At 62.8% G+C, this 49,469-nt stretch carries 39 protein-coding genes, 2 tRNA genes and 1 pseudogene (1 of these 42 running past the window's edge); 16 read left to right on the forward strand and 26 right to left on the reverse strand.

Annotated features, from left to right (window positions below; genetic code table 11):
• Together BLR71_RS11300 and gabT are read left to right on the forward strand one after the other, a co-directional pair.
• A protein-coding gene (locus tag BLR71_RS11300) for an NAD-dependent succinate-semialdehyde dehydrogenase (RefSeq protein ID WP_092526192.1) crosses the window boundary here: on the forward strand, nt 1–1,430 show its 3' portion. It extends 10 nt beyond the left edge of the window; 1,430 of the gene's 1,440 nt are visible here — the last part of the coding sequence; its start codon lies off the left edge, out of view; it ends in the stop codon at nt 1,428–1,430.
• A 29-nt stretch (nt 1,431–1,459) separates the two neighbouring features.
• On the forward strand, nt 1,460–2,758 hold the full coding sequence (gene gabT, locus BLR71_RS11305; protein WP_092526195.1) for a 4-aminobutyrate--2-oxoglutarate transaminase: 1,299 nt from the start codon (nt 1,460–1,462) through the stop codon (nt 2,756–2,758).
• A gap of 110 nt (nt 2,759–2,868) precedes the next feature.
• Here gabT and BLR71_RS11310 read toward each other — a convergent pair whose 3' ends face one another.
• Nucleotides 2,869–3,111: a GlsB/YeaQ/YmgE family stress response membrane protein gene (locus BLR71_RS11310; protein ID WP_092526198.1), complete on the reverse strand. Its 243-nt coding sequence runs from the start codon at nt 3,109–3,111 to the stop codon at nt 2,869–2,871.
• Nucleotides 3,112–3,438: 327 nt separating this feature from the next.
• Nucleotides 3,439–3,987 carry a DUF924 family protein gene (locus BLR71_RS11315; RefSeq protein WP_092526203.1) on the reverse strand — a complete coding sequence of 183 codons (549 nt, stop codon included), beginning with the start codon at nt 3,985–3,987 and terminating at the stop codon, nt 3,439–3,441.
• 556 nt (nt 3,988–4,543) lie between these two features.
• Between BLR71_RS11315 and BLR71_RS11320 the strand changes: the two genes are divergently transcribed.
• The 6 genes from BLR71_RS11320 (at nt 4,544) to BLR71_RS11345 (ending at nt 11,572) form a co-directional block, all read left to right on the forward strand.
• Nucleotides 4,544–6,139 (forward strand): solute:sodium symporter family transporter, encoded by a 1,596-nt coding sequence (locus BLR71_RS11320; protein WP_092526206.1) that lies wholly within the window; start codon nt 4,544–4,546, stop codon nt 6,137–6,139.
• 240 nt (nt 6,140–6,379) lie between these two features.
• On the forward strand, nt 6,380–7,408 hold the full coding sequence (locus tag BLR71_RS11325) for a GlxA family transcriptional regulator (protein WP_092526209.1): 1,029 nt from the start codon (nt 6,380–6,382) through the stop codon (nt 7,406–7,408).
• A complete protein-coding gene (locus BLR71_RS11330; RefSeq protein ID WP_092526211.1) occupies nt 7,399–8,577 on the forward strand; it encodes an MFS transporter in 1,179 nt (392 codons plus the stop codon). The genes BLR71_RS11325 and BLR71_RS11330 overlap by 10 nt, the downstream gene beginning before the upstream one ends.
• Nucleotides 8,578–8,602: 25 nt before the next feature.
• Nucleotides 8,603–9,994, forward strand: a complete 1,392-nt coding sequence (locus tag BLR71_RS11335; protein WP_092526214.1) for a YcjX family GTP-binding protein — start codon at nt 8,603–8,605, stop codon at nt 9,992–9,994.
• Entirely contained in the window at nt 9,991–11,043 is a 1,053-nt protein-coding gene (locus BLR71_RS11340; RefSeq protein ID WP_092526217.1) for a TIGR01620 family protein, read from the forward strand. Before BLR71_RS11335 ends, BLR71_RS11340 begins: the two co-directional genes overlap by 4 nt.
• Before the next feature lie 88 nt (nt 11,044–11,131).
• Complete coding sequence (locus tag BLR71_RS11345) at nt 11,132–11,572, forward strand: universal stress protein (RefSeq protein WP_092526220.1); 441 nt, start codon at nt 11,132–11,134, stop codon at nt 11,570–11,572.
• Between the two features lie 102 nt (nt 11,573–11,674).
• On the opposite strand, the gene BLR71_RS11350 is transcribed toward BLR71_RS11345, so the two are convergent.
• The 7 genes from BLR71_RS11350 to BLR71_RS11380 form a co-directional block, all read right to left on the reverse strand.
• Nucleotides 11,675–12,796, reverse strand: coding sequence for an ABC transporter ATP-binding protein (locus BLR71_RS11350; protein ID WP_092526222.1), 1,122 nt, complete (start codon nt 12,794–12,796; stop codon nt 11,675–11,677).
• A gap of 145 nt (nt 12,797–12,941) precedes the next feature.
• Nucleotides 12,942–13,820, reverse strand: a complete 879-nt coding sequence (locus BLR71_RS11355) for a carbohydrate ABC transporter permease (RefSeq protein WP_092526225.1) — start codon at nt 13,818–13,820, stop codon at nt 12,942–12,944.
• Nucleotides 13,813–14,742, reverse strand: coding sequence for a carbohydrate ABC transporter permease (locus BLR71_RS11360; RefSeq protein WP_092526228.1), 930 nt, complete (start codon nt 14,740–14,742; stop codon nt 13,813–13,815). Before BLR71_RS11360 ends, BLR71_RS11355 begins: the two co-directional genes overlap by 8 nt.
• 228 nt (nt 14,743–14,970) lie before the next feature.
• Nucleotides 14,971–16,242 carry an ABC transporter substrate-binding protein gene (locus BLR71_RS11365; protein ID WP_092526231.1) on the reverse strand — a complete coding sequence of 424 codons (1,272 nt, stop codon included), beginning with the start codon at nt 16,240–16,242 and terminating at the stop codon, nt 14,971–14,973.
• 234 nt (nt 16,243–16,476) lie between these two features.
• Entirely contained in the window at nt 16,477–17,895 is a 1,419-nt protein-coding gene (locus BLR71_RS11370) for an ATP-binding protein (protein WP_092526312.1), read from the reverse strand.
• Nucleotides 17,896–18,035: 140 nt separating this feature from the next.
• On the reverse strand, nt 18,036–18,770 hold the full coding sequence (locus BLR71_RS11375) for a response regulator (RefSeq protein WP_092526315.1): 735 nt from the start codon (nt 18,768–18,770) through the stop codon (nt 18,036–18,038).
• A gap of 233 nt (nt 18,771–19,003) precedes the next feature.
• Nucleotides 19,004–19,801: an HAD family hydrolase gene (locus tag BLR71_RS11380; RefSeq protein ID WP_092526233.1), complete on the reverse strand. Its 798-nt coding sequence runs from the start codon at nt 19,799–19,801 to the stop codon at nt 19,004–19,006.
• Between the two features lie 193 nt (nt 19,802–19,994).
• On the opposite strand from BLR71_RS11380, the gene BLR71_RS11385 reads away from it, so the two are divergent.
• Complete coding sequence (locus BLR71_RS11385; protein ID WP_092526236.1) at nt 19,995–21,935, forward strand: exoribonuclease II; 1,941 nt, start codon at nt 19,995–19,997, stop codon at nt 21,933–21,935.
• A gap of 116 nt (nt 21,936–22,051) precedes the next feature.
• Here the strand turns inward: BLR71_RS11385 and BLR71_RS11390 are convergent, their stop codons facing one another.
• On the reverse strand, nt 22,052–23,317 hold the full coding sequence (locus BLR71_RS11390; RefSeq protein WP_092526239.1) for a phospholipase D-like domain-containing protein: 1,266 nt from the start codon (nt 23,315–23,317) through the stop codon (nt 22,052–22,054).
• 172 nt (nt 23,318–23,489) lie between these two features.
• Between BLR71_RS11390 and BLR71_RS11395 the strand changes: the two genes are divergently transcribed.
• Nucleotides 23,490–24,608, forward strand: coding sequence for an N-acetylglucosaminyl phosphatidylglycerol synthase (locus BLR71_RS11395; protein WP_092526242.1), 1,119 nt, complete (start codon nt 23,490–23,492; stop codon nt 24,606–24,608).
• 76 nt (nt 24,609–24,684) lie between these two features.
• A pseudogene (locus BLR71_RS11400) lies at nt 24,685–25,752 on the forward strand (lysylphosphatidylglycerol synthase transmembrane domain-containing protein).
• A 108-nt stretch (nt 25,753–25,860) separates the two neighbouring features.
• Here BLR71_RS11400 and sucD read toward each other — a convergent pair.
• The 9 genes from sucD to sdhC all read right to left on the reverse strand — a co-directional run bounded on the left by sucD (nt 25,861) and on the right by sdhC (nt 37,470).
• On the reverse strand, nt 25,861–26,733 hold the full coding sequence (gene sucD, locus BLR71_RS11405; RefSeq protein ID WP_092526245.1) for a succinate--CoA ligase subunit alpha: 873 nt from the start codon (nt 26,731–26,733) through the stop codon (nt 25,861–25,863).
• Nucleotides 26,733–27,899, reverse strand: coding sequence for an ADP-forming succinate--CoA ligase subunit beta (sucC, locus tag BLR71_RS11410; RefSeq protein WP_092526248.1), 1,167 nt, complete (start codon nt 27,897–27,899; stop codon nt 26,733–26,735). Before sucC ends, sucD begins: the two co-directional genes overlap by 1 nt.
• A gap of 140 nt (nt 27,900–28,039) precedes the next feature.
• Entirely contained in the window at nt 28,040–29,476 is a 1,437-nt protein-coding gene (gene lpdA / locus BLR71_RS11415) for a dihydrolipoyl dehydrogenase (RefSeq protein WP_092526251.1), read from the reverse strand.
• A 49-nt stretch (nt 29,477–29,525) separates the two neighbouring features.
• A complete protein-coding gene (gene odhB / locus BLR71_RS11420) occupies nt 29,526–31,124 on the reverse strand; it encodes a 2-oxoglutarate dehydrogenase complex dihydrolipoyllysine-residue succinyltransferase (RefSeq protein ID WP_092526254.1) in 1,599 nt (532 codons plus the stop codon).
• Between the two features lie 43 nt (nt 31,125–31,167).
• On the reverse strand, nt 31,168–34,002 hold the full coding sequence (locus BLR71_RS11425) for a 2-oxoglutarate dehydrogenase E1 component (protein WP_092526257.1): 2,835 nt from the start codon (nt 34,000–34,002) through the stop codon (nt 31,168–31,170).
• Nucleotides 34,003–34,253: 251 nt separating this feature from the next.
• Nucleotides 34,254–34,964, reverse strand: coding sequence for a succinate dehydrogenase iron-sulfur subunit (locus BLR71_RS11430; protein WP_092526260.1), 711 nt, complete (start codon nt 34,962–34,964; stop codon nt 34,254–34,256).
• 11 nt (nt 34,965–34,975) lie between these two features.
• Nucleotides 34,976–36,748 carry a succinate dehydrogenase flavoprotein subunit gene (sdhA, locus tag BLR71_RS11435; protein ID WP_092526263.1) on the reverse strand — a complete coding sequence of 591 codons (1,773 nt, stop codon included), beginning with the start codon at nt 36,746–36,748 and terminating at the stop codon, nt 34,976–34,978.
• A 3-nt stretch (nt 36,749–36,751) separates the two neighbouring features.
• Nucleotides 36,752–37,099: a succinate dehydrogenase, hydrophobic membrane anchor protein gene (gene sdhD, locus BLR71_RS11440; RefSeq protein WP_092526265.1), complete on the reverse strand. Its 348-nt coding sequence runs from the start codon at nt 37,097–37,099 to the stop codon at nt 36,752–36,754.
• Nucleotides 37,093–37,470 (reverse strand): succinate dehydrogenase, cytochrome b556 subunit, encoded by a 378-nt coding sequence (gene sdhC, locus BLR71_RS11445; RefSeq protein ID WP_092526268.1) that lies wholly within the window; start codon nt 37,468–37,470, stop codon nt 37,093–37,095. Before sdhC ends, sdhD begins: the two co-directional genes overlap by 7 nt.
• Before the next feature lie 403 nt (nt 37,471–37,873).
• Here sdhC and gltA point away from each other — a divergent pair, with 403 nt between their 5' ends.
• Together gltA and BLR71_RS11455 are read left to right on the forward strand one after the other, a co-directional pair.
• Nucleotides 37,874–39,163: a citrate synthase gene (gene gltA / locus BLR71_RS11450; protein ID WP_092526270.1), complete on the forward strand. Its 1,290-nt coding sequence runs from the start codon at nt 37,874–37,876 to the stop codon at nt 39,161–39,163.
• 91 nt (nt 39,164–39,254) lie between these two features.
• Nucleotides 39,255–40,181 (forward strand): NAD(P)-binding domain-containing protein, encoded by a 927-nt coding sequence (locus BLR71_RS11455; RefSeq protein ID WP_092526273.1) that lies wholly within the window; start codon nt 39,255–39,257, stop codon nt 40,179–40,181.
• A 763-nt stretch (nt 40,182–40,944) separates the two neighbouring features.
• On the opposite strand, the gene BLR71_RS11465 is transcribed toward BLR71_RS11455, so the two are convergent.
• From BLR71_RS11465 to gltX, 3 genes are all read right to left on the reverse strand, one after another.
• Nucleotides 40,945–41,020, reverse strand: a tRNA-Glu gene (locus tag BLR71_RS11465).
• 45 nt (nt 41,021–41,065) lie between these two features.
• Nucleotides 41,066–41,141, reverse strand: a tRNA-Ala gene (locus BLR71_RS11470).
• Between the two features lie 79 nt (nt 41,142–41,220).
• Complete coding sequence (gene gltX, locus BLR71_RS11475) at nt 41,221–42,699, reverse strand: glutamate--tRNA ligase (RefSeq protein WP_092526318.1); 1,479 nt, start codon at nt 42,697–42,699, stop codon at nt 41,221–41,223.
• Nucleotides 42,700–42,874: 175 nt separating this feature from the next.
• Between gltX and BLR71_RS11480 the strand changes: the two genes are divergently transcribed.
• Nucleotides 42,875–43,615: an SDR family NAD(P)-dependent oxidoreductase gene (locus BLR71_RS11480; RefSeq protein ID WP_092526279.1), complete on the forward strand. Its 741-nt coding sequence runs from the start codon at nt 42,875–42,877 to the stop codon at nt 43,613–43,615.
• A gap of 112 nt (nt 43,616–43,727) precedes the next feature.
• Here the strand turns inward: BLR71_RS11480 and BLR71_RS11485 are convergent, their stop codons facing one another.
• The 3 genes from BLR71_RS11485 to BLR71_RS11495 form a co-directional block, all read right to left on the reverse strand.
• Nucleotides 43,728–44,624 (reverse strand): LysR family transcriptional regulator, encoded by an 897-nt coding sequence (locus tag BLR71_RS11485; RefSeq protein ID WP_092526282.1) that lies wholly within the window; start codon nt 44,622–44,624, stop codon nt 43,728–43,730.
• A gap of 368 nt (nt 44,625–44,992) precedes the next feature.
• Nucleotides 44,993–45,595: a hypothetical protein gene (locus BLR71_RS11490; RefSeq protein WP_092526285.1), complete on the reverse strand. Its 603-nt coding sequence runs from the start codon at nt 45,593–45,595 to the stop codon at nt 44,993–44,995.
• A gap of 137 nt (nt 45,596–45,732) precedes the next feature.
• The gene (locus tag BLR71_RS11495) at nt 45,733–46,065 is read right to left on the reverse strand and encodes a TraR/DksA family transcriptional regulator (protein WP_092526288.1); all 333 of its coding nucleotides are present in this window, start codon (nt 46,063–46,065) and stop codon (nt 45,733–45,735) included.
• A 347-nt stretch (nt 46,066–46,412) separates the two neighbouring features.
• On the opposite strand from BLR71_RS11495, the gene BLR71_RS11500 reads away from it, so the two are divergent.
• Together BLR71_RS11500 and BLR71_RS11505 are read left to right on the forward strand one after the other, a co-directional pair.
• Entirely contained in the window at nt 46,413–46,802 is a 390-nt protein-coding gene (locus tag BLR71_RS11500) for a tautomerase family protein (RefSeq protein ID WP_092526291.1), read from the forward strand.
• Nucleotides 46,803–47,437: 635 nt separating this feature from the next.
• Nucleotides 47,438–47,791: a hypothetical protein gene (locus BLR71_RS11505; RefSeq protein WP_092526294.1), complete on the forward strand. Its 354-nt coding sequence runs from the start codon at nt 47,438–47,440 to the stop codon at nt 47,789–47,791.
• Between the two features lie 1,209 nt (nt 47,792–49,000).
• Here BLR71_RS11505 and BLR71_RS11510 read toward each other — a convergent pair.
• The coding region (locus BLR71_RS11510; protein ID WP_422730776.1) for a phage portal protein at nt 49,001–49,469 on the reverse strand (469 nt) is incomplete at its 5' end.

A 49,469-nucleotide genomic window follows, 5' to 3' on the forward strand; every position in this document is an offset into this window, starting at 1 on the left:
ATCTACTGATGTCCAATGCCTATATCAACGGCCAGTGGCGCGAGGCGCCGACGCGCTTTGCCGTGACCAACCCCGCTACCGGCGACACCATTGCCGACGTCGCAGATCTCGACGGCGACGCGGCCCGTGACGCCGTGGCCGCCGCCGATGCGGCCTGGCCTGCCTGGCGCAAGCGCTCCGCCAAGGAACGCTCAGCGCTGCTGCGCCGCTGGTTCGACGCCGTGATAGCGCATCAAGAGCCGCTGGCGCGCCTGATGACCCAGGAGCAGGGCAAGCCGCTGAAAGAGTCGATGGGCGAAGTCATCTATGGCGCCAACTTCATCGAATACTACGCCGAAGAAGCCAAGCGCATGGCCGGCGAAACTCTGCCCAGCCACAGCGACGACAAGCGCCTGATGGTGATGCGGGAATCGATCGGTGTAGTGGCGGCCATCACGCCCTGGAACTTCCCGCTGGCGATGATCACCCGCAAGGTGGCCCCGGCCCTGGCTGCCGGCTGTACGGTGGTCATCAAGCCCGCCGAAGCCACCCCGCTGACCGCCCTGGCACTGGCCAAGCTGGCCGAAGACGTGGGCCTGCCGGCCGGGGTGCTGAACGTCGTCACCGCCAGCAAGCCGGCGGAGATCGGCGAAGTGCTGACCACCGACCCGCGAGTGCGCAAGGTCTCCTTCACCGGCTCCACTCCTGTCGGCAAGAAACTGCTCGAGCAGTGCGCCGGCACCGTCAAGAAGGCGTCCATGGAGCTTGGCGGCAATGCGCCCTTCATCGTCTTCGACGACGCTGACCTGGACGCCGCCGTGGAAGGCGCCATCGCCTCCAAGTTCCGCAACTCAGGCCAGACCTGCGTGTGCACCAACCGCCTGCTGGTTCAGGACGGCGTCTATGATGCCTTCCTCAACAAACTCGCCGCCCGTGTCAGCGAACTTCGCATCGGCAATGGCCTCGAAGGAGATGTCGACCAAGGGCCGCTGATCAATGCGGCAGCCATGGAAAAAGTGCAGTCCCACGTGCGTGACGCACTGGAACATGGCGGCCGTCTGATCTGCGGTGGCGAACCCCACTCGCTGGGCGGTACCTTCTATCAGCCCACGGTGATTGCCGACGTGACGCCTGAGATGCGAGTGGCTCGGGAAGAGACCTTTGGCCCCCTAGCCCCCGTCTTCCGCTTCACCGACGATGCCGAGGCCATCGCCATGGCCAATGCCACCGAATTTGGCCTGGCGGCCTACTTCTACGCCCGTGACTATGCCCGCATCTGGCATGTGATGGAGGCGTTGGAATATGGCATGGTGGGCATCAACGAAGGGATCCTCTCGACCGAGCTGGCCCCCTTCGGCGGCATCAAGGAATCCGGGCTTGGCCGTGAGGGATCACGTCACGGACTGGACGACTACACTGAACTGAAGTACGTGTGTATTGGCGGCCTCTAAGCGCCAGCTGACCCTGACAGGAGAGATTGATGAATAACGCCCAACTCAACGAACTCAAGCAGCGCTACGTCGCCAACGGCGCCGCCAGCCCGGCTACTCAGTTTGCCGATCGTGCCGAGAATGCCCTGATCTGGGATGCCGATGGCAACCGCATCATCGACTTCGCCGGCGGCATCGGTGTGCTCAACATCGGTCACCGCCATCCCAAGGTCGTGCAGGCCGTCAAGGACCAGCTCGACCGCGTGATGCACACCTGCCAGACCGTGATGCCCTATGAAGGCTACGTGAAGGTCGCCGAGAAGCTCAGCCAGGTCACGCCGGTGCGCGGCCATGGCAAGGTCATGCTGGCCAACTCCGGTGCCGAGGCGCTGGAAAACGCGGTCAAGATCGCTCGCGGCGCCACCGGCAAGAACAACGTCATCTGCTTTGACGGCGGCTACCACGGCCGTACCTTCATGACCATGGCCATGAACGGCAAGGTCGCCCCCTACGCCACCGATTTCGGCAGCATGCCGGGCAACGTCTTCCGTGCGCCCTATCCGGTGCCGTACCACGGCGTCAGCGAAGATGAAGCGCTGCGCGGCCTGAAGATGGCGCTCAAGACCGACGCCAACCCCAAGGATACCGCCGCCATCGTGCTGGAACCGGTACTCGGCGAGGGTGGTTTCTATCCGGCGCCGACCAGCTTCCTCAAAGCAATCCGTGAGATCTGCGACGAGCACGGCATGCTGATGATCATCGACGAAGTGCAGTCCGGCTTCGGTCGTACCGGCAAGCTGTTCGCCATCGAGCACAGCGGCGTCGAGCCCGACATCATCACCATGGCCAAGAGCATGGCCGACGGCATGCCGATCTCCGCCGTCGTGGGTACCGACAAGGTCATGGATGCCTGCGGCCCCAACTCACTGGGCGGCACCTACACCGGCAGCCCGGTTTCCTGTGCCGCGACCCTTGCCGTGCTGGACGTCTTCGAGGAAGAAGACATCCTCGGCAAGAGCCAGGCGCTGGGTGACAAGCTGGCCAAGCGCTTCGCGCAGTGGCAGCAGGACTTCGACTGCGTCGACAACGGCCGCAACATGGGCGCCATGGCCGCCATCGACCTGGTGTCCGACAAGGCCAACCACACGCCGGATGCCGACCTGGCCGGCGCGCTTTGCAAAAAGGCGCGCGAGAAAGGGCTGATCCTGCTGTCCTGCGGTCTTTACGGCAACACCATCCGCTTCCTGATGCCGGTCACCATCGAGGACGAGGTCCTGGAAGAAGGCCTGGCCATCATCGAAGAGACCCTCAAGGAACTGGTCGGCAGCAAGAGCGCCGCTACCGCCTGATCGCCATCCGCGGATGACGCGGCGGGACCCGCCTTGAAACGAAACCGCCCGGCCAATTGGCCGGGCGGTTTTTTCGTTTGCGGACAAGTCGCAAAGGCAAGGCAGTGGCGTCAGCCCGTCTTGACCTTGGCGATGATCCACAGCAGCACCACGGCGCCCACCGTTGCCGTGACCAGCGAACCAATGAAGCCCCCGGCAGACAGCCCCAACAGGCTGAACAGGAAGCCGCCCACCAGCGCACCGACCACACCGACGCCGATATTGCCCAGCAGGCCAAAGCCACCGCCCTGCATGATGTTGCCGGCAATCCAGCCGGCCAGACCACCGATGATCAACCACGCAATAATGCCCATAGAATGCTCTCCTTTGCTGTGAGGTGTTGCCTGACTACCTTCAGATGGACCTTCAGATAGACCTTCAGATAGACCTTCAGATAGCGCCTTTTCGGGGGTGACGCTAATACAGTACGTCTACACCGTACTCATATAACAGCCCCCACGAAACGGTGCTTGTAAAATGCTACGAATAACCCGCTATCGATATACAGTCCGTGACACAGTGTTCGCAACGCGAGACGCCTGACATACGCCCTTACCCGAGCATCCTCGCGGATAGGTCTTGCCACCTACAGAGCCACTCTTCACCGGGTACCGAGCACCGCAATGCTCGCTGCCAAGGGCTCAGAACCCTGAGCCCGGCTGCTCCAGAAAGGCCAGTTCCTCGGCGCTGGATTCCCGGCCCAGAATGGCATTGCGGTGTGGGTAGCGTCCGAAGCGCAAGAGGATATCGCGATGGCGATGCTCGAAACGCAGGTTTTCCTCGAGCCCCGGCTGATCGAAGAGCCGCAGCGCGTCTTCATGTACCAGCAGGGATTCGCTGTGCATGTAGGGCATGTAGAGGAAGGGCCGCTGGCGGGTCGTCAGGGCTCGATCGGCACCCTGAGCCACTGCCTCCTGGGCCAGCACGAGTGCCACGGCATCCTGCGCGAAGGCCATTGGCCGGTCGCGGTGCATGTTGCGCGAGAATTGATCCAACACCAGAATTTCGGCCAGACGGCCCTCCGGGGTTGAGCGCCAGGCCGCAAGCTCACCACGGCGGGCCGCCTCCCAGGCCGACTCGAAGCGTTTTTCAATCAAGGTATCCAGAGCCTCGTCCTTGGCGAACCACTGCTTGGGGCTCAACTCCTCGAACCAGAAGTCGATGACTGCCTCGGGCCCGTCGTCGGCCATGCTTCACTCCCTCGTGTCGATGACGATCAGGACGGCGACCGGCCGCGATGCCGGTGACTGACACGCCTTGATACGATGAAATTCCTGTTTTCATCCTAGTCGACTCTCCGCCCTGCCCCAAGCCACACTCGACAGCTCGGCCGAGTCGCCTGCGGCTTGGCCAGCTGAACGGCGAGATCCCACACCGCCGGCCACGTCTTTCGGAAGTGACTGATATATCGAACATAACCCACAAACCACACCTGAAGCTTGCGCTTGCGCGCCGCCCCTAGACGCGAGCTTGAAAGCGGGCGGCACGCTGTCACGGCAACATCGTGCGACAAGAACCGGCGGCAAAAGCGGGAATAAGCACTAGGCTGAAGAGCCAGGAAGGCGCTTTCAGAGGCCGACGATGATGACAAATTTGGCCGCCATGGCAGACCTTAGACGAAAGGCGCATAGAGCTTTCACCTGAGGCTCCCTAGCATCGGCCCCCACGTTCGTAAAGTTACTCCATTCCTTGGCAAAAAGACGCCCAAGCCGCCTCATTTGCCCGCAGTTTAAGGATTATTTCACCGTGCATGCCCTGACCCTGGCGTCGTTCGTGTTCTTTACCGGGCTGGTCGCCTTTATCACCTGGCGGATCACCCGGCGCGACGACCATACAAGTACCCAAGGCTACTTCCTGGCCGGCCGTTCCCTGACCTTCCCGCTGATCGCCGGCTCACTGCTGATGACCAACCTGTCCACCGAGCAGATGGTGGGGCTCAACGGGGCGGCCTTCAGCGATGGCCTCTCCGTGATGGCCTGGGAGGTCGTCGCGGTCATCGCCCTGGTGGCGCTGGCGCTGTTCTTCCTGCCGCGCTTTCTCAAGAGCGGCATTGCCACCCTGCCCCAGCTGCTGTCGATCCGCTTCGATGCCGGCACGCAACTGATTACCAACGTGATCTTCTTGATCGCCTATGCCGTGATCCTGCTGCCGATCATTCTCTATTCCGGGGCCATCGGCCTGCAGGGCATGCTCGACCTGTCAGGACTGATCGGTATCGAATCCAGCACGACTCTGCTGTGGCTGACCGTGTGGGTCGTGGGCCTGATCGGCTCGGTCTACGCCCTGTTTGGCGGCCTGCGCACCGTTGCCGTGTCCGATACGCTCAACGGTATTGGCTTGCTGGTCGGCGGTTTCGTGATCGTGTACTTCGGCCTGCAGGCCGTCAGCGCCGATGGCGGCGTGCTCGCCGGCTGGGAGATCCTCAAGGAAACCAATCCGGACAAACTCAACTCGATCGGCGGCCCGGAGCAACAGGTTCCCTTCTTTACCCTGTTCACCGGTGTCTTCCTGATAAACGTCTTCTACTGGACCACCAACCAGCAGATCATCCAGCGCACCTTCGCCGCCAAGAACCTCGCCGAAGGCCAGAAAGGCGTGCTGCTGACGGGCTTCTTCAAGTTGCTGGGGCCCCTCTACCTGGTACTGCCAGGCATCATCGCCTATCACCTCTATGCCGATCAGGGCGTAGCGGCGGATGAAGCCTACGGTCGTCTGGTATTCGACGTGCTGCCGCCCTATCTCACCGGTTTCTTCGCCGCGGTGATGGTCGGCGCCATTCTGTCGTCCTTCAACTCGGCGCTGAACAGCACCACCACCATCTTCAGCCTGGGCATCTACAAGGGCGTATTCAAGAAGGACGCCACCGAAGATCAGGTGGTCAACTGCGGCAAGGTGTTCGGCTGGGTCATGGCCTTCGTCTCGATGACCATCGCCCCACTGCTGGCAGGCCAAGAAAGCCTGTTCGGCTACCTGCAGAAGATGAATGCCATCTACTTCATCCCGATCCTTGCCGTGGTGGTCGTCGGCCTGCTGACCAAGCGCGTACCGCCGCTGGCCGCCAAGATCGCCTTGATCGGTGGCTGTCTGCTGATCTTCGCCGGCTACTTCGTGCCGCCGTTCAACAAGCTGCCGACCATCATGCATGAGTTCCACTTCGTGGCCGCGGTCTTCGTGCTGCTGGTGGCGGTCATGCTGATCATCGGCAAGCTGCGCCCCCGCGACACCGACTGGGTGCAGGAGGACAGCAAGGCCGTCGACCTGACGCCTTGGAGAGGCGCCGTGCCCGCCGGCATCGTGCTGGTGATCCTGGTGATCGCCATCTATGCCGCCTTCGCCGGCTAGCCGATCACGGACCAGGCACTGATCAAGCGCTTACCTGAGTGCTGAATAAGCACTAAGCACTGACACAAGCACTGGCTGAGTCCTCGCTCGACGCCCTGCCACCCGGCAGGGCGTCGTCTGTTTGGGCAGCAATGTGGGAAGCAATGTGGGAAGCAATGTCCTTATCGGTGGGATATTGGTCGTTGTGGACATCAAGCCTTGCGCCCAGACTCAAAGCATTCCCCACTCTGGAGTGCTTGGATGTCATCCTCTTCGTCACCCACCCCATCGCGCCGCATCACGCTGCTGGCCTACCCAGACTGTCAGGTGCTCGATGTCTGCGGCCCCTGGCAGGTCTTCGCCAGCGCCAACGCCTGTGCCGACAAAGCGCTCTACTCTCTCGAACTGCTCGGCCATCAACCCGGCCCCCTGACCACCAACGGCGGGTTATCGATGGTGGCGGACCTGGACTGGGCGGGCCTGACGGCAAGGGGCGCGCCAGACACTCTGCTGGTGGCCGGCGGCAGTGGGGTCTTCGCGCAGTGCCAGGCGCAGCAGCATACCGACCAGCTGCGCGACATGGCCCCCCAGGTCAGGCGGCTGGGCGCGATCTGCACAGGCGCCTTCCTGCTGGCCAATGCCGGGCTTCTGGACGGACGCCGAGCCACCACCCACTGGCGGCATGCAGAGGCACTGGCGCAGGCCTACCCGCAGGTGCAGGTCGAACCCGATGCCCTCTATGTGCAAGACCGGGGCCGCTATACCAGCGCCGGGGTCACCGCCGGCATCGACCTGGCCCTGTCGCTGGTCGAGGCCGACCAGGGCGGCGAGCTGGCCGGCCGGGTGGCGCGCGAGCTGGTGATGTTCCTGCATCGCCCGGGCGGCCAAGCCCAATTCAGCGAGGCACTGCGCGTCCAGCAGCGGGCCAGCGGGGCGCTGCGCGCACTGCTGGACCGGCTGCATGCCAACCCCGCTGAGCCGCATGACCTGGAGAGCATGGCGGACCAGATGGCGGTGACCCCGCGCCACCTGTCGCGGCTTTTTAGGCACCATCTCGATACCACTCCCGGTGCCTATCTGACGCAACTGCGCCTCGAAGGGGCGCGCCAGCAACTGCTCACGGCCAGCCCCGCGCCGCCGCTGGAGCGCCTTGCCGCCCAATGGCGGCTGGGCAGCGCCGAGCAGTTGCGCCGTCTCTTTCAGCGCCGCTACGGCGTGTCGCCGTCGGTCTATCGTCAGCGCTTTGGCGCTAGCCTCTCCCACCTGGAGGACTCTCTCTCATGCCCTTGAGCGTCTTATTGCTATCGCTATGCCAGGCTCTGCTGATCACCGGCAACAGCCTGCTCATCCCGGTGTCGCCGATCATCGGCGCCAGCCTGGCACCAAGCCCCACTTGGTCAACGGCGCCGGTGGCCACCCAGTGGCTGGGGCTGATGTGCGCGACCGTGCCGGCCTCGCTGATCATGGCGCGCCTCGGCCGGCGGCGCGGTTTCATGCTGGGCCATCTGGTGGGGCTGGTCGGCGTCGCCGTGGCCTGCGAGGCCTTGGTCAACGAGAGCTTCTGGCGCTTCATGCTCGCCACCTGGCTGATCGGCATCGGGATTGGCTTCGGCCAGCTGTATCGCTTTGCCGCCACCGAAGTGGCGCCGCTACAGCACCGTGATCGCGCCATCGGCCTGGTCATGGGCGGCGGCGTGCTGGCCGCCTTCCTCGGCCCCTGGCTTGCCAATACCAGCCGCGCACTGGGGGAAACGCCCTTTCTTGTGAGCTTCCTGGGGCTCGGCGCCCTCTACGTGCTGGCCCTGCTGGTGCTCACCATCGTCCGCCTGCCTCCCCCAGAGAAGACCCATGAGTCCGGCATCCCGCGCCCCTTGATCCAGGTGCTGCGCCAACCGGCCTTCATCGTCGCCGTACTGGCGGCTACGGTCGGCTATGGCGTCATGAACGTCGCCATGACCGCTACCCCACTGGCCATGACCGCCGCCGGCCACGACTTCGCCCACATTGCCACCACCATTCAGTGGCACGTGCTGGCGATGTTCTTGCCGTCTTTCTTTACCGGCCATCTGAGTGCCCGCTTCGGGGCGCGAAGCATGATCGTGCTCGGTTGCCTGCTGCTGGTGGCCAGTGCCATGGTGGCCCAGGTCACCCACAGCATCGCCGGCTTCTATACCGGGCTGGTGCTGCTGGGCCTGGGCTGGAACTTCACCTTCCTGCCCGCCACCGGCCTGCTCACCGAGAGCTACCGCCCAGCCGATAAGGCCCGCACCCAGGCCGCCAACGAATTCCTGGTGTTTTCCACCGTCGCCGCCACCGCCCTGCTGGCCGGCCCGCTGGTCAGCGAGTTCGGCTGGGCCTATCTGAATGCGCTACTGATTCCGCTGTCGCTGCTGCCCATCATGGCATTGATCTGGCAGAGACTTGCCAGCCGGGCGGCGCGCCCGCACATTGGAGGCTGAACTCTACGTTGAACGGAACTCTCCCATGCGCCAGCCCCTGGCTCGCGAATTTCATGATCTTCTCGAGCGCGGCCGCGACCGCCAGCTGCGGCTGGCGGTCACCGGCCTGTCTCGTGCCGGCAAGACCGCCTTTCTGACCTCCTTGGTTCACCAGCTTCGACATGCCGGGCTCGAGGCGCGCCTCGATCTACTGCCCGCCGCCCGTGAGGGTCGCCTGCTGGGCGCCCAGCGGGTCGCCCAGCAGGACCTTGGCGTGCCGCGCTTCCCCTACGACCCGGCCATGGCAGCGCTGGATGCGGACCCGCCGCGCTGGCCCGACCCGACGCGGGGCATCAGCGAGCTGCGCTTGGCGATTCGCTATCGCCCCAAGCGCAGCGGCCTGCTAGCCCGAAGTGCGGCGACCCTGACCCTGGATCTGATCGATTACCCCGGCGAGTGGCTGCTCGACCTGCCGCTTTTGGATCATGACTACCTGAGCTGGAGCGCCTCTCGCCCGGCACACGATGACGGCGAGTACGCTGCTTTGTTCGCCGACTGGCGCGCATCGCTTGCCGATCTCGACCCGGCGGCCACCGCCGATGAGGCGCGCCTTGCAGAAATCGCCGATGCCTATGCATCCGGGCTGCGTGCTGCCCGTGAAGCGGGCTTTGCCGACCTGCAGCCCGGTCGTTTCCTGCTGCCGGGAGAGCTAGACGGCGCCCCGGTGCTGCAGTTTTTCCCGCTGCCCGGCCTAGGCGAAGAGGACCGTGACCGGCTCAAGACGCTGCCGGCAGACAGCGTCTACCAGACCCTGGCCCGGCGCTTCGACTATTATCAGCGCCACGTGGTCAGGCCCTTCTATCAGGAGCATTTCCGGCGCTTCGACCGCCAGATCGTGCTGGTCGACGTGCTCGGCGCCCTGAATGCCGGGCCGGACCGCTTCGCCGATCTGTCCCGCGCCCTGGGCACCCTGATGAAGAGCTTCGACTACGGCCGCCGCAGCCTGCTGTCGCGGCTGTTCACGCCGCGCATCGACCGCCTGGCCATCGCCGCGACCAAGGCCGATCACGTCACCCCGGAGCAGCATTCCCATCTGGTGAGCCTGCTCGAGGCGCTGCTCGCCGAGCCGCTCAAGGATCTGCGCTTCGCCGACGTGCCGGTCAATGCCTTCTCGCTGGCGTCGATCCGCACCACCAGCGCCCATAGCGTCGAACACCAGGGCCGCACCACCCCTGCGCTGCGCGGCACCACCCTAGATAATGAATCGGTGCTGGTGTTTCCCGGCGAGGTGCCGTCCCGACTGCCCGATGCCGATTTCTGGGCCCGCCAGGGCTTTGACTTCCGTGCCTTCCGCCCAGCCCCTCGTGGCCAGGGGGCGCTGCCTCATATCCGCCTCGATGCGACCCTCGACTGGCTGCTCGGAGACAAACTGCAATGACCGACCCTCGCCCCGCCCAGCGCTTCTCGGAAGATCCAGCGGTGGAGCTCGATCCCGGCTACCGGGATCCGCGCCCCGCTCAGGCCTTTCCCGAGGCGCAGGCCAGCCGCCCGCTGGACGACGAATCAACCGCCGAGGCCGACCTGGCCGCAGGCCTCGCCAAACCCAAGCGTCGCCGCTGGGGGCTACTTGGCCTGCTCGGCGGCGGTTTGCTGCTGGGTGGCGTGGAGGCAGCGCACTCCACCTTCATCGCGGCTCTTGACGGTGACTGGCTGGCCGGCGCCTGGAGCCTTCTCTTGCTTGCGGGGCTGGGACTTGCCGGCAAGGCCATCGCCAAGGAACTCTTGCGTCTGCGGCGTCTGCGTCGCCACGGCGCCCTGCGTGAGCGTCTCGAGGAGATCAGCGAGGCCACCCCACAGCAGGCCCAGCGACTCGCCGAAACACTCAGGGAGCGGCTCGACCTTGAAGCGGACCACCCTCACTGGCAGGGCTATCTCGCCGCCAAAGACGATCACCATGGCGGCGCCGAGCAGCGCGTGCTGCTCGCGCACCACCTGCTTGCCCCTCGCGATCGCGAGGCCCGGCGGCTGATCGCACGGATGTCCGGCGATACCGCCGTGCTGGTCGCGGCAAGCCCGCTGGGGCTGCTCGACATGGCGCTGGTGGCTTGGCGCAACCTGGCCATGATCGACCGCCTCGCCCGGCTCTATGGGCTGGAACTTGGCTATGCCAGCCGCCTCAAGCTGTTCCGCCAGGTGCTCTATAACGTCGCCTTTGCCGGCACCAGCGAGCTTGCCAGCGACATCGGCATGGAATGGCTGTCGATGGACCTCGCCGGACGACTCTCGACCCGCGCCGCCCAAGGGCTGGGGGTCGGCCTGATGAGCGCACGCCTGGGGCTCAAGGCGCTGGGGCTATCCCGGCCACTACCCTTCGAGGCCGGCGAGGCGCCTCGGCTCGTGGAGCTACGCCGCGAGCTCTGGCAGCGCCTATCACGGCTCGATGACGCCTCAAATCAGGAGCAGGGCAAACAGCGCGGCGACACCTGAAACCAACTCCGCGGGAATTGATCGAAATCAAGCTAGGTAACGGCGTGTGGGCTAGGATTAAAGGCATACTCATTAAGGAGATGATGCGATGTTCAAATCGGTCATGGTGCCCGTCGACGGCTCCGAACATGCCCACAAGGCCCTGGAAGTCGCCTGTCAGTTGATCAAGGACAGCGACACCACCCTGCATATCCTGCATATCCCCGAAGCGCTGGCCCATGAGACCACGCTGATATGGGGAATCGGTGCTGTGACGCTGGAGACGACCTCGAGCGAACTCGAGAAGTACGGCCGCGAATTGATCGACCGGACCTCCCGAGAAGCCAGCGCGCTGGGGGCCAAGCATATCGATACGACCCTCGCCCAGGGTGAACCCAGCCGCACCATCCTCGAGCAGGCCAAGCGACTCGGTGTCGATGCCATCATCATGGGCAGCCGGGGGCTGGGCGACTTCTCGAGCCTTGTCGTCGGCGGCGTCTCCCATAAGGTCAGCCACTCAGCCAACTGCACCGTCATCACCGTGCACTAACGCGTCAGGCATTACGCTCCGTATCAAAAGCAACGGCCCCCGCCGAATGACGGGGGCCGTTTCGTATCGACGTTGGCGTCTCGCCGGCATGATGAACGGCGACTAGGCCAGCCGGCGTTCACTCTGTGGATCGAAAAGCACCGCGCGGCCCATGTCGACGCGTAGCGCGAGTCGCTCACCGGCCGCCACCGGGCACTTGGGGCCGACCCGCGCCGTCACTTCGCTATCCCCCAGCGGCAGGCGCAGCAGGATATCCGCGCCGGTCGGCTCGACGACGGTGACACGCGTCTCGAGCAAAGTGCCTTCCTGCTGCCCCTCGAGCCGTGCGTCCTGCTCGCTGAAATGCTCCGGGCGCAGCCCCAATACCACCTGCTGGCCGAGATGGCCGGCAAGTTCGCTGGTGACCCGATCCGCCGGCCAGGGCAACACCAGTTCCTGCTCCTCGGGAGTGGTAATGCGTAGCCGATAGTCGCCGACCTGACCTTCGAGCGTCGCCGTGATGAAGTTCATCGACGGAGACCCCATGAAGCCTGCCACGAACATGTCGACGGGGTCGTTATAGACCTCATCCGGCGAGCCCAACTGCAGGATATGGCCATCACGCATCACCGCAATGCTGTCGGCCAGGGTCATGGCCTCGATCTGATCGTGGGTCACATAGACGATGGTGGTGCCAAGGCGCTGATGCAGCTTCTTGATCTCGGTGCGCATCTCGACGCGCAGCTTGGCGTCGAGGTTGGAAAGCGGCTCGTCGAACAGATAGATCTGCGGCTCCCGAGCCAGTGCACGCCCCATCGCCACCCGCTGGCGCTGGCCGCCAGAGAGTTGGGCCGGCTTGCGTTCGAGCAGGTGGGTGATCTGCAACAGGTCGGCGACCCGCTCCACCGCCTCGGCGCGTTCGGCCTTGGGCACCTTGCGCATTTCCAGACCGAAGGCGATGTTCTGGCGCACCGTCATGCTGGGGTAAAGCGCATAGGACTGGAAAACCATGGCGATATCGCGCTCGGCCGGCGTGCGCCAGGTGATGTCATCGCCGCCAATCAGAATCTGGCCGTCGGTGACCGGCTCGAGGCCGGCGATGGCGTTCATCAGCGTCGATTTACCGCAGCCCGACGGCCCGACCAGGATCAGGAACTCGCCGGAATCGATGGCCAGGCTGACGTCCTTGAGGACCCGGGTACTACCGAAGTCCTTGCGGACCTCACGAATTTCCAAAGCTGACATGGTGATTACCTCGTTATTGTTCGCATCGTGATGGCACGGCCATGGCGACCGGGCGTCGCCATTTTTCGGGAGCCTTCAGCTTGTTTCCTTGAAGAGCCTTCAGCCTTTTCCTTGAGGAGCCTTCAGCTTTTTCTTTGAAAAGCCATCAGCCCTTGACCGAGCCTGCGGTCAGACCCCGCACGAAATACTTGCCGGCCAGCACATAGACCACCAGGGTCGGCAGCGCGGCGATCATTGCCGCGGCCATATTGACGTTGTATTCCTTCACCCCGGTGGAGGTGTTGACCAGGTTGTTCAGCGCCACCGTGACCGGCTGGGTGTCGTGGGCAGAGAAGGCCACGCCGAACAGGAAATCGTTCCAGATCTGGGTGAACTGCCAGATCACCGAGACTACGATGATCGGCGCCGACACCGGCAGCAGGATGCGCCAGAAGATGCGAAAGAAGCCGGCACCGTCGAGCTTGGCCGCCGAGACCAGCTCGCTTGGCACCGCGACGTAGAAGTTGCGGAAAAACAGCGTGGTGAAGGCGATGCCAAACACCACGTGCACCAGCACCAGCCCCGCCCGCGAGCTCGACAGCCCAAGCCAACCCAGCGTCTGCGCCATGGGCAGCAGCACCACCTGGAAGGGAATGAAGCAGCCAAACAGCATCAGTGCGAAGACCAGCTCCGAGCCGCGAAAGCGCCACTTGGTCAGGGCATAGCCATTCAGGGCGCCCACCACGGTAGAGATGGCGACGGCCGGGATCACGATGGCAAAGGAGTTCCAGAAGTAACCGCCCACCCCTTCGCAGCGCATGCCGGTGCAGGCCTCGCCCCAGGCGTTGACCCAGGGCGCCAGGGTCGGGTGTTCGGGTAGCGCCAGCAGCGTGCCGGCGCCGATCTCGTCGAGCGGCTTGATCGAGGTCAGCAGCATGATCAAAAGCGGCAACAGGTAAAACAGCGCCATGACGATCAGCACGGCGTAGAGCGCCGCCCGGGCCAGCCGCGCGCCCGGGGTGCGTCGGCGAATCACGTTATCCATGACGGCGGCTCCGCAGTTCGGAATACAGGTAGGGAATCAGGATCGCCAGCACCCCGCCCAGCATCAGCATGGCACTGGCCGAGCCCAGCCCGATCTGGGCACGGGTGAAGGCATGGGTATACATGAAGGTAGCGGGCAGGTCCGAGGCATAGCCGGGACCACCGCCGGTCAGCGCCACCACCAGATCGAAGCTCTTGATGGCGATGTGCGAGAGGATCATCACCGCGCTGAACACCACCGGCCGCAGGCAGGGCATCACCACCCGGGCATAGATACGCGGCAGGCTGGCGCCGTCGAGCTGGGCGGCCTTGATGATGCTGTCGTCGATGCCGCGCAGCCCGGCCAGAAACAGCGCCATGACGAAGCCCGAGGCCTGCCAGACGGCCGCAATCACCAGGGTGTAGACCGCCATGTCCGGGTTCACCAGCCAGTCGAAGGTGAAGCCTTCGAAGCCCCAGCCGCGCACCATGGCCTGCAGGCCCAGGCTCGGATTGAGTAGCCACTTCCAGACCACGCCGGTGACAATGAACGACAGCGCCATGGGATAGAGATAGATGGTGCGCAGGCTGCCCTCCTGGCGGATGCGCTGATCGAGCAGGATCGCAAGGCCAGCGCCCAGCACCAGACAGATGCCGACGAACAAGCCGCCGAAGACCACCAGATTGGTGGCGGCGACCCACCAGCGGTCGTTGGCCATCAGCTGTGCGTACTGAGCGAAGCCGACGAAGTCGTAGCTCGGCAGCATCCGCGAGTTGGTCAGCGACAGTACGAAGGTCCAGATCATGAAGCCGTAGACGAAGAACAGCGACACGGCGACCGACGGCGCCAGCACCAGGCGTGGAATCCAGTCGGTCAGGGCGCCAAGCGCCGAGCGCTTGACGGGCGCGCGTGCGGCGCGCGCCGGGGAGAGAGAAGTCGACATGAGTACGTCCTCGAGGCCAGGGCCTCGTCAACCGAAAGACGGGAGAGGCCCGCCCGGCGCCAGGCACCGGGCGGGCGGCGACGAGCCTAGGCTTTGCCTGAAAAGTCGACGAGCGAAGGCCAGACAAGGCAAAAATTGGCGAAAGAGCGGAGTTTACGGGGTGTAAATGAGCATCTTGAGCCGATTTTTAACGTCGTATGGGCGAGCGCAGTACTTTTCAGACATTGCCTAGAGCAGCGAGCTGCCAGCGTTCGCCAACCGCTCGGCGGCGGCCTCGGGACTCATGTCCGGGTCGTTGAAGAAGTTGGTGACCACATCGAAGATGGCGCCCTGTACCGAGGCACGCACCGCCATACCGTGTGCCATGCTGGGCACCAGGCCACCGTTCTCGGAGGTTGCCTTGAAGTCGGCCATGGAGCGCTGGGCGCAGCTATCGAAGGCGCTCATGTCCAGGTCGGAACGGGCCGGGATCGAGCCCTTGGCCAGGTTGAAGGCCTCCTGGAAGGTCGGTTCCAGCACCAGCCGTGCCAGGTCATCCTGGGCCGCCTGTGCCTCTTCATCTCTGGCCTTGAACATCGCCAGACTGTCGATGTTGAAGGTGAAGGCCGACTCGGTGCCCGGCGCCGGCACGCAGATATAATCCTCGCCCGGGGTCAGGCCGGCAGCGGTGAACTCGCCCTTGGCCCAGTCGCCCATCAGTTGCATGGCGGCCTGGCCGCCGATCACCATCGAGGTGGCGATGTTCCAGTCGCGCCCCGACATGCCGTCATCCATCAGCGTACGCATGCGTTTGAAGGTGGTCAGGGCGTCGATCATGGTCTCGCTGTTGAGAGCCTCGGGGTCGAGCTCGACCAGCGCACGGCGATAGAAGTCGGGGCCGGCCTCGGCAAGGACCACCGTCTCGAACACCGTGGCGTCCTGCCAGGGCTGCCCACCGTGGGCCAGCGGGATGACGCCCACCTCGCGCAGGTCGTCGGCGATCTCGAACATGTCATCGATGCTCGTCGGCACCTCGACGCCGGCCTTGTTGAGCGCCTGGGGGTTGGCCCAAAGCCAGTTGACCCGGTGCACGTTGACCGGCACCGCCACATAGTGACCGTCGTGGCGCATGATATTGGCGACCACCTCGGGCAACAGGCTGTCCCAGTCTTCGGCCTGGGCCACGTCATCCAGATTACCGAGCAGACCAAGCTCGCCCCACTCCTGAATCTCGGGGCCCTTGATCTGTGCTGCCGACGGTGGGTTGCCGGACATGGCACGGGACTTGAGCACCGTCATGGCGGTTTCACCACCGCCGCCGGCCACCGCAAAGTCCTTCCAGGTGTGGCCTTCGGCCTCCATCAATTCTTTCAACACGTTGGCCGCCCGGGCCTCGCCGCCGGACGTCCACCAGTGCAGCACCTCGACCTCGCCGGCCTGTACCGGGGCCGATGCCACGGCGCCGGTGACGGCAAAACCGAGCAGGGTCTTCTTGAGCGGGAATCTCAGCAGTGAGCGCATGGGGCGTGTCTCCATCGATTGTTATTGGTTGTCGTGAGCCGATTCACTCGCGGCTGATGACACGCTACCCCATTCGCGGCCAGGTGAGGGGTTACCTAGTGCTGGATAGTGTTGCGGGTTTATTACATGACTGAAACATATAACCCACTGATTAAACTAATGTTTATAGGCAAAAAGTCGATAAGACCAAGGTCGCTACCACGCCTTTGTGAGTATCGCTGGTCCCGCTTGGGGTCATATCACGTCTGCGTCATGTGTTGAGTCAACATCGGCACAACGGGGTAGTTCGAGGATCACCACCAGGCCGCCGTCTGGATGATTATCAAGCCCCATTTCCCCGCCGTGGGCCCGCAAGATGTGCCGGGCGATCCCAAGCCCCAGCCCGCTACCACCGGTATGGCGGCTGCGCGAGGGCTCCAGGCGCACGAAGGGTGCAAAGACCCGCTCGCGCTGCCCGGCGGGAATGCCGGGGCCGTGATCGCGCAAAGTGATCCGTAGCTTCGTCGAGCTGTCTTCGAGGTGCACCTCGGCGCGCTTGCCATAGAAGACGGCGTTCTCCAGCAGGTTGGCCAGGCAGCGTTTGAGCGCCAGTGGCTTGGCACCAAGCGGCAAGGCGTGGCCGGTGACCGTCACCTCGCCGCCCTGCAGGGCCATCTCCTCGGCGAGGCCCTTGAGCAGGCCTCGCACATCGACCGGCTCGACGGCTTCGTGCAGGTCGAGCCCCCTGACCGACGCCAGTGCGCCCTTGACCAGCAGGTCCAGCTCGTCGAGGGCGGCGCAGAAGCGCTCGCGCTGATGGTCGTCATCGAGCATCTCGGCGCGCAGGCGCATCCGCGTCAGGGGGGTCTTCAAGTCATGGGAGATCGCCGTGAATAGCCGCTCTCGTTCCTCGACCTGGTGCTGGATGCGCTGCTGCATGCGGTTGAAGGCCACCGCCGTGGCCGCCACCTCGCGGGGGCCGGTCTCACGTAGCGGTGGGCTGTCCAGATCGTCGCCGAGCCGCCGCGCCGCCCTCGACAATCGCGCCAGTGGCCGAGTCGCGCTGCGGATACCGAGCAGCGACAGCCCAATCACGGCAAGCAGCACGATCAGCGCCGCGAACAGCCGTTCGCCGGACAACCAGCCCTCATCGAAGAGCTCCGGCACTGGCAATAAGGTCGCCACATAGAGCCAGCCCTGGGCATCCAGGGGGAGCTGCACGACCAGAATCGGCGCCTCGATGGGGTCCATCAGCAGGCTGTGACGCCCCCAGCGGGGCGGCAGGTCGTGCAGCAGCACTTCGTTATTGAACAGGCGCAGGGTATCGGGCGAAGAGAACTCGACGCGGGCGTTGTCGACGCCAAGCTCGGAGGCCAGGATCGCGCGGAAATTGTCGGTCACCACCGTCTGGGCGGGGCCCCGGCCGATGTCCTGAATGGGAATGCGGTGATCGTTGACGCTGACGAAGAAGCGCGTGCCGCCCATGTCGCGCAGCTGATCGAGAACGATATGGCGATAATCCACCGGCAGCGAGCGGAAGAAGCGCACCGTGGAGGCGACACTGTAGGCGACGTTACGGGAGAGTTCATCGACCTGCTCGAGCCGGCTGTCCCGGGCCTGATGGGTCCATATCGCGTAGCTCGCGAGCTGCGCGCCCAGCACCCCGACCAGCATGATCAACACGAAGCGCCCGCGCAGGCTGCCCGGCAGGCCCCGGGCCAGGATATGCCTCAGCCGTCGTCCGAGGTACCCATGGGGTTGCTTCGCGCTATGGGCTGCGCTGGCATCGGCGTCAGAGGCGCTGGGATCGGCGCTCACGCCAGCGCATCCACGCGTGTCGCCAGCACATAGCCGGCGCCGCGCACGGTGCGAATCAGCTGGGAGTGCTGGGCGTCTTCGCCCAAACGCTGACGCAGACGGCAGACATGTACGTCTATCGAGCGATCCAGCGGTGGGGCCGGCCGCCCTCGGCTCAAGTCATAGAGGGCATCCCGGGACAGCACCTCTTCCGGATGCTCGAGGAAGACCTGCAGCAGCTGAAAATCCGCGCCGGACAGGGCGCTGCGCTCGCCGCCTGCGTCGATCAGCTCGCGGGTGACCCGGTCGAGTCGCCATTCGCCGAAGGCCACCAGCCGCGCCTGAGCGGGGTCCTTCTCGGCGGTCGCCTCGGGCAACCGGCGCGTGCGGCGCAGCACCGCCTTGATGCGCGCCAGCAGTTCACGGGGATTGAAAGGCTTGCCAAGGTAGTCGTCGGCGCCGAGTTCGAGCCCCAGAATGCGATCGGTCTCATCGGCGCTGGCGGTGAGCATGATGATCGGCACTTCGCTGTCGCGACGCACCCGGCGGCAGATGGTGAAACCATCGTCACCGGGCAGCATGAGATCGACGATCAACAGGTCCGGCATGGCAACGGCAAGCAGTGCCTCCAGCGCTTCGGCATCGGCGGCCACCTGGGTGCGAAAGCCATGGCGACCGAGATAATCGGCCAGCAGCTCGCGGATTTCCGGGTCGTCGTCGACCACGATCAGGGAGGCAGGCGAGTGGGTCATGACAGCAGGTATCGCAGCAGAAGCATGGCAGTCCCAGTCCATGGCGCCGACCGAAAGGCCGCAGCGGGCCCAACCGGCCATGAAGAAAATCAAGGCAGTAACGGTGATCATGGTGGATGCCATGCCGAGCCGGCAAGATGCTTGCGACCAAGGTGGTAGACGCTGTCTTCGCCGAGACCGCTCAGGCTCGGATCACTGGCCCGGCGGAGCTCGGCGATGGACGACCGAGCGCGTCAGCCCAGCAGTCGCTCACGCAGCACGCTGGCGACGGCGGCATCATCATGATGGCCGATACGGGTGGCCTGGGGCACCCGTCCGGGGAGCTCGGGATGAGCATTGGCCATCACGAACGCCTGACCGGCCAGATCCAGCATCTCGGTATCATTGAGGTTGTCACCGAAGGCCAGGCAGGCGTCGGCGGGCAGCGAGAGTCGCTCCAGCAGTCGCGCCACGGCGGTGCCCTTGTTGACGCCACCGGCCATGATCTCGAGTGAATTGGGCAGGGAGTAAGTCAGGTGCAGAGCAGCACCGTAACGGGCTTCCACGGCCTCCTCGATGGTTGCCAGCGCCGCCGGCTCGCCGATGAACAGCACCTTGCCGACGCCACGGCCATCGAGCTCGCCAGGCTCGGCCACCCGGTAGCCAAAACCGGTATGGGCATGCAGGGCCAGAAGCTCCGGCGCCGGCGCATCGATCAGCCAGTCGTCATCGCGATAGAGGTTCAGGCGCATGCCCGCCGGGCGTTCAAGCGCGATCAGTTCCCGCGCCATCTCCTCAGGCACATGCTGGGTCGATAGCACCGCATCATCCGGGCCATGCAGATAGGCGCCGTTGGTGCTGATGATGTGGGCCTCCACGCCGAGCCGCTCGCGCAGGGGCAGAATGTCCCGATAGTGTCGGCCGGAGGCGATGGCCAGGTGATGACCGCGCGCCGCGAGGGCCTGAAAGGTCTCGATGGTACGCGGGTCCAGATCGTGGTCAGCGTTGAGCAAAGTGCGGTCGAGGTCGGTGACGATCAACTGTGGCGACATGGGGACTCCTTGGCAGCGTAGTCGCTAGCATACCCAAGGGAGTCGATGGCTGTCTGCGCCGGTCTTACCCCGGTCGCCTCCCCTAACGTCTTGATTGGCCGTGCACAGCGTGATGCAGCGCTCCGCCCCGATTGGCGCGGGCTAGCGGAATCCGTATAGTGGCCCCACTCTTCCCGCCATGCAAAAGTGTCCGATGCTTCAGAACAACTCGATGCTTGCTCAGCTCAAGCAGCAGATCCGCGATACCACGCCCCGGGTCGAGGGCGTGATCAAGGCCACCGACAAGGGCTTTGGCTTCCTCGAAACCGACGACGGCGACTCCTACTTCGTGCCGCCCCCCGCCATGAAGCAGGTACTTCACGGCGACCGGGTGAAGGCCATCCTCAAGGAGGAAGGCGAAAAGACCTCGGTCGAGCCGGATACCCTGCTGGAGATCGGCCTGCAGCGTTTCGTGGCCCGGGTCCAGAAGCGTGAAGGTCGCCTGGCCGTGGTGCCAGACCACCCGTCGGTCAAGAACGTGCTCAAGGCGCGTCTCAAGCGCAGCCTCGAAGAAGACAGCATTGAAGATGGCGACTGGGTGGTGGCTCGCCTGGTGCGCCACCCGCTGAAAGAAGGCGACCGCGGCTTCTTCTCGCAGATCGATGAGCTGGTCGCCAAGAGCGACAACCCGGCCGTGCCTTGGCGCGTGACTCTGGCCCGTCATGCCCTCGAGCAAGCCTCGCCGGAAGCCGGCGACGACTGGCCGATGGCCGATGAAGGCCTCACGCGTGAAGATCTGACCGCCGAGCCCTTCTTCACCATCGACGGTGAGAAGACCCGCGACATGGATGACGCCCTGCGCGTCGAGACGCTGGACAACGGCGGCTGGCGCCTGACGGTGGCGATCGCCGATCCCACCGCCTATGTCGACGAGAGCCACGCCGCCGACCAGGAAGCGCGCACCCGCGCCTTCACCGTCTACCTGCCGGGACAGAACGTCACCATGCTGCCGGAAGTCCTGGCCGACGATCTGTGTTCCCTGTGGGAAGGCAAGGAGCGGCCGGTACTGGCCTGCGCGCTGGACATCGACGCCGAGGGCAACCTGGGCGACTATCGCTTCTTTGCCGCAAACATGACCTCGAAGTCGCGCCTGATCTATGACCATGTGTCCGACTGGATCGAGGGCAAGGGCGACTGGGCGCCGGATGACGCGATCGCACCGCAGCTTAAAGCCCTGCGCGATCTGACCGAAGCACGCAGCGCCTGGCGCGCCGCCCATGCCCTGGTCTTCAAGGATCGTCCCGACTACGTCTTCGATCTGGACGCCGCCGGCAATGTGCTGGACATTCGCACCGAGGATCGCCGCATCGCCAACCGCATGATCGAGGAATCGATGATTGCGGCCAACGCCTGCTGCGCCGATCTGCTGGCCGACAAGGTCGGTCATGGCATTTTCAACGTGCACCGGGCCTTCGAGCCGGAGAAAGCCGACGCGGCCCACGAGTTCCTCGCCGCCCAGGATATCCAGGTCGAACGCGAGGCCCTGCTGGAACTACCGCGCTATCGCGAGCTCAAGCGTGAACTCGAGGCCCGCGACGATGCCTGGCTCGATGTGCGCCTGCGCCGTTTCCAGGGCTTCACCAGCATGTCCGCCCTGCCCGGCCCGCACTTCGGCCTGGGCCTTGCCGCCTACGCCACCTGGACATCGCCGATCCGCAAGTATGGCGATATGGTCAATCACCGCCTGATCAAGCGCGTGCTCAAGGGTGAGAGCGCTCCGGCCGAGGCCAGCCAGGCGCTGACCGAGCAGCTCACCGAGCGTCGCCGCCTGAACCGCATGGCCGAGCGCGACGTCAAGGATTGGCTCTACGTGCGCTACCTGGCCGAGTCGGCCAAGGAGCAGCAGGAGTTCGACGCCGAGATTATCGCCATCAATCGCGGCGGCATGCGGGTGCGCCTGGTCGATAACGGTGCCACCGCCTTCATTCCGGCGCCGCTGATGCACAGCGAGCGTGACAAGGTGGTGATCGACGATAAGGAAGGTCGCATCCAGATCGAAGGCGAAGAGCGCTTCAAGCTGGGCGACATGACCCGCGTGGCGCTCACGGAGGCCCGTGAAGAGACCCGCTCGCTGGTGGCTCGTCCCGCCGTCTGATCCGGCACCGAGTACCGGCAAGACGCACAGCGCCCCGGCCATCACTGGCCGGGGCGCTGTCGTTTCATGGCCTTACGCGAGCAGCCGATCAAGCCGCGCAGTACCTGTACCTGAGTTCACAGCTGCTCCAATAATAGCCGAGCGCCCTGCTCCTTGAAGCGGGTCCAACTGCCGCGCTGGCGAAACTCGTCGGCGTCCAGCAACTGCGCGCGCTTGCAATCATCATCGAACTGCTCATCCAGGGTCGCCGTCACGGCATCGGAGAGCATCAGGGCGCAGCATTCCTCGTCCTTGCCCATCGAGCGATGATTGACGTTCACCGACCCGACACAGGCCAGCCGGCCGTCGACGGTAATCACCTTGGCGTGCAGCATGGTCGGCAGAAACACCCAGACCTTGGCCCCGGCATCGAGCAATCGCTCGAGGCTCGGCTGCCCAGCCAGCTGCGACAGCCGGCTGTCGTTGTAGCGGCCCGGCACCAACAGCTCCACCGAGACGCCGCGCTGGAGTGCCGAGATCATCTGCTCGACCAAGGCTTCGTCCGGGGCAAAGTAGGCGGTGACGATGCGCAGCCGGACATGGCTGACCGCCACCAGCGAGCGCAGCATGGCGGCGGATTCGGTCCAACCGATGGTCGAGGAAGCCCGCACGCACTGAACCAGCATGCCATCCTCGTGGACCGGTGGCCGCTGGCGAATCGACTGCCACTGCCAAGGTCCACACTCATTCCAGTTGTCGAGAAAGGCCGAATGCAGCCCAATGACCGCCGGACCCGAGACGCGCAGATGCGTCTCGCGCCATTCATCCGGCGTGCGGGCGTCGCCTTCCCACTCGGCCGCGATACCGACCCCGCCGACAAAGCCGAGGCGGTCATCGCACACCATGATCTTGCGATGCGTGCGCTTGTCGATCTGCCAGGGCCTGGGCAGTTTGATCGGCCGAAACAGCCGCACCTCGACGCCGGCCTCGCGCATCTGCGCCACCACCTCGGACGACATCTTCTGGGTTCCCACCGCATCCAGCACGACCCGCACCCTTATCCCCTCACGAGCCCGCCGGGCCAGCGCCGCGGCGAAACGCTGGGCGATATCGCCCGTCCAATAGACGTAGGTCACCAGATCGATACTGGCCTTGGCGTCTTCAATGGCATCGAGCATGGCGGGAAATATCTCCACGCCGTTGCGCATCACATCGACATGGTTACCGGCGGTGAAGGGGGCACCCAGCGCGTACTCGAGCTCGGTACGGTAGTAATTCTCCTCTCGGGGCGACACGCCCTCTGACGAGGAAGCGGCTCCTTGATGCTGTGATGGCACCTCTTCCGCCTGAGGCTCGCTTGAGCGGTCCTTGCCTTGACGATCCGAACCAGTGTCGGCTGGCATTCCGTCATCTCCTTGTCGTATGGGCAGTGTCTCACCCTATGTCTCATGCATGAACGCAAAGCGCCACCCATCAAGCCTAAAGCATCTGCCGGTGTGACGGCGCAGTTGTGTCGTCGAATTGTCTCATTGCCTCGCTACCCTTGAGCGATAGCCACGGCAAAAGGAGACGGCCTTGCATCTTGCGGATATCACCATGTTTCATGCGCCGGATAGCGGCGGCGTGCGCACCTATCTTCAGGCCAAGCACCGTCACCTAGCGACCCTGCCGGACGTCGAGGCTAACCTGCTGATTCCCGCCGGCGAGCATCAGACCCTGGGAGCCCTGCAGACCCTGCCCGCCTTTCGCCTGCCGCTGGGCCAGGGCTATCGCTTCCCGCTGCGACGCGGCCCCTGGCGCGATGCCCTGGTCGAACTCGGCCCGGACCTGATCGAGGCCGGCGACCCCTATGTCACCGCCTGGGCGGCGCTGGACGCCGGTCAGCAGCTAGGGGTGCCGGTGGTCGGCTTCTACCACTCGGACCTGCCGCGGCTGATGGGCGATCGCTTCGGCGCCCCCGTGGCCCGGCGCCTCAAGCGCTATGTGGCGGATCTTTACGGGCGCTTCGACAGCGTGCTGGTGCCCTGTCGCTCGATGGGCGAGCGCCTAGAGGACTGGGGCGTGCAGGGCGTACGCGTCCAGCCGCTGGGGGTCGATCTCGACACCTTTCACCCCCGCCGGCGCCAGGAGACGCTGCGCGAGACCCTCGGCCTTGCCGACACCACGCGTCTGCTGGTCTTCGCCGGTCGCAACTCCCGGGAGAAGAACGTCAATGACTTGCTGGCCACCGCCCAACGGCTAGGGCGCGGCTACCACCTGCTGCTGATGGGGCCGGGAATGCCGACCCAGGTCCCGGACAACGTCAGCGTCATCAGCCGCTGCTGCTCACCCAATGAGGTGGCCCGTGCCCTGGCCAGTGCCGATGCCATGGTGCACGCCGGCACCCGCGAGACCTTCGGCCTGGTGGCGCTGGAAGCCATGGCCAGCGGACTTCCAGTCGTAGCGGCACGGGCCGGGGCCTTGATCGAGAACGTGCCGCTGGGCTGCGGCGTGCTCTGCGAGCCCCATGCGCCGCAGGCCATGGCACGCGCCGTGGAGGAGCTATTCCTCAATGATGCCGCCGCCATTGGCCGCCATGCCCGGCGCCACGTGGAGCGTCATTACCGCTGGTCGAAGGTCATCGATGGCCTGCTCGACCACTACCGCAGCCTGTCCCCGACCCTCGCCACGGCGACACGCTGCCAGCATGGCTAGACGGCCAAGCGCACAGCTTATCGACGCCCAGCGTAGCTCACGGCACCGCAACGCCAGCCCCATGATGGCAGCGCTGATGGCGAACCTGAGACGCGGCTGGCGATTGCTGCGCGGCCGGGCACTGCTGATCCTGGCCCTGCTGATGGCGGCGCTGATCCCGCTGCTGATCGATGGCATGGCGCCTTTTGCCGCCCTGCTCGACTTTCCGCTCACCCAACTGGCGCTGATGCTGGCATTGGTGCTTGGTTGCTGGAATCTCAATGCACTACGCCTGCGCCTGATGCTGGCCGGCCGTCTCGGGCCCGGCGATCGCCGCTTCGCGCCACCTGGCAGCAACCACCTGGGTCAACGCCGGGCACTCGCCATGGTGATGGCCACCGAATGCGCGACCTGTGCCACGCCGGGGGGAAGCGGTGGGCCGCTGACCCTGATGATGCTGCTCAAGCGATACGGCCTTCGCCCTGCGACCTCCTCGGGTATTTTCCTGATCGACCAGGTCTGCGACATGCTGTTCTTCCTGCTCGCCCTGGCCGTGATGGGCGGCTATGCCCTGCTGCATCCGGATGCCTGACCCAAGCCCGAACTGATTCGGCTGGCTGGGGCCGCCCTAGTGGCCATCCTGATAGGCCTGACCGCGCTGCTGCTTTACCTGCCCCGCGTCCTGCGCCTGAGTCTCGCCCCCCTTGCCCGACTGGGCCTCGCCAGCCCCCGGCGTTACCGCCTGGCCCGGCAGCTACTGCAATTTCGCCAGGGGCTTGCCACCACCCTGAGGCAGCCACCACTGGCGCTGGCCGCCATCTTCGCCCTGTGCAGCGCTCACTGGCTCATCCGCTACAGCCTGCTGTATCTGACCCTCGATGGGCTGGGCGTCGATGTTGCCTGGGTCTGGACCTTCATGGTGCAGATGCTGTCCATGGCCGCCGGCCAGTTGAGCCTGCTGCCGGGCGGTGCCGGCGGCGTCGAACTGACCATCGGCGCCTTTCTGCTGCCGACACTCGGCGGCGAAACCACCGCCGCTGCGATCCTGATCTGGCGCTTCGTGACCTATCACTGGTATCTGCTGGCCGGCGCCCCGGTGCTGGCCTGGCTGCTCGGCCGCTCCCGCCAGAGCCATCATCGCCAGCCAAGCGCGCCTAGCCACTAGCGCTAAGAGCGCCCAATGCCATTCATAAAAGAAGCCGTCCATAAAAGTGCCGCCCATAAAAAAGGGCACCCCGAAGGGTGCCCTTTATGCCTTGAGGCGGGTCCTGGCTTACCAGCCGGTGACCTGCTTCAGGGCCTCGCCGATGTCGGCCAGGGAGCGCACGGTCTTGACGCCCGCGGCTTCCAGCGCGCCGAACTTCTCGTCGGCCGTGCCCTTGCCGCCGGAGATGATGGCGCCAGCATGGCCCATGCGCTTACCGGGAGGTGCAGTCACGCCTGCGATGTAGGCGACCACCGGCTTGGAAACGTTGGCCTTGATGTAGGCCGCGGCTTCTTCCTCGGCGGTACCGCCGATCTCGCCGATCATGACGATGGCTTCGGTCTGCGGATCGTTCTCGAACATCTCGAGGATGTCGATGAAGTTGGAACCCGGGATCGGGTCACCACCGATGCCGACGCAGCTGGACTGGCCGAAGCCGTGGTCAGTGGTCTGCTTGACGGCTTCGTAGGTCAGGGTGCCGGAGCGCGACACGATACCGACCTTGCCCGGCTTGTGGATATGGCCCGGCATGATGCCGATCTTGCTTTCGCCCGGCGTGATGACGCCCGGGCAGTTCGGGCCGATCAGGCGCACGCCCAGCTCGTCGCACTTGACCTTGGCATCCAGCATATCGAGGGTCGGGATGCCTTCGGTGATGCAGACGATCAGCTTGATGCCACCATTGGCGGCTTCAAGGATGGAGTCCTTGCAGAACGGCGCCGGCACATAAATCACGGACGCTTCTGCGCCTGTCTCGGCAACGGCTTCCTTGACGGTGTTGAACACCGGCAGGCCCAGGTGCTCCTGGCCGCCCTTGCCCGGCGTCACGCCGCCGACCATCTGGGTACCGTAGGCGATGGCCTGTTCGGAGTGGAAGGTCCCTTGGCCACCGGTGAAGCCCTGGCAGATGACCTTGGTGTTCTTATCGATCAGGATACTCATTACTTGCCCTCCGCTGCCTTGACGACCTGCTGTGCCGCGTCAGTCAGGCTGGTAGCAGCGATGATGTTCAGACCGCTGGACGCCAGTTTTTCGGCACCCAGCTCGGCGTTGTTGCCTTCCAGACGCACCACGACCGGCACGTTGACGCCGACCTGCTCGACGGCACCGATAATGCCCTCGGCGATCATGTCGCAACGCACGATACCGCCGAAGATGTTGACCAGCACGGCCTTGACGTTGTCGTCGGACAGGATGATCTTGAACGCTTCCGCGACGCGTTCCTTGGTGGCGCCACCGCCCACGTCAAGGAAGTTGGCCGGGCTGCCGCCGTTCAGGTTGACGATGTCCATGGTGCCCATGGCCAGGCCAGCACCGTTGACCATGCAGCCGATGTTGCCATCGAGCGCCACGTAGTTCAGTTCCCAGGCGGCCGCTTCGGCTTCACGGGAGTCTTCCTGAGACGGATCCTGCATGGCCTGCAGGTCCGGATGACGATAGAGCGCGTTGCCATCCAGGCCGATCTTGGCGTCGAGGCAGTGCAGGTTGCCTTCGTCGGTGATCACCAGCGGGTTGATCTCGAGCAGGGCGAGATCCTTGTCGTGGAACAGCTTCGACAGACCCAGGAAGATCTTGGTGAACTGCTTGATCTGGTCCTTGTTCAGGCCCAGCGCGAAACCCAGCTCACGGGCCTGGTACGGCTGCGCGCCGACCAGCGGGTCGATCTCGGCCTTGAGGATCTTCTCGGGCGTTTCCTCGGCGACCTTCTCGATCTCCACACCGCCTTCGGTGGAAGCCATGAACACCACGCGACGGGTGGTGCGGTCGACGACGGCGCCCAGGTACAGCTCGTTGGCGATGTCGGTGCAGTTCTCGACCAGGATCTTGGCGACCGGCTGACCGTGCTCGTCGGTCTGGAAGGTCACCAGGTTCTTGCCCAGCCACTGCTCGGCGAACGCCTTGGCTTCTTCCGGGCTCTTGATCAGCTTGACGCCGCCGGCCTTGCCGCGGCCACCGGCGTGGACCTGGGCCTTGACGACCCACTTGTCACCGCCAATCTTCTTGCAGGCTTCTGCAGCTTCTTCCGGGGTATCCACGGCAAAGCCCTTGGATACCGGCAGACCATAATCGGCAAACAGCTGTTTGCCCTGATACTCGTGAAGGTTCATCGTGTCATGCCATTGGTTGCATTTGACTCGAACGATGACCGTGGCCCGCCACCACTGTAGCGGGCCAGGTCATCCCCGTTCACCCCGAACCGGCCGGGGCGAGGCGCCGCTCGGATAGGCGGCGCTCGTTGTTCGACGACTTACTTGCGCTTCTTGCGATTGGCCATGTGGATCGCGTGGCCGTCGACCGCCAGAGCGGCCTCGTGCACTGCTTCCGACATGGTCGGGTGCGCGTAGCAGGTCAGCGCCAGATCCTCGGCGCTGGAGCCGAATTCCATGGCAATCACGCCCTGAGCAATCATCTCGCCGGCATGCTGGCCGACGATATGCATGCCCAGTACCCGATCGGTTTCGGCATCGGTGATCACCTTGGCCATGCCTTCGGTGGCATTGTTGGCCATGGCGCGACCGCTTGCCGCGAACGGGAAGGAACCGGACTTGACTTCAATGCCGGCCGCCTTGGCTTCCTGCTCGTTCATGCCCACCCAGGCGACTTCCGGGAAGGTATAGATAACGCTGGGGATGGCGTCATAGTTCATCTCGGCCTTATGACCGGCGATGATGTCGGCGACCATGATGCCTTCTTCGGATGCCTTGTGTGCCAGCATCGGGCCGCGCACCACGTCACCGATGGCGTAGACGCCCGGCACGCTGGTGCGGCAGTGATCGTCGACGAAGATGAAGCCACGCTCGTCGAGATTGACGCCGGCATCATCGCCCAGCAGCCCCTGGGTGTAGGGACGGCGGCCGACGCAGACGATCAGCTTGTCGAAGGTGATTTCCTTGTCGCCTTCGCTGTCGGCGTACTTGACGACGACCTCGTCATCCTTGATCTCGGAGCCGGTGACGCGTGCGCCCAGCTTGATGTCCAGGCCCTGCTTCTTGAGCAGCTTCTGGGTTTCCTTGGCGACGGCCTGGTCGACCATCGGCAGGAAGCTGTCCATGGCTTCGAGGACAGTGACCTCGGAGCCCAGACGGTTCCAAACGCTGCCAAGCTCAAGGCCGATCACGCCGGCACCGATCACGCCGAGACGCTTGGGCGTCTCGTCGAATTCGAGTGCGCCGGTGGAGTCGACGATCAGCCCCTCGGTGAGCGGCGTCGGCGGAATCTCGACCGGCACCGAGCCAGAGGCAATGACGATGTTGTCGGCTTCATAGACGGCCTTCTCGCCGTCCTTGCTGACTTCGACCTGCTTGCTGGACAGCACCTTGCCGGCACCTTCCAGCGCGGTCACGCCGTTGGCCTTGAACAGGCCGGCGATGCCGCCGGTCAGGTTCTTCACGATCTTGTCTTTGCGGGCCATCATCTTCTTGACGTCCATCGAGACGTCGCCCGCCTGAATGCCCATGTCATCGAAGTCATGCTGCGCTTCGACGAACTTGTGGGAAGCCTCGAGCAGTGCCTTGGACGGGATACAGCCCACGTTCAGGCAGGTGCCGCCGTGTACGGTCTTGCCTTCCTTGTCGATCCACTTCTCGACGCAGGCAGTCTTCAGACCCAGCTGGGCGGCACGAATGGCGGCGACATAGCCGCCGGGGCCAGCACCAATGACGATCAGATCGAATTTATCGGCCATGATTTCCTTCCTGTTTTCGGTTCGCTTGAATCGTTGGCATCACGCCGGCTCAGATATCGAGCAGCAGGCGTGCCGGGTCCTCGAGGAGTTCCTTGATGGTCACCAGGAACTGGACCGCATCCTTGCCATCGATCATGCGGTGATCGTATGACACGGCGAGGTACATCATCGGACGAATCTCGACCTTGCCGTTGACCGCCATCGGGCGTTCCTGGATCTTGTGCATGCCCAGGATCGCCGTCTGCGGCGGGTTGAGAATCGGCGTCGACATCAGCGAACCGAAGATGCCGCCGTTGGTGATGGTGAAGGTACCGCCCTGCATTTCATCGATGCCGAGCTTGCCGTCACGGGCCCGCTTGCCGAAGTCGACGATGCCCTTCTCGACGTCGGCGATCTTCATGCTGTCGGTATCGCGCAACACCGGCACGACCAGGCCGCGGTCGGTGGACACGGCCACGCCGATATCCTGATAGCCGTGGTAGACGATGTCGCCGCCGTCGATGGAGGCGTTGACGTCCGGGAAGCGCTTGAGCGCCTCGGAGGCCGCCTTGACGAAGAAGCCCATGAAGCCGAGCTTGGTGTCGTGGGCCTTGAGGAAGGTGTCCTTGTACTGAGCGCGCAGGTCCATCACCGCGCCCATGTCCACCTCGTTGTAGGTGGTGAGCATGGCGGCGGTCTGCTGGGCTTCGACCAGGCGCTTGGCGATGGTCTTGCGCAGACGGCTCATCGGCACGCGCTTCTCGGGACGCTCACCTTCGGCGACCGGAGCGGTGGCGGCAGGCGCAGCGGCACTGGCCGGAGCCTTGGACTTCTTGGCGCTGCCTTCCTTGACGGCCTTCTGGACGTCTTCTTTCAGCACACGACCACCCTTGCCGGTGCCTTCGATCTTGCTCACGTCCAGGTCATGCTCGGCGACCATCTTGCGTGCCGCCGGGGCGAGAATCTTGTCGCCAATCTTCTCGTCGGCACCCTGGTCGTCGCCGCCCTGATCGCTTTTGCTTTGCTCGCTGCCCTTGCTGTCACCGCCCGCCGGCGCGGCATCACCGCCGGCGCCTTCGGCGAAGCTTGCCAGCACGGCTTCGGATTCTACCTGAGCGCCTTCCTCGGCCTTGATCTCGGAGAGGGCGCCGTCAGCCGGAGCAACCACCTCGAGCACGACCTTGTCGGTCTCGATATCGACCAGCACTTCATCGCGCTTGACCGCTTCACCGACTTTCTTGTGCCAGGTCGCGACCGTGCCTTCCTGAATGGACTCCGGGAAGGTCGGTGCCTTGACGTCATGCGTCTTGCCGGAGGCCTCGGCCTTCGGAGCCGGCTCGGCATCGCTCTTATCAGCGTCGCCCTTGCCAGCGTCGTCATCGGCGCTGTCATCGGCTTTCGGCTCGGCCTTGGGCTCGCTCTTCTCTTCACCTGCAGCGCCGAGGATACCCAGGACCTGTTCGGAGGTGACGGTGTCGCCTTCCTCGGCCTTGATCTCGCTCAGCGTGCCGGCCTCAGGTGCCACGACCTCGAGCACCACCTTGTCGGTCTCGATTTCGACGATCAGCTCGTCACGCTCGACGCTATCACCCGGCTTCTTGTGCCAGGCAGCGACGCTGCCCTCGGCAACGGATTCCGGAAAGGTTGGCGCTTTGATCTCGGTAGCCATTGAATTTCCCTTATGTGTTCTCTCTCGTCCGATGGGGACACCTTCAGGCGTTGAAGGCGTCGTCCACCAGTTGGCGCTGCTGTTCTACGTGCACGGACATATAGCCGGCGGCTGGCGCCGCAGAGGCGGGACGACCGGCAAACTTCAAATCGCGTCCCATGCCTTCACGCAGCATGTCGGCGACGACGCGCATGTGATGCTGACTCTGATACCAAGCGCCCTGGTTGAGCGGCTCTTCCTGGCACCAGACGACCTGCTCGAGGTTCGGATACTCCTTGAGGGCCGCCTGCAGCTCTTCCTTCGGGAAGGGATAGACCTGCTCGATGCGCACCACCGCGGTGTCTTCACGCTCGTTTTCGGCACGGTAAGCGGCGAGATCGTAGTAGACCTTGCCGGAGCACAGCACCGCCCGCTTGACCTTGTCGGCCTCGAGATTGCCCTGATCAGGCAACACCATCTGGAACTTACCGTGGGCAAGCTCTTCGAGAGTGGAGGTCGCTTCCTTGTGGCGCAGCAGGCTCTTCGGCGACATGACCACCAGCGGCTTCCTGAGCGGGCGAATCACCTGACGACGCAGCAGATGGAAGATCTGCGCCGGGGTCGTCGGCACGCAGACCTGCATGTTGTGCTCGGCACACAGCTGCAGGAAGCGCTCGAGACGCGCCGAGGAGTGCTCGGGCCCCTGCCCTTCATAGCCGTGCGGCAGCAGCATGGTCAGGCCACACAGCCGGCCCCACTTGGTCTCGCCGGAGGAAATGAACTGGTCGACCACCACCTGGGCGCCGTTGAAGAAGTCGCCGAACTGGGCCTCCCACACATTGAGCGCATTGGGCATGGTGGTGGAATAGCCGTATTCGAAGGCCAGCACGGCTTCTTCCGAGAGGAAGGAGTCGTGGATGGTGAAACGCGGCTGACCGTCGGCGATGTGCTCGAGCGGCACATAGGTGCTGCCGTCTTTCTGGTTATGCACCACCGCATGGCGGTGGGAGAAGGTGCCGCGACCGCTGTCCTGGCCGGTAATGCGGATCGGGTGGCCCTGATCGAGCAGCGTGGCGTAGGCAAGGGTTTCGGCGAAGCCCCAGTTGAGCGCCATGCCGCCGGCGACCATCTTGCGACGGTCTTCGTAGATCTTGGCGACCTGCCGCTGGACCTGAATGCCGTCCGGCACCTCGCACATTCTGGTGGCGAGCTGCTGCATGCGCTTCATGTCGACGGTGGTATCGGCATCGCCGGTCCACTCATGGCCCAAGTAGGGTGCCCAGTCGACGAACAGCGACGTATTCGGCTCCTTGACCAGGGCATTGGCCACATGGTTGCCGGCCATCAGGTCGTCGCGGTACTTCTCCATCTGCGCCTTGGCGTCATCGTCGCTGATGATGCCCTCTTCGACGAGCCGCTTGACGAAATGGGTGCGCGCCGACGGATGATTCTTGATCTTGCTGTACATCATCGGCTGGGTGCCGGACGGCTCGTCGGCCTCGTTGTGGCCGCGGCGACGATAGCAGACCAGATCGATCACCACGTCACGCTTGAACTGGTGGCGATAGTCGATGGCCACCTGGGTCGCGTGCAGCACGGCGTCCGGATCGTCGCCGTTGACGTGGAAGATCGGCGCCTGAACCATCTTGGCGATATCGGTGCAGTACTCGGTGGAGCGCGTGTCCTGCGGGTTCGAGGTGGTGAAGCCGACCTGGTTGTTGATCACGATGTGCACGGTACCGCCGGTCTTGTAACCGCGGGTCTGCGACATCTGGAAGGTTTCCATGACCACGCCCTGACCGGCGAATGCCGCATCGCCGTGAACGTTGATCGGTAGCACCTTGTCGCCCTCGGCATCGTCGCGGCGGTCCTGGCGAGCACGCACGGAGCCCTCGACCACGGGAGAGACGATCTCGAGATGCGACGGGTTGAACGCCAGCGCCAGGTGAACTTCGCCACCACTGGTCATTACGTTCGAGCTGAAACCCTGGTGATACTTGACGTCACCGGAGCCCTGGGAGATGACCTTCTTGCCGTCGAATTCCTCGATCAGCTCGGAGGGGCTCTTGCCCAGGATATTGACCAGCAGATTGAGACGACCGCGGTGCGCCATGCCGATGACGACTTCCTTGGTGCCGTAGCCGCCGGTGCGCTGGATGATCTCGTCCATCATCGGGATGAAGCTTTCGCCACCCTCGAGGCCGAAGCGCTTGGTACCCGGATACTTGGACGCCAGGTAGCTTTCCAGGCCCTCCGCCGCCGTCAGCCGCTCGAGCACGTGCTTGCGCACGTCCGGGCTGAACTTGGGCTTGGAACGCACCGATTCGAAGCGCTGCTGCAGCCAGCGTTTCTCTTCGGTGTCGACGATATGCATGATCTCGCAGCCGATGGAGCGACAGTAGGTCTGCTCCAGGGCATCGACGATCTCCTTGAGCGGCGCCTTGTCCTTACCCAGGAAGAAAGACCCGGTCTGGAATTCGGTATCCAGGTCGGCCTTGGTCAACTGGTGGAATGAAAGGTCAAGATCCGGTACCGGCACCTGACTGCGCAGGTTCAGAGGATCGATATCGGCCTTCTGGTGGCCGCGGAAGCGGTACGCATTGATCAGCTGAAGAACTTTGACCTGTTTCTTGCTCTCACCGCTGTCGACGCTGGCGGCGGCCTGAGCACCACGGCGGGCTTGGCCAAGCTGATAGAACTGATCGCGAATCGGACTAAGCGGAATATCCTGGGAGGGGCTGCCATCCGGACGAGGCAATTGATCAAAGTAATTGCGCCACTCGTCGGGAACAGCGTTTGGATCGACGAGGTACTGTTCGTATAGCGCTTCCACATAGTGAGCATTTCCGCCACTGACATGGGAGGTGCGCCACATCAACTCCATTATGCCTTCTTGCATGTCTCGGTCACCCTACACTGATGGGGTGTTATCGGCGCCATCTACGGCATCGCCGCATCGGCGTGACTGTTGCCCTGCCGGTTGGGCGTTAATCCTGCTCCGGCGAGCTCCGGCACGAACCGTAAGCCCAGGTCTCGATCGTCAAGAGCCGGTGCGCGGGGCACCGGCTCTTGATTACGGGGCCGGCTCAACCGCGGCGAATCGCCACGGCCTGAGATCGGCGCCCATGATAGCAAGACGAGCGCGACGATTTAAGTGGCATTCGCCAGCAGCATCTCGCGAATCTTGCCGATCGCCCGCGTCGGGTTGAGCCCCTTCGGACAAACCGCCACACAGTTCATGATGCCGCGGCAGCGGAAGACGCTGAACGGATCCTCGAGTTCGGCGAGACGCTCGCTGGTCGCCGTATCGCGCGAGTCAGCCAGGAAGCGGTAAGACTGCAAGAGGCCGGCCGGACCGACGAACTTGTCCGGGTTCCACCAGAACGACGGGCAGGACGTCGAGCAACAGGCACACAGAATGCACTCGTAGAGACCGTCGAGCTTGTCGCGATCTTCCGGCGACTGCAGGCGCTCGATAGCCGGGTCCGGCGTGTCGTTCTGCAGGTACGGCTGGATACGCTCGTACTGCTTGTAGAACAGCGCCATGTCGACGACCAGATCGCGGATGACCGGCAGACCGGGAAGCGGACGCAGGGTCAGCTTGCCGCCCTTGACCACTTCGGAAAGCGGCGTGATGCAGGCCAGGCCATTCTTGCCGTTCATGTTCATGCCGTCGGAGCCACAGACCCCTTCACGGCAGCTGCGACGATAGGCCATGGAGCTGTCTTGCTCCTTGATCATGGCCAGAACATTCAGAACCATTACATCGCGGCCCTGAGTGTCCACCTGAAACTCCTGCATGTACGGCGCGGAGTCGGTTTCCGGGTTGTAGCGGTAGACGGATACCTGAAGCATGGACATCGTGGACCCCCTTAGTAAGTACGGACTTTAGGCTCGAAGGTGTCGACGGTCTTCGGCGTGAAGTTGACGTCGCGCTTGCCCAGCGTCTTGGTTGCCGGGAAGAACAGCGAGTGCTTCAGCCAGTTGACATCGTCACGGTCCGGATAGTCGTAACGGGAATGCGCACCGCGGCTTTCCTTACGCTCCAGCGCAGAAATCGCGGTGGCCTCGGCCACTTCCATCAGGTTGTCGAGCTCCAGGGCTTCGACGCGTGCGGTATTAAAGGCATTCGACTTGTCACCCAGGTGCGCATTGGCGATGCGCTCACGCAGTTCGGCAAGCTTCTTGACGCCGTCCTGCATGTTGTCTTCCTGACGGAAGACCCCGAAGTCGCTCTGCATGATTTCCTGCAGCTCGGCCTTGAGGGCCGGTACGGACTCACCGCCGCTGGACTCGTTCCAGCGATTCAGGCGCTTCATGGCCGCATCGATATCGGACTGAGTGGCGTCGAGATATTCGATACCCTCGTTGAGCGCGCTTTCGATGTACATGCCGGCAGCGCGGCCGAATACCACCAGGTCGAGCAGTGAGTTACCGCCCAGACGGTTGGCACCGTGCACCGAGACGCAGGCCGCCTCGCCACAGGCGAACAGGCCGTTGACGATCTGATCGTTGCCGTCTTCGTCCTGCATGATCGCCTGGCCGTGCACATTGGTGGGAATACCGCCCATCATGTAGTGGCAGGTCGGCACGACCGGGATCGGCTCCTTGGCCGGGTCGACATGGGCAAAGGTCTTGGACAGCTCGACGATACCCGGCAGGCGCTTGCCGAGAACTTCCTCACCAAGGTGATCGAGCTTCAGGAAGACGTGATCGCCCTTCTCGCCGCAGCCGCGACCTTCGAGGATTTCCATGACCATGGAGCGGGCGACCACATCGCGGCCGGCCAGGTCCTTGGCGTTCGGCGCATAACGCTCCATGAAGCGCTCGCCGTCCTTGTTGATCAGATAGCCACCCTCGCCGCGGCAACCCTCGGTCACCAGGGTGCCGGCGCCGTAAATGCCGGTCGGGTGGAACTGCCACATTTCCATGTCCTGCATCGGGAAGCCCGCACGCAGGGCCATGCCGATGCCGTCGCCAGTGTTGATCAGGGCGTTGGTGGTGGAGGCATAGATACGGCCGGCACCGCCGGTCGCCAGCACAGTGGCCTTGGACTTGACGTGCACCAGTTCGCCGGTCTCGATGCACATGGCGATGCAGCCCACTACGTCGCCGTTGGCATTCTTGACCAGATCGACCGCATACCACTCGTTCAGGAAGGTGGTGTTGTTCTTCAGGTTGTTCTGATAAAGCGTGTGCAGCAGCGCGTGGCCGGTACGGTCGGCAGCCGCGCAGGTACGCGCCGCTTGGCCGCCTTTACCGAAGTCCTTGGACTGACCGCCGAACGGGCGCTGGTAAATGCGGCCGTTATCGAAGCGGGAGAACGGCAGGCCCATGTGCTCGAGCTCGAACACCGCCTTGGGACCTTCAGAGCACATGTACTCGGCCGCGTCCTGGTCGGCGATATAGTCGCCGCCCTTGACGGTGTCGTACATGTGCCAGCGCCAATCGTCATTCGGATCGGCAGACGCGATGGCACAGGTGATGCCGCCCTGGGCAGACACGGTGTGCGAGCGAGTCGGGAAGACCTTTGAGAGTACCGCGGTCTTCTTGCCGGACTTGGCCAGCTCGAGAGCGGCACGCAGGCCGGAGCCGCCGCCACCGATGATGATTGCGTCGAAGGTCAGGCTACGCATGTTAGACATTTATCAGGCTCCCCACAGGACTTGAACGCCCCACACCAGAAAGACAAAGATGGCCAGGATGATCACGGCCTGGGCGGCAATACGGATGGCGGTCGGCTTCAGGTAATCGGTGGTCACCGTCCACAGGCCGATCCAGGCGTGGGCGGCCATCGACACGAAGGCGAGCAGCGAGAAGATACGCATCCAGGTAGAGCCGAACAGGCCGCTCCAGGTGGCGTAGTCCAGGTTTGGGTGCAGCAGCAGATAGCCGACTACGAAGAGTGTATAAAGCGCCAGAATGACGGCCGAGGCACGCTGAAGCAGCCAGTCAGACAGGCCACTACGACCAAAATTCGTGATGTTGGTTACCATACCCAGACTCCTGCCAGAATCACCAGAACGGCACTGATCACGACGGTGATCTGCGCCTTCTTGATACCACCCTCAAGGGTCACACCGATGTCGGCATCCATCAGCAAGTGCTTGATGCCGGCCACGAAGTGAAAGGCCAGTGCGGACAGCAGGCCCCAGGTGATCAACTTAACCAGGAAGTTGTGGGCAATGGCATCGCTTACAGCCTCGAATCCCTGCGGGGAAGACAGCGACGTGTCCAGCGCCCAGAAGGCGAAGATCAGGCCGATGAAGAGGATGACGCCTGTGATGCGGTGAGCGATCGACGTTAGTGCCGGGAGGGGGAACTTGATCGTACTGAGATCGAGATTTACGGGTCGTTTGCTATTCACGGCTCTTTACACACTCTCTTGGCCCGCTGTGGGTGCGTCGGGGCTAGTGCCCGAGCGGGCGGTGGTTTTGAGGAAGGGCTCGGCCGTCTGCCAAGTCGGCACGACCATGCCTATCGGCCAGTCGCGCGGAGTGGATTATAGGGATTGGGCGCAACCATGACAAATGTCGACAACCTGAGACCCACGAGTTACGCCTTGACCCATACCGGGAAAGGCGCACAATGATGCAAAGCACCAATAACTGTACAAAACAAGTACAGAAATTACAAGATTGCACAAGGCGGCCCGCCCAATGGCGAATTGACAATCCTTGGATCGCTTCTATAGTGGGCTAACTTTTTTCTGCCGCACATCAAGCGAGTCAAGGACTTATCGCCAGATACCAGACAACGAGGAGCCTAGCATGGCTGACAGAAAAGCACATTTGACGATAGATGGTCTGGACGAGGCTATCGAGCTGCCGGTCTATTCCGGCACCGCGGGCCCCGACGTCATCGACGTGCGCGAGCTTAGCGCGTCGGGCCTGTTCACTTATGATCCAGGCTTCATGGCGACCTCCGCCACCGAGTCAGCCATCACCTACATTGATGGCGGCAACGGCATCTTGCTGCACCGTGGCTACCCGATCGACCAGCTGGCCGCTCACTCCAACTTCCCGGAACTCTCCTACTTGCTGCTGTTCGGCGAGCTGCCGACCAAAGAGCAGTACAACGAGTTCGAGCGCACCGTGCGCAGCCACACCATGGTCCACGAGCAGCTATCCAATTTCTATAAGGGCTTCCGTCGCGATGCCCACCCGATGTCGATCATGTGCGGCGTGGTCGGTGGCCTGGCCGCCTTCTATCACGACCACATGGACATCAGCCGTGAGGAAGACCGTCGCATCAGCGCTATTCGCTTGATCGCCAAGATGCCGACCCTGGCGGCCATGTGCCATAAGTACAACATCGGCCAGCCCTTCATGTATCCGCGTAATGACCTGAATTACGCCGAGAACTTTCTTTACATGATGTTCGGCAACCCCTGTGAGACCTACGAGATCAACCCGGTGTTCGCCAAGGCCATGGACCGCATCTTCATGCTCCATGCCGATCATGAGCAGAACGCCTCGACCTCTACGGTTCGCCTGGCCGGCTCCACTGGCGCCAATCCCTATGCCTGCATCAGCGCCGGCATCGCAGCGCTCTGGGGCCCGGCCCACGGTGGCGCCAACGAGGCCGTGCTGAACATGCTCGACGAGATCGGCGACGACTCCGAGGACAACATCCAGGCCTTTATCGATCGCGCCAAGGACAAGGACGACCCGTTCAAGCTGATGGGCTTTGGCCACCGGGTCTATCGCAACTTCGATCCGCGCGCCAAGGTCATGAAGGAAACCTGTGACCAGGTACTCAGTGAACTGGGCATGGCCGACGATCCGCAACTCAAGATCGCCAAGCGCCTCGAGCAGATCGCCCTGGAAGACGAGTACTTCATCGAGCGCAAGCTCTATCCGAACGTCGACTTCTATTCCGGCATCATCCTCAAGGCGATCGGCATTCCCACCAACATGTTCACGGTGATCTTTGCCGTGTCGCGCACCATCGGCTGGATCTCGCACTGGAATGAGATGATCAGCAGCGGCAATCACAAGATCGGCCGCCCGCGCCAGCTTTACACCGGCTACACCCAGCGTGACTACCCGGCCGAGTAAGCCAGCTGGGTTACGACATGAACGAACGAAAGAGGTCGCCTAGAGGCGGCCTCTTTTTGCATGTATTGATGACCGGTGCTCTTATTTGCACATGCCACGGGAACGGTGGCCGCCAATCCACAAGGAGATCGAAATGAGTGACAACGCCATTCAGACCGTCAGCTTCATTGGCCTTGGCGTCATGGGCTACCCCATGGCCGGCCATCTGGCCAAGGCAGGCTATAAGGTGCGGGTCTACAACCGCACCGCCGCCAAGGCAGAGGCCTGGACAAAGGACCATAGCGGCAGCCATCACGCCACGCCCAGGGAGGCCGCCGAGGGGGCCGATCTGGTGCTGATGTGCGTCGGAAACGATGACGACGTGCGCCAGGTCACTCTGGGCGAGGACGGCGTCCTGAACGGCATGCGCGAAGGCGCTGTGCTGGTCGATCACACCACCGCCTCGGCCAACCTGGCACGCGAGCTCGATGCCGCCTGCCGGGCACAGGGCGTTGCCTTTATCGATGCACCGGTCTCAGGCGGCCAGCAGGGAGCCGAGAAAGGCGCTCTGACGGTCATGTGCGGTGGCGAAGAAGCCGATTTCCAGCGCGTGCAGGACGCCCTCAAGGTCTACGCGCGGGCGCTCAACCTCCTCGGCCCTGCCGGCAGCGGCCAGATGACCAAGATGGTCAATCAGATCTGCATCGCCGGCGTCGTTCAGGGCCTCGCCGAAGGCCTGCACTTTGCAGAGCAAGCGGGGCTCGACCGCGAACAGGTCATCGAGGTAATTTCGCAAGGCGCCGCCGGTTCCTGGCAGATGGAGAACCGCCACAAGACCATGATCGACAATGAGTACGATCATGGCTTCGCGGTGAACTGGATGCGCAAGGACCTGGCCATCTGCCTCGACCAAGCGCGAGAGCTCGACGCCCGACTGCCCGTCACCGCGCTGGTCGATCAGTTCTACGGCGATGTCCAGGCCATGGGCGGAGGTCGCTGGGATACCTCCTCACTGCTCAAGCGCCTGCGCCGCGACTGACGCCACGCAAGCAGCGCTCAGCCCATCACTTAGACGCCCCTCTCAGGCCCGGGCACGCCCCGGGCCGCCTTATCTCCCTCCGGCCCCGCGCCCCTCCTCTATCGACATCGCCAGCTCCGCCATGTCAGCCATCGACACGCCCTCGTCCTTGCATCCGATACAGGTCGCGTTGCCTGATAGCGCAGGAGAGATGGGGAGATAGCGAAGGCTCCTGCTTTTACTCCCTGCACAAGTCTTGTCGAAGCCCCATACCCGCAATCCCTGCATGGGCCTCAACCGAACACCATGGCAAGCAGCGATTTTTAGCTACCAAAGGCGTCGCCAGCCCAGCTATTTGAAGGCCTCACGGCGTTTTCCACACTTTCTGTGGATAAGTCTGTTTAAAACCTTGAGAAAACTGCCAGCAGCCACCATGACAGGGGGGTTACGCTCAGATTGATTATTTTTTAACCAAAAATAAGCCATTGATTTTAATGGATTTATTGAAAATTACGCACAAAGGGTTGACGAGTACAAGAATTATGCACAAGACAAAGCATCGGCAAAGGGGACGTGGACAACTCGGCGTCCATGTCAAGTATCAAGAAGGCCAAATCGGCGGATAACGCCAAGATCGGCTGTAGCGGAGCGGACATGACCCGAAGCCACCGGAACGGTGCAGGTCAAGTTCAATAGAAAGGAGGTCAGACGAAATGACAGCGACAAAAAAAGACGCCTCGGGCGTCTGGTCTCTTATGCTGACAAGTGCTGTAGGAGAATCGGGTGGCGTCCCATAGGGGGTTCGAACCCCTGTCACTGCCGTGAAAGGGCAGTGTCCTGGACCACTAGACGAATGGGACGCATCGAAACCCGTTCTTTCCCGAAATGAGCATTTCGGACGAGATTGGTGGAGCCTAGCGGGATCGAACCGCTGACCTCAACACTGCCAGTGTTGCGCTCTCCCAGCTGAGCTAAGGCCCCGTGTCTCTCGAGAACGAGGCGTATATTACTGATACGCCCCGCTCTCGTCAACATGCTTCGATAACTTTATCGCGGTGGCCTATAGCTCGCGGAATTCCTTCTCGAGACGCTTGGCCTGCTTCTTCGACACGCCCCCGAGCACGGCGATTGCGTGTCGCAAACGCGCACGCGTCATGTCGGAGCCGAGGATGGCCATGGCGTCCATCACCGAGGTGGAGGTCGCCGACCCGGTGATCGCGATGAACACCGGCGCCAGGAAGGCCTTCATCTTGAGCTCGAAGTGCTCGCCCAGCAATTTGACCTCGGCCAGCAGCGACTCCTTTTCCCAGCGAGTCACACCCTCGAGGCGCCAGACGAGGAACTGCAGCAGCTTGACGAGTTCATCGCGCTCGAGCTTGATGCTTGAAAAGCTCGACTCCTCGATGGCCGGCAGACCCGAGAAGAAGTGCCCGGCCAGCGGCATGACCTGGGACAGGGTATCCACGCGGGGACGCACCTGAGGCAGGATCTGGCGGACATAGTCCTCGTTGAACGCCCAGTCTCTCAGGGCCTTCAGCAAGGCGGTGTCATCCAAGTCTTCACGGATATAGACGCCGTTGAGCCAGGTCAGCTTCTCCAGATCGAAGACCGGGCCGCCGAGGGAAACGCGCTGTACATCGAAATGCGCCATCATCTCGTCGAGGGTGAATTTCTCGCGCTCGTCGGGCATCGACCAGCCCATCCGCCCCAGATAGTTGGTGACGGCCTGCGGCAGGAAGCCCATGCGACGATAATAGTTGATCGACGTCGGATTCTTGCGCTTGGAGAGCTTCGACTTGTCCGGATTGCGCAGCAGCGGCATATGGCAGAGGGTCGGCATCGGCCAGCCGAAATACTCATAGAGCAGCTGATGCTTGGGCGCCGAGTTGATCCACTCTTCGCCGCGCAGTACATGGGTGATTCCCATCAGGTGGTCGTCGACCACATTGGCCAGATGGTAGGTGGGCATGCCGTCTGACTTGAGCAGGATCTGCGCATCGACCTGGGTCCACTCGACCTCGATGGTGCCCCGCAGCATGTCCTCGACCACGCAGGTGCCCTCGCTTGGCACCTGCATGCGTACCACATAGGGCCAGCCCTCGGCCTCACGGCGCGCATGCTCCTCGGCGGGTAGCGCCAGATCGGCCGGCTTGAGGGCCATGTGCTGACCGGCGGCCTTGCGCGCCTCGCGCAGCTCATCGAGCTCGTCACTGGTGCGGTAGCATTTGAAGGCATGCCCCGCCTCGAGCAATTTTCGGGCGTGCTCGGCATAGATATCGCCGCGCTCGCTCTGGCGGTAAGGACCATGGGGGCCGCCGACATCCGGCCCCTCGTCCCAGTCCAGACCCAGCCATTGCAGAGAATCGAGGATCATCTGCTCGGATTCTGCGGTGGAGCGTTCGCGATCGGTATCTTCGATGCGCAGGATGAACTGGCCACCGTGCGCGCGGGCGAAGCACAGGTTGAACAGTGCGATGTAGGCGGTGCCCACGTGGGGATCGCCGGTGGGGGACGGCGCGATACGGGTACGTACGGTCATGTCGATCGATCCATGGGTGGTTGAAACCTGGTGGGGCATTATACGCACTCCCTGGCCCCCCATCAGCCGGGAATCATTCGTGCCGCGCCGAGTCCATAGCGGAGAGTTGCTGGATTCGGCTCTTTCCCACCACACACCCCATGCCCATAACCAAGGCAATGTTCAGGAAGCGCCCATGCTCAACTATCTTCCCGACGACTTCACGGCCGTGATCACCGGCGCAGGTGGCGGCATCGGCCGCGCCATGCTGGAAACGCTGCTGGCAAGCCCACGGCCGGGACGTGTGATCGCCGTTTCGCGCCAGACACCAGACCATGACGACCCGCGCCTCACCCATCTGGCTTTGGACGTCACCACCGACCAGGGCCTCGATGCGCTGGCGGATCATCTGGCGGGCACCCCGGTGCATCTGGTTTTCAATGCCATCGGCACCCTGCACGACGAACAGCGCGGCATCGCCCCGGAGAAGAAGCTCGATGAGCTAAGCTTCGCTGCCCTCGAGCATCTCTATCACGTCAATGCGGCCACGCCGGCAATGCTGCTTCAGGCGCTGATGCCATCGCTCAAGGGCAAGCACCCCGCCCTCTTCGCCAGCCTTTCGGCGCGGGTCGGCTCGATCGGCGACAATAGGATGGGCGGGTGGTATGCCTATCGCGCCAGCAAGGCGGCCCACAATATGTTGCTCAAGGGCGCCAGCATCGAACTTAAACGCCTCAACAAGCAGGCCATCCTCTTGAGCCTGCACCCCGGCACCACCGATACCGAACTCTCCAAGCCCTTTCAGGCGCGAGTGCCAGAGGGCAAGCTGTTCACGCCTAGCTTCGTCGCCGAGCGGCTGCTCGAGGTGATGGATGCCCGCACGCCCGCCGACAGCGGCAGCTTCTGGGACTGGGCGGGTGAACCGATCCCCTGGTAAGAGCGTCTGTCTGGCGAACCAGTTGGCAGGCTTTGGTGAGCGGGGCTTTCACAGGCCGAGTTTTTCACAGCGCTACGTTTCCACAAAACTAGGTTTTCATAGCGCCAAGTTTTCACAGCACAAGGTTTTCACGGAACCAATCGGTGATGAAATCCAGGTAGGTACGGGTCTTGTCCGGCAGATACTTTCGCGAGCGAAACAGCACCAGCATGCTGCCATGCTCGTTCCAGTAAGGCTGTAGCAGCGGCACCAGCTGGCCTTCGGCCACTGGCGAGCGGGCAGCGAACGTGGGCAGATAGGCAAGACCGAAGCCGGCCTTGGCGGCCTCCACCACCCCCAGCAGGTTGTTGATGACCAGCCGTGAGTTCGGCTCGATGTCCAGTGGCTGACCGTTGAGGGAAAAGCGCCAATGGGCGCCCAGGTCATAGTTGCCGTAGAAGATAGTGTCGTGATCGCGGATATCCTGGGGGTGCACGGGGGCGGTGACGCGTGCCAGATACTCCGGCGCCGCATAGAGGCCATAGACCACCTTGCACAGCGGGCGCGAGACCAGGCTAGATGGCGGCAAGGGTCCCATACGGATAGCCAGATCGACGGCATCGTCGATGGGCTCGAAGCGCTGATCCTCGAGCAGGATTTCTACCGCCACGTCAGGATAGCGACGCATGAAGGCGGTGGTCGGCTCCGCCAGGTACATGAAACCGAAACTGACCTGAGCGCTGACCTTCAGTTGGCCTCTCGGACGAGCCGTGACCGACTGCACCTGCGCTTCGGCGGCATCCAGCTCCTCGCGGATGCGCAGGCCGTGCTCGTAATAGATCTGCCCCGCCTCGGTGAGGTGCAGCGAACGGGTCGAACGATGCAGCAGATTGACCCCCAGCTCATCTTCCAGCGATGCAACGCGCTTGGAGGCCATGGATTTGGAAATTCCCAAGCGACGCGAGGCCGCGGTGAAGCTGCCGGCCTTCACCACCTCAACGAAGACCCTGAGTGCGTCGAGTACTGCCATCGTCGGCTCCTTACCGGTACGTTCGAGCAAGTGTTTCCAAATTGGAAACACTAGTTTTCGATTGTACCCTCTTATTACGCAAAGGCCGACTCACTATACTGCCCCGACGTGTTCAAGGCAGGCACCAACTGCCTCCTTGACCACGTCAACGTCATCAGGCGCGGCAATCCCGCCATCGCCTGGATGTCGCCTTCAGTGCATTTCTTTTTTGCGTGACCGGCACGACCGGCACGCATTTCTTTTATCCGCCAGTACTTTTCGTTCCCCAGAATTTTTCATTACCAAGGCTTTCCTTTCAAGCAAATTGCTAGCCCTAGCCTGAACCTGAACATTCCTCATTGCCAAGGTGCCAAGGCGTCGACGATACGCTACTGCTCGACCTGATACTCCTGCCGATACTCGATGACATTGCCAAGCCCATGCGGCGACCGAGCCACCAAAGGGCCGGCCAAGTGCTCGCCGCGAGCACCGATCCGCGCCTTGACCGTCGACGGCTGAACGTCGGCCGCCGGCATCGACACACGTATCAGATAGCGCCCAGCGATCAGCCCACTCCCTGGCCCCAACGGCCCGGCAGTGAACTGGCCATCATCTACCTCGGTCCGCATCTGCCAGTTAACGCCGCTGGCCTCGCGCTCGAGCACCACTAGCAACCGGGCTCGGTCCGGCAGGTTGGTGCGCCCGGTTACCTGCAGGCGCCGCGCATCGGTCAACTGCGTCGTCACGGTCACAGTGACGGGCTCGGTCAGCGCCTCCGGCTGTTCAGGTGAGTCCGTAGAAGTGTCTGCGGGCGAAGATGATACCTGGGCCTGAGCGGAAGCCGTTTCCTCGTTGGCATCGCTTGCCGGTGGAGTCGAGCTTCCTTCACAACCGGCGAGCACGAAGAGTAAGGCGAGACTGAGCACCCCAAGCCATCCATGCCCAGGCCCTGCCCCCTTCAGCGTTTTCTTCTTGCTGGCACCATCACGCATGCTTGCCTCTATCGCCCATTTGCTGTGCCTCCTTCTGACGCCTGCCATACACCATCGCGCGCATGATGGTACACATGACAGATAGTAGAACACGCCAGATGCCCAGCGGGTGACAATACCGGCACGGCCATCGACCATCAGAAGCCGGATAGTTGCTCGGCGCAATTGATACAGCGCGTGGTGTAGGGCAGTGCCGTCAATCGCTTGTCGTCGATGGTGGTGCCACAGCGCTCGCAGCGCTCCCCCTCCCCCGCCTCGATGCGCTCGAGGGCATGCATGACCTGCCTGAGCTCGGCTTCCGCCTCGTTTTCCAACGAATCGATCACTTCACTATTCTCAAGCTCGATAGACTGGTCTTCCAAATCCTTGTCCAGCGCACCTTCTGAGCGCTGCTTGCTGGCCTGATAACGCTCGATACGGGCAATCAGGTCATCCCGGAGGGCCTCTAGGGCCGCAGTGCGTTGACTCATGTCATCCCCTTTCAGCGACCGGCCGGCGGTTGCGCCAGCCTTATGAATAGTCCTAGCACAAGCGCCATGGGCACACACAGCCAATCCACTAGCGGGAGGCCCGCTATCGCCTCGAATGCCCCATCCTCACACTCACTCATGCTCACGTTCACGGGTACGCGGCAGCGCCTGAGCCAGCAGCACGGACACGCTATACATTGCCGGCTTTATTTGTGGTCGCTGGCCTTTAAAAAAACCTCGACAAACCCCACTTCCTTAGCACGCAAACAGCCATCCATTCTTGTTCACCCTGCGCATGCCTTCAGGCATATTGGAATGCCAACAGGTGACTGTAAGAGGAACTCACCGTGCCGCTATTACGTTTTGATGTGGTCAAAGGACGCAACGAGAAAGCGCTGAAGACCTTGTTGGATACCGCTCACGAGGCCATGTTGGAAGCCTTCGAGGTACCGGCAACCGACCGCTATCAGATCGTGCACCAGCACGAGCCCAACGAATTGGTCGTCGAGGACACTGGCCTTGGGCTCAGCAGAAGCGACAACCTGGTGATGATCAGCATCGTCAGCAAACCCAGGACACAGCATCAGAAAGAGCGGCTCTACGCCCTACTTGCGGAACGACTAGAGTCCGAGTGCGGTATTTCACCTCAGGACCTGATGGTCTCCATTACCGAGAATGGAGATGCCGACTGGAGCTTTGGCATGGGTGAAGCTCAATTTTTGACCGGCAAGCTGTAACCACGCTCGAATCATCGCCCTCTCGATACGATCTTCCACGAGGGAAGATCTGAGGGCGACGGTGATAGTGAAGATGATCGTATCATCGGTGGCTAGCACATCATGGCCACCGGAATAAGGTCGCTGATAGCCCATTCAAGCCATGCAGACAAGCCTGGAGCCAATAGTAGCCAAAGCGCTAAGGGTCATGTATCTTCAACTGAATATCGACAATTTTCGGCCGCTAGGCCAGAGGCGAGCAATCAGCGCCGCAACATCTGTCGTTGGTCTTATCATCTCGATGCCCCATAGCCGCATGCGCATATCAGAACGTTCACTGCGCGATGGTCGCTGCAAGGCGTTTATACGTCGTGACCATCAAGGCTATCGATTGCAGTGCCCAAGATTTGTCCAGGCAAGCATTGAGAATGACACGCGAGCCAGTGGATCGATTTATTCGCCTAAATGACCCAAGCCAACGCAAGGCAAAGCTGATGGCTTTTTATTTGACGTTACCTGACATTATCGCGTCTCGCCTAGCGACTTCTTGTAAGACATAAGTTTTAAAGAAAAGAGACGATAGAAGTTAGCGTATTGCCACAACCGCCATCATCTGAATAAAAGATGGCACCCTTATCATTAGGAAAAGCACGAGTATGATGACGAATCTAAGCGAATTTGAAGAGAGCATGCGTCGCGAGATTGACGCCTTCCAAGACAACAGCGAGAAAGAAAAAGCCAAGCGCCAGGCTCAAGCCGCCAACAAGGCCCCGGCCTCAGACATCAAGCCCCGCCAGAAGCAGCGCCCCACCAAGGAACAGGTTGAATCTTACAAGACGGGCCACCTGGTCAAACTGGCCGTGCGTACTAAGCGCCTTGAACTCGACACCATCTTCGAGCACCGCTCGAGCAGCATTTCTCGCCTTGAAGCGCAAATGGAAGCAGAAGAGGCAGCCAAGAAAGCGGGCTATCCCATCATTGGCCACCTGGTCGACATTGAGCGCCTCTAATACGTCAACCCAAGACTCAGTACGGATTGGCGAGTTGCTGTAGGCAGAATGTTTTGCTCGGGAAGTGCCGCGCAGGAATTTCAGTACAGTTCAGTGCGACTCAGTACGAAAAGTTCAGTGTAAACGTTTAGTGTGTAAGAAAAGTAACGCTCAACGACTCCACTGTCTTTAAAGTGCGACATTAGTGCCTGACTCAATCCTTGCAGATTTAGCGGCTGTCTCTGCGATTCACGACGCGCTATTTACAACGTCGCGGTTGAGGCAGATACAAAGCCGTGCTCAGGCAGATAAAAAGCCGTGCTCAATACGCTTACCCTGATGCTCTGCGCCAGCCACTAACGTCCCCTGGGCCATGGGCCAAGCCACAAGGCCTGAGCGCTTTCGCGAGGCGATATACCAGCCTGCCCGGAACGAGCGGATAACGGCGGCCATCGACTGCCGATGGTCACATGCACCCGGCAAGCAGTTATGGGAGAATACGCCCCTTTTCGGGGTGCGCTCGCCGCACCACTTCTGACCAAGCCCCAGCCCTTCGGCCCAGGCGAGACACCCGCGACCGCGCGGCGCCGATCCCCGGGCACCACCACGGCACTGCAACGTTATGACTGACCTGGCCAACGCGACCTCGACTCCCGCACCTCTGGATCGCACCTTCTCCGTCGCGCCGATGATGGATTGGAGCGAATACCCACAACCAAGGGCTTTATAGGCATTTAGTACCAAAAATGTCACACCTTGAAAGAGCCGGCTGATGATTTCAGCGGGCTCTTTGCATTGAGCCATGCACCTCAACCAACCACCTGTGCATAACCGTAGAAGCTGCATGAAAGCGCATAAAAACCATGCCCTTAATAACCCAAGCGCAGCCCAGCAACTGCGCGGCCTGGAGCCCTGGTGCATGAGTGCATAAAAACCGACACGTTTAGCGCGCAGGCGGGGCGGGGTGTCGACGGCGCGCGGCGGGGCGCCGCTGGGGTGGGCCGGTGGTGGCCGCTGGCTGCGCTCAGCGGTCGCGCGGCGAGAAGGCGAGGCCGTGATCGGCCAGAGAACGGCGACGCTCAGGCAAGCGCACAGAGCGATTGATGCACTAAGAGGAACGAATGCGTCTCAACCAAGGTTGGCGGCGCGGGGGCACGAAAAAGCCGCCCGGTTGGGCGGCTTGGTAATCGGCCGGCGAGGTGGTCGCCGGCGGGCGGATAGCGATCGAGTTCAGCGGCTGGGGTCGAGCCCCGATCCGCCCTCGCCTTCCAGGGAGTAACGGTCGAACCTGACGATCTCTTCCCCCGCCCATTCATTGATTTCCATCATGGTGGCCTGGATGGGTTCGAGCTCGTTGGCGACGTACACCCGGGCGGCCTTCTCGACGTCGCCGAATCCTCCGGTATTCTGGGGGATGATACCCATCAACTGAGGCGGGGTCCGGTGGCCGGCCAGCTGGTCGTCCCGCGTGATGTTTTTGATGTTCCAGAACTCGTCCTTCGCCGCGACCTCGCTCACCGGAATGATCTGCACGCCGTCTTTCTTGCCACTCGGAGAGTAGAGGAAGAGGTTGCGGAAATTCCCAGGACCTTTGCTGTCTTTCAGGGCCTGCCGCATCGCGTCGATGTCCTTCTGGTCATGGGCCGGGTCGTTGACGTACATGATGAAGCCGGCGTGGCTGCCGTTGAGGTAATAGCGG

This window comes from Onishia taeanensis, from assembly GCF_900100755.1.
Taxonomy (GTDB): Bacteria; Pseudomonadota; Gammaproteobacteria; order Pseudomonadales; family Halomonadaceae; genus Onishia; species Onishia taeanensis.

What these genes read in the sequence shown, in the direction of transcription:
- sucD (WP_092526245.1), bottom strand. Translation starts at nt 26,733, where the DNA reads ATGAGTATCCTGATCGATAAGAACACCAAGGTCATCTGCCAGGGCTTC.
- sdhA (WP_092526263.1), bottom strand. Translation starts at nt 36,748, where the DNA reads ATGTCTAACATGCGTAGCCTGACCTTCGACGCAATCATCATCGGTGGC.
- BLR71_RS11315 (WP_092526203.1), bottom strand. Translation starts at nt 3,987, where the DNA reads ATGGCCGACGACGGGCCCGAGGCAGTCATCGACTTCTGGTTCGAGGAG.
- BLR71_RS11390 (WP_092526239.1), bottom strand. Translation starts at nt 23,317, where the DNA reads ATGCCAGCCGACACTGGTTCGGATCGTCAAGGCAAGGACCGCTCAAGC.
- BLR71_RS11335 (WP_092526214.1), top strand. Translation starts at nt 8,603, where the DNA reads ATGCGCCAGCCCCTGGCTCGCGAATTTCATGATCTTCTCGAGCGCGGC.
- BLR71_RS11370 (WP_092526312.1), bottom strand. Translation starts at nt 17,895, where the DNA reads ATGCTGGTCGGGGTGCTGGGCGCGCAGCTCGCGAGCTACGCGATATGG.
- BLR71_RS11345 (WP_092526220.1), top strand. Translation starts at nt 11,132, where the DNA reads ATGTTCAAATCGGTCATGGTGCCCGTCGACGGCTCCGAACATGCCCAC.
- BLR71_RS11325 (WP_092526209.1), top strand. Translation starts at nt 6,380, where the DNA reads ATGTCATCCTCTTCGTCACCCACCCCATCGCGCCGCATCACGCTGCTG.
- BLR71_RS11480 (WP_092526279.1), top strand. Translation starts at nt 42,875, where the DNA reads ATGCTCAACTATCTTCCCGACGACTTCACGGCCGTGATCACCGGCGCA.
- BLR71_RS11385 (WP_092526236.1), top strand. Translation starts at nt 19,995, where the DNA reads ATGCTTCAGAACAACTCGATGCTTGCTCAGCTCAAGCAGCAGATCCGC.
- BLR71_RS11495 (WP_092526288.1), bottom strand. Translation starts at nt 46,065, where the DNA reads ATGAGTCAACGCACTGCGGCCCTAGAGGCCCTCCGGGATGACCTGATT.
- odhB (WP_092526254.1), bottom strand. Translation starts at nt 31,124, where the DNA reads ATGGCTACCGAGATCAAAGCGCCAACCTTTCCGGAATCCGTTGCCGAG.
- gltX (WP_092526318.1), bottom strand. Translation starts at nt 42,699, where the DNA reads ATGACCGTACGTACCCGTATCGCGCCGTCCCCCACCGGCGATCCCCAC.
- gabT (WP_092526195.1), top strand. Translation starts at nt 1,460, where the DNA reads ATGAATAACGCCCAACTCAACGAACTCAAGCAGCGCTACGTCGCCAAC.
- BLR71_RS11330 (WP_092526211.1), top strand. Translation starts at nt 7,399, where the DNA reads ATGCCCTTGAGCGTCTTATTGCTATCGCTATGCCAGGCTCTGCTGATC.
- BLR71_RS11380 (WP_092526233.1), bottom strand. Translation starts at nt 19,801, where the DNA reads ATGTCGCCACAGTTGATCGTCACCGACCTCGACCGCACTTTGCTCAAC.
- BLR71_RS11340 (WP_092526217.1), top strand. Translation starts at nt 9,991, where the DNA reads ATGACCGACCCTCGCCCCGCCCAGCGCTTCTCGGAAGATCCAGCGGTG.
- lpdA (WP_092526251.1), bottom strand. Translation starts at nt 29,476, where the DNA reads ATGGCCGATAAATTCGATCTGATCGTCATTGGTGCTGGCCCCGGCGGC.
- BLR71_RS11375 (WP_092526315.1), bottom strand. Translation starts at nt 18,770, where the DNA reads ATGACCCACTCGCCTGCCTCCCTGATCGTGGTCGACGACGACCCGGAA.
- sdhD (WP_092526265.1), bottom strand. Translation starts at nt 37,099, where the DNA reads ATGGTAACCAACATCACGAATTTTGGTCGTAGTGGCCTGTCTGACTGG.
- BLR71_RS11365 (WP_092526231.1), bottom strand. Translation starts at nt 16,242, where the DNA reads ATGCGCTCACTGCTGAGATTCCCGCTCAAGAAGACCCTGCTCGGTTTT.
- BLR71_RS11505 (WP_092526294.1), top strand. Translation starts at nt 47,438, where the DNA reads ATGATGACGAATCTAAGCGAATTTGAAGAGAGCATGCGTCGCGAGATT.
- gltA (WP_092526270.1), top strand. Translation starts at nt 37,874, where the DNA reads ATGGCTGACAGAAAAGCACATTTGACGATAGATGGTCTGGACGAGGCT.
- BLR71_RS11350 (WP_092526222.1), bottom strand. Translation starts at nt 12,796, where the DNA reads ATGTCAGCTTTGGAAATTCGTGAGGTCCGCAAGGACTTCGGTAGTACC.
- BLR71_RS11490 (WP_092526285.1), bottom strand. Translation starts at nt 45,595, where the DNA reads ATGCGTGATGGTGCCAGCAAGAAGAAAACGCTGAAGGGGGCAGGGCCT.
- BLR71_RS11430 (WP_092526260.1), bottom strand. Translation starts at nt 34,964, where the DNA reads ATGTCCATGCTTCAGGTATCCGTCTACCGCTACAACCCGGAAACCGAC.
- sucC (WP_092526248.1), bottom strand. Translation starts at nt 27,899, where the DNA reads ATGAACCTTCACGAGTATCAGGGCAAACAGCTGTTTGCCGATTATGGT.
- BLR71_RS11425 (WP_092526257.1), bottom strand. Translation starts at nt 34,002, where the DNA reads ATGCAAGAAGGCATAATGGAGTTGATGTGGCGCACCTCCCATGTCAGT.
- BLR71_RS11455 (WP_092526273.1), top strand. Translation starts at nt 39,255, where the DNA reads ATGCCACGGGAACGGTGGCCGCCAATCCACAAGGAGATCGAAATGAGT.
- BLR71_RS11485 (WP_092526282.1), bottom strand. Translation starts at nt 44,624, where the DNA reads ATGGCAGTACTCGACGCACTCAGGGTCTTCGTTGAGGTGGTGAAGGCC.
- BLR71_RS11310 (WP_092526198.1), bottom strand. Translation starts at nt 3,111, where the DNA reads ATGGGCATTATTGCGTGGTTGATCATCGGTGGTCTGGCCGGCTGGATT.
- BLR71_RS11355 (WP_092526225.1), bottom strand. Translation starts at nt 13,820, where the DNA reads ATGGATAACGTGATTCGCCGACGCACCCCGGGCGCGCGGCTGGCCCGG.
- BLR71_RS11360 (WP_092526228.1), bottom strand. Translation starts at nt 14,742, where the DNA reads ATGTCGACTTCTCTCTCCCCGGCGCGCGCCGCACGCGCGCCCGTCAAG.